This window comes from Bacillus sp. FSL M8-0266 (genome assembly GCF_038613425.1).
Lineage (GTDB): Bacteria > Bacillota > Bacilli > Bacillales > Bacillaceae > Bacillus > Bacillus pumilus.
The window spans coordinates 3,163,623-3,221,293 of sequence record NZ_CP152015.1 but is presented as its reverse complement, the minus strand read 5'-3'; the positions used below and the strand labels follow the sequence as shown (position 1 = coordinate 3,221,293).

The 57,671-nt window shown below is 43.2% G+C and carries 59 protein-coding genes, 1 tRNA gene and 1 pseudogene (2 of these 61 cut by a window edge); 53 read left to right on the top strand and 8 right to left on the bottom strand.

Annotated features, from left to right (window positions below):
* Window positions 1–349, bottom strand: partial view of an N-acetylglucosamine-6-phosphate deacetylase gene (nagA, locus tag MKY83_RS16700; protein WP_106067322.1) — the 5' end (the start) only. 842 nt of this gene lie to the left of the window's left edge; the window shows 349 of its 1,191 coding nt (coding positions 1–349); it begins with the start codon at window positions 347–349; its stop codon lies beyond the left edge, outside the window.
* A gap of 177 nt (window positions 350–526) precedes the next feature.
* Between nagA and hprK the strand changes: the two genes are divergently transcribed.
* The 8 genes from hprK (at window position 527) to MKY83_RS16660 (ending at window position 6,335) form a co-directional block, all read left to right on the top strand.
* Window positions 527–1,459, top strand: a complete 933-nt coding sequence (gene hprK / locus MKY83_RS16695) for an HPr(Ser) kinase/phosphatase (RefSeq protein ID WP_003212943.1) — start codon at window positions 527–529, stop codon at window positions 1,457–1,459.
* Window positions 1,460–1,470: 11 nt separating this feature from the next.
* On the top strand, window positions 1,471–2,295 hold the full coding sequence (gene lgt, locus MKY83_RS16690; protein WP_106067321.1) for a prolipoprotein diacylglyceryl transferase: 825 nt from the start codon (window positions 1,471–1,473) through the stop codon (window positions 2,293–2,295).
* 20 nt (window positions 2,296–2,315) lie between these two features.
* On the top strand, window positions 2,316–3,260 hold the full coding sequence (locus tag MKY83_RS16685; protein WP_106067320.1) for a nucleoside recognition domain-containing protein: 945 nt from the start codon (window positions 2,316–2,318) through the stop codon (window positions 3,258–3,260).
* Complete coding sequence (gene ppaX / locus MKY83_RS16680; RefSeq protein WP_065097960.1) at window positions 3,257–3,907, top strand: pyrophosphatase PpaX; 651 nt, start codon at window positions 3,257–3,259, stop codon at window positions 3,905–3,907. The genes MKY83_RS16685 and ppaX overlap by 4 nt, the downstream gene beginning before the upstream one ends.
* Window position 3,908: 1 nt before the next feature.
* A complete protein-coding gene (locus MKY83_RS16675) occupies window positions 3,909–4,427 on the top strand; it encodes an acyltransferase (protein ID WP_106067319.1) in 519 nt (172 codons plus the stop codon).
* Window positions 4,428–4,496: 69 nt separating this feature from the next.
* Window positions 4,497–4,925: an Rrf2 family transcriptional regulator gene (locus MKY83_RS16670; protein ID WP_106067318.1), complete on the top strand. Its 429-nt coding sequence runs from the start codon at window positions 4,497–4,499 to the stop codon at window positions 4,923–4,925.
* A gap of 86 nt (window positions 4,926–5,011) precedes the next feature.
* A complete protein-coding gene (locus MKY83_RS16665) occupies window positions 5,012–5,653 on the top strand; it encodes an NAD(P)-dependent oxidoreductase (protein ID WP_342487494.1) in 642 nt (213 codons plus the stop codon).
* A gap of 43 nt (window positions 5,654–5,696) precedes the next feature.
* Window positions 5,697–6,335, top strand: a complete 639-nt coding sequence (locus tag MKY83_RS16660; protein WP_065097963.1) for a DsbA family protein — start codon at window positions 5,697–5,699, stop codon at window positions 6,333–6,335.
* A gap of 60 nt (window positions 6,336–6,395) precedes the next feature.
* Here MKY83_RS16660 and MKY83_RS16655 read toward each other — a convergent pair whose 3' ends face one another.
* Window positions 6,396–7,190, bottom strand: a complete 795-nt coding sequence (locus tag MKY83_RS16655; RefSeq protein ID WP_342487493.1) for a C39 family peptidase — start codon at window positions 7,188–7,190, stop codon at window positions 6,396–6,398.
* Between the two features lie 233 nt (window positions 7,191–7,423).
* Between MKY83_RS16655 and MKY83_RS16650 the strand changes: the two genes are divergently transcribed.
* The 17 genes from MKY83_RS16650 (at window position 7,424) to MKY83_RS16570 (ending at window position 23,124) form a co-directional block, all read left to right on the top strand.
* Window positions 7,424–8,599: an ATP phosphoribosyltransferase regulatory subunit gene (locus MKY83_RS16650; RefSeq protein WP_065097965.1), complete on the top strand. Its 1,176-nt coding sequence runs from the start codon at window positions 7,424–7,426 to the stop codon at window positions 8,597–8,599.
* A complete protein-coding gene (gene hisG / locus MKY83_RS16645; protein WP_065097966.1) occupies window positions 8,592–9,233 on the top strand; it encodes an ATP phosphoribosyltransferase in 642 nt (213 codons plus the stop codon). The genes MKY83_RS16650 and hisG overlap by 8 nt, the downstream gene beginning before the upstream one ends.
* On the top strand, window positions 9,230–10,519 hold the full coding sequence (gene hisD, locus MKY83_RS16640) for a histidinol dehydrogenase (protein ID WP_268453910.1): 1,290 nt from the start codon (window positions 9,230–9,232) through the stop codon (window positions 10,517–10,519). Before hisG ends, hisD begins: the two co-directional genes overlap by 4 nt.
* Window positions 10,516–11,100 (top strand): imidazoleglycerol-phosphate dehydratase HisB, encoded by a 585-nt coding sequence (gene hisB / locus MKY83_RS16635; protein WP_065097968.1) that lies wholly within the window; start codon window positions 10,516–10,518, stop codon window positions 11,098–11,100. Before hisD ends, hisB begins: the two co-directional genes overlap by 4 nt.
* Complete coding sequence (hisH, locus tag MKY83_RS16630; protein ID WP_268453909.1) at window positions 11,100–11,738, top strand: imidazole glycerol phosphate synthase subunit HisH; 639 nt, start codon at window positions 11,100–11,102, stop codon at window positions 11,736–11,738. Before hisB ends, hisH begins: the two co-directional genes overlap by 1 nt.
* Complete coding sequence (gene hisA / locus MKY83_RS16625) at window positions 11,735–12,472, top strand: 1-(5-phosphoribosyl)-5-[(5-phosphoribosylamino)methylideneamino]imidazole-4-carboxamide isomerase (RefSeq protein ID WP_268453908.1); 738 nt, start codon at window positions 11,735–11,737, stop codon at window positions 12,470–12,472. The genes hisH and hisA overlap by 4 nt, the downstream gene beginning before the upstream one ends.
* The gene (gene hisF, locus MKY83_RS16620; RefSeq protein WP_044139386.1) at window positions 12,469–13,227 is read left to right on the top strand and encodes an imidazole glycerol phosphate synthase subunit HisF; all 759 of its coding nucleotides are present in this window, start codon (window positions 12,469–12,471) and stop codon (window positions 13,225–13,227) included. The genes hisA and hisF overlap by 4 nt, the downstream gene beginning before the upstream one ends.
* Window positions 13,224–13,853, top strand: coding sequence for a bifunctional phosphoribosyl-AMP cyclohydrolase/phosphoribosyl-ATP diphosphatase HisIE (hisIE, locus tag MKY83_RS16615; protein WP_106066194.1), 630 nt, complete (start codon window positions 13,224–13,226; stop codon window positions 13,851–13,853). The genes hisF and hisIE overlap by 4 nt, the downstream gene beginning before the upstream one ends.
* A gap of 130 nt (window positions 13,854–13,983) precedes the next feature.
* Window positions 13,984–15,441, top strand: coding sequence for a tetratricopeptide repeat protein (locus MKY83_RS16610; protein WP_106066195.1), 1,458 nt, complete (start codon window positions 13,984–13,986; stop codon window positions 15,439–15,441).
* A 363-nt stretch (window positions 15,442–15,804) separates the two neighbouring features.
* Window positions 15,805–17,196, top strand: a complete 1,392-nt coding sequence (locus MKY83_RS16605) for a C40 family peptidase (protein ID WP_065097973.1) — start codon at window positions 15,805–15,807, stop codon at window positions 17,194–17,196.
* Between the two features lie 233 nt (window positions 17,197–17,429).
* Window positions 17,430–18,380, top strand: a complete 951-nt coding sequence (trxB, locus tag MKY83_RS16600; protein WP_034620189.1) for a thioredoxin-disulfide reductase — start codon at window positions 17,430–17,432, stop codon at window positions 18,378–18,380.
* A gap of 357 nt (window positions 18,381–18,737) precedes the next feature.
* Window positions 18,738–19,202 carry an 8-oxo-dGTP diphosphatase gene (locus MKY83_RS16595; RefSeq protein ID WP_003213484.1) on the top strand — a complete coding sequence of 155 codons (465 nt, stop codon included), beginning with the start codon at window positions 18,738–18,740 and terminating at the stop codon, window positions 19,200–19,202.
* A 39-nt stretch (window positions 19,203–19,241) separates the two neighbouring features.
* The gene (rapZ, locus tag MKY83_RS16590; protein WP_044139397.1) at window positions 19,242–20,129 is read left to right on the top strand and encodes an RNase adapter RapZ; all 888 of its coding nucleotides are present in this window, start codon (window positions 19,242–19,244) and stop codon (window positions 20,127–20,129) included.
* Window positions 20,130–21,089, top strand: a complete 960-nt coding sequence (locus MKY83_RS16585) for a YvcK family protein (RefSeq protein ID WP_044139390.1) — start codon at window positions 20,130–20,132, stop codon at window positions 21,087–21,089. It abuts the gene before it with no gap.
* Between the two features lie 17 nt (window positions 21,090–21,106).
* Complete coding sequence (whiA, locus tag MKY83_RS16580) at window positions 21,107–22,057, top strand: DNA-binding protein WhiA (RefSeq protein ID WP_044139391.1); 951 nt, start codon at window positions 21,107–21,109, stop codon at window positions 22,055–22,057.
* 26 nt (window positions 22,058–22,083) lie between these two features.
* Window positions 22,084–22,341, top strand: a complete 258-nt coding sequence (locus MKY83_RS16575; protein ID WP_044139392.1) for an HPr family phosphocarrier protein — start codon at window positions 22,084–22,086, stop codon at window positions 22,339–22,341.
* A 39-nt stretch (window positions 22,342–22,380) separates the two neighbouring features.
* Window positions 22,381–23,124, top strand: coding sequence for an arylamine N-acetyltransferase (locus MKY83_RS16570; RefSeq protein ID WP_044139393.1), 744 nt, complete (start codon window positions 22,381–22,383; stop codon window positions 23,122–23,124).
* 50 nt (window positions 23,125–23,174) lie between these two features.
* On the opposite strand, the pseudogene MKY83_RS16565 reads toward MKY83_RS16570, so the two are convergent.
* Window positions 23,175–23,513: pseudogene (locus MKY83_RS16565) on the bottom strand (ribonuclease); the annotation flags it as partial.
* Window positions 23,514–23,847: 334 nt separating this feature from the next.
* Complete coding sequence (locus tag MKY83_RS16560; protein ID WP_065097976.1) at window positions 23,848–24,825, bottom strand: D-glycerate dehydrogenase; 978 nt, start codon at window positions 24,823–24,825, stop codon at window positions 23,848–23,850.
* Window positions 24,826–25,376: 551 nt separating this feature from the next.
* Between MKY83_RS16560 and MKY83_RS16555 the strand changes: the two genes are divergently transcribed.
* Both MKY83_RS16555 and MKY83_RS16550 read left to right on the top strand, forming a co-directional pair.
* Window positions 25,377–25,958, top strand: coding sequence for a carbonic anhydrase (locus MKY83_RS16555; RefSeq protein WP_065097977.1), 582 nt, complete (start codon window positions 25,377–25,379; stop codon window positions 25,956–25,958).
* A 37-nt stretch (window positions 25,959–25,995) separates the two neighbouring features.
* Complete coding sequence (locus MKY83_RS16550; protein ID WP_185107815.1) at window positions 25,996–27,618, top strand: SulP family inorganic anion transporter; 1,623 nt, start codon at window positions 25,996–25,998, stop codon at window positions 27,616–27,618.
* A 28-nt stretch (window positions 27,619–27,646) separates the two neighbouring features.
* On the opposite strand, the gene MKY83_RS16545 is transcribed toward MKY83_RS16550, so the two are convergent.
* Complete coding sequence (locus MKY83_RS16545; RefSeq protein WP_003213115.1) at window positions 27,647–27,976, bottom strand: MazG-like family protein; 330 nt, start codon at window positions 27,974–27,976, stop codon at window positions 27,647–27,649.
* Between the two features lie 136 nt (window positions 27,977–28,112).
* Here MKY83_RS16545 and MKY83_RS16540 point away from each other — a divergent pair, with 136 nt between their 5' ends.
* A complete protein-coding gene (locus tag MKY83_RS16540; protein WP_044139006.1) occupies window positions 28,113–28,691 on the top strand; it encodes a TIGR00730 family Rossman fold protein in 579 nt (192 codons plus the stop codon).
* Window positions 28,692–28,750: 59 nt separating this feature from the next.
* Here the strand turns inward: MKY83_RS16540 and clpP are convergent, their stop codons facing one another.
* The gene (gene clpP / locus MKY83_RS16535; protein ID WP_003212962.1) at window positions 28,751–29,347 is read right to left on the bottom strand and encodes an ATP-dependent Clp endopeptidase proteolytic subunit ClpP; all 597 of its coding nucleotides are present in this window, start codon (window positions 29,345–29,347) and stop codon (window positions 28,751–28,753) included.
* A 432-nt stretch (window positions 29,348–29,779) separates the two neighbouring features.
* Here clpP and MKY83_RS16530 point away from each other — a divergent pair.
* The 4 genes from MKY83_RS16530 (at window position 29,780) to abc-f (ending at window position 34,308) form a co-directional block, all read left to right on the top strand.
* Window positions 29,780–29,855 (top strand) — tRNA-Arg (locus MKY83_RS16530).
* 175 nt (window positions 29,856–30,030) lie between these two features.
* Window positions 30,031–30,921 carry an ABC transporter substrate-binding protein gene (locus MKY83_RS16525; protein ID WP_260564454.1) on the top strand — a complete coding sequence of 297 codons (891 nt, stop codon included), beginning with the start codon at window positions 30,031–30,033 and terminating at the stop codon, window positions 30,919–30,921.
* 168 nt (window positions 30,922–31,089) lie between these two features.
* Entirely contained in the window at window positions 31,090–32,259 is a 1,170-nt protein-coding gene (locus MKY83_RS16520; protein WP_106029358.1) for a macrolide family glycosyltransferase, read from the top strand.
* A gap of 489 nt (window positions 32,260–32,748) precedes the next feature.
* Window positions 32,749–34,308 (top strand): ABC-F type ribosomal protection protein, encoded by a 1,560-nt coding sequence (abc-f, locus tag MKY83_RS16515; protein ID WP_342488695.1) that lies wholly within the window; start codon window positions 32,749–32,751, stop codon window positions 34,306–34,308.
* Window positions 34,309–34,323: 15 nt separating this feature from the next.
* Here abc-f and MKY83_RS16510 read toward each other — a convergent pair whose 3' ends face one another.
* Window positions 34,324–35,733, bottom strand: a complete 1,410-nt coding sequence (locus tag MKY83_RS16510; protein ID WP_065097980.1) for a polysaccharide deacetylase family protein — start codon at window positions 35,731–35,733, stop codon at window positions 34,324–34,326.
* Window positions 35,734–36,018: 285 nt separating this feature from the next.
* On the opposite strand from MKY83_RS16510, the gene MKY83_RS16505 reads away from it, so the two are divergent.
* From MKY83_RS16505 to MKY83_RS16490, 4 genes are all read left to right on the top strand, one after another.
* Complete coding sequence (locus tag MKY83_RS16505) at window positions 36,019–37,071, top strand: iron ABC transporter permease (RefSeq protein WP_080772918.1); 1,053 nt, start codon at window positions 36,019–36,021, stop codon at window positions 37,069–37,071.
* Entirely contained in the window at window positions 37,068–38,069 is a 1,002-nt protein-coding gene (locus tag MKY83_RS16500) for an iron ABC transporter permease (RefSeq protein ID WP_106067307.1), read from the top strand. The genes MKY83_RS16505 and MKY83_RS16500 overlap by 4 nt, the downstream gene beginning before the upstream one ends.
* A gap of 17 nt (window positions 38,070–38,086) precedes the next feature.
* Window positions 38,087–38,992 (top strand): iron-hydroxamate ABC transporter substrate-binding protein, encoded by a 906-nt coding sequence (locus MKY83_RS16495; protein WP_185847307.1) that lies wholly within the window; start codon window positions 38,087–38,089, stop codon window positions 38,990–38,992.
* Between the two features lie 139 nt (window positions 38,993–39,131).
* Window positions 39,132–39,356: a phage holin gene (locus tag MKY83_RS16490; protein ID WP_106067305.1), complete on the top strand. Its 225-nt coding sequence runs from the start codon at window positions 39,132–39,134 to the stop codon at window positions 39,354–39,356.
* 88 nt (window positions 39,357–39,444) lie between these two features.
* On the opposite strand, the gene MKY83_RS16485 is transcribed toward MKY83_RS16490, so the two are convergent.
* Window positions 39,445–39,915: a helix-turn-helix domain-containing protein gene (locus MKY83_RS16485; RefSeq protein ID WP_106067304.1), complete on the bottom strand. Its 471-nt coding sequence runs from the start codon at window positions 39,913–39,915 to the stop codon at window positions 39,445–39,447.
* Window positions 39,916–40,166: 251 nt separating this feature from the next.
* Between MKY83_RS16485 and MKY83_RS16480 the strand changes: the two genes are divergently transcribed.
* From MKY83_RS16480 to MKY83_RS16400, 17 genes are all read left to right on the top strand, one after another.
* On the top strand, window positions 40,167–40,898 hold the full coding sequence (locus MKY83_RS16480) for a Wzz/FepE/Etk N-terminal domain-containing protein (RefSeq protein ID WP_065097983.1): 732 nt from the start codon (window positions 40,167–40,169) through the stop codon (window positions 40,896–40,898).
* Window positions 40,888–41,571, top strand: a complete 684-nt coding sequence (locus MKY83_RS16475) for a CpsD/CapB family tyrosine-protein kinase (protein ID WP_065097984.1) — start codon at window positions 40,888–40,890, stop codon at window positions 41,569–41,571. Before MKY83_RS16480 ends, MKY83_RS16475 begins: the two co-directional genes overlap by 11 nt.
* Window positions 41,572–41,736: 165 nt before the next feature.
* Window positions 41,737–43,611, top strand: coding sequence for a nucleoside-diphosphate sugar epimerase/dehydratase (locus tag MKY83_RS16470; protein WP_106067303.1), 1,875 nt, complete (start codon window positions 41,737–41,739; stop codon window positions 43,609–43,611).
* Window positions 43,577–44,716, top strand: a complete 1,140-nt coding sequence (locus MKY83_RS16465) for a glycosyltransferase family 4 protein (protein ID WP_065098088.1) — start codon at window positions 43,577–43,579, stop codon at window positions 44,714–44,716. Before MKY83_RS16470 ends, MKY83_RS16465 begins: the two co-directional genes overlap by 35 nt.
* 2 nt (window positions 44,717–44,718) lie before the next feature.
* Window positions 44,719–45,558: a glycosyltransferase gene (locus MKY83_RS16460; RefSeq protein ID WP_268453903.1), complete on the top strand. Its 840-nt coding sequence runs from the start codon at window positions 44,719–44,721 to the stop codon at window positions 45,556–45,558.
* Window positions 45,551–46,681, top strand: a complete 1,131-nt coding sequence (locus tag MKY83_RS16455; protein ID WP_065097987.1) for a glycosyltransferase family 1 protein — start codon at window positions 45,551–45,553, stop codon at window positions 46,679–46,681. Before MKY83_RS16460 ends, MKY83_RS16455 begins: the two co-directional genes overlap by 8 nt.
* 14 nt (window positions 46,682–46,695) lie before the next feature.
* Window positions 46,696–47,799, top strand: a complete 1,104-nt coding sequence (locus tag MKY83_RS16450) for an EpsG family protein (RefSeq protein ID WP_113768101.1) — start codon at window positions 46,696–46,698, stop codon at window positions 47,797–47,799.
* Between the two features lie 27 nt (window positions 47,800–47,826).
* Window positions 47,827–48,849: a glycosyltransferase gene (locus MKY83_RS16445; protein ID WP_065097989.1), complete on the top strand. Its 1,023-nt coding sequence runs from the start codon at window positions 47,827–47,829 to the stop codon at window positions 48,847–48,849.
* 5 nt (window positions 48,850–48,854) lie between these two features.
* Window positions 48,855–49,883, top strand: coding sequence for a polysaccharide pyruvyl transferase family protein (locus MKY83_RS16440; protein WP_065097990.1), 1,029 nt, complete (start codon window positions 48,855–48,857; stop codon window positions 49,881–49,883).
* Between the two features lie 28 nt (window positions 49,884–49,911).
* The gene (locus tag MKY83_RS16435) at window positions 49,912–51,426 is read left to right on the top strand and encodes an MATE family efflux transporter (protein WP_342487491.1); all 1,515 of its coding nucleotides are present in this window, start codon (window positions 49,912–49,914) and stop codon (window positions 51,424–51,426) included.
* Between the two features lie 20 nt (window positions 51,427–51,446).
* Window positions 51,447–52,040 (top strand): sugar transferase, encoded by a 594-nt coding sequence (locus MKY83_RS16430; RefSeq protein ID WP_278176653.1) that lies wholly within the window; start codon window positions 51,447–51,449, stop codon window positions 52,038–52,040.
* A complete protein-coding gene (locus MKY83_RS16425; protein WP_268506837.1) occupies window positions 52,003–52,689 on the top strand; it encodes an acetyltransferase in 687 nt (228 codons plus the stop codon). The genes MKY83_RS16430 and MKY83_RS16425 overlap by 38 nt, the downstream gene beginning before the upstream one ends.
* Window positions 52,689–53,867 carry an aminotransferase class I/II-fold pyridoxal phosphate-dependent enzyme gene (locus tag MKY83_RS16420; protein ID WP_065098089.1) on the top strand — a complete coding sequence of 393 codons (1,179 nt, stop codon included), beginning with the start codon at window positions 52,689–52,691 and terminating at the stop codon, window positions 53,865–53,867. The genes MKY83_RS16425 and MKY83_RS16420 overlap by 1 nt, the downstream gene beginning before the upstream one ends.
* Window positions 53,868–54,016: 149 nt before the next feature.
* A complete protein-coding gene (gene nikA / locus MKY83_RS16415) occupies window positions 54,017–55,639 on the top strand; it encodes a nickel ABC transporter substrate-binding protein (protein ID WP_065097994.1) in 1,623 nt (540 codons plus the stop codon).
* 18 nt (window positions 55,640–55,657) lie between these two features.
* On the top strand, window positions 55,658–56,602 hold the full coding sequence (nikB, locus tag MKY83_RS16410) for a nickel ABC transporter permease subunit NikB (protein WP_044138987.1): 945 nt from the start codon (window positions 55,658–55,660) through the stop codon (window positions 56,600–56,602).
* Entirely contained in the window at window positions 56,599–57,432 is an 834-nt protein-coding gene (gene nikC / locus MKY83_RS16405) for a nickel ABC transporter permease subunit NikC (RefSeq protein WP_044138986.1), read from the top strand. The genes nikB and nikC overlap by 4 nt, the downstream gene beginning before the upstream one ends.
* 4 nt (window positions 57,433–57,436) lie before the next feature.
* Window positions 57,437–57,671, top strand: the beginning of a protein-coding gene (locus MKY83_RS16400) for an ABC transporter ATP-binding protein (protein WP_181462029.1). 581 nt of this gene lie beyond the right edge of the window; 235 of the gene's 816 nt are visible here — the first part of the coding sequence; it begins with the start codon at window positions 57,437–57,439; its stop codon lies off the right edge, out of view.

Below are 57,671 nucleotides of genomic sequence, written 5' to 3'. Positions count from 1 at the left end.
ACTGGGCGACATTTTTAAGTGCTTGCTCTATCTCATGATGGTTTTGAGTGATGGTTGTGGCTAAAAAACTTGTCGTTCCTTCTGATGGTAAGTTGTCAGCGAGTGTATTCATGGCTTCTGATGTCGCATCCATCATATCTGCTCCATATCCGCCATGGATGTGAATATCAATCATTCCGGGAAGTAAATAAAAGTTTTCCCGGGAAATATATACTTTTTCATAATTTCCTGTCGGTGGTGTTGTTGAAATATAGTCAATCTTGCCGCCGCGTAAACCGACAAAACCGTTTGCAATCATTTCGGTCTTTGTCACAATATGAATATTGGAGAGCAATAAAGAGTTGCTCATGATTGTGCCCCCTTTAGTCATTGTCTTTGACTTAGTTTACCCTTTTTAAGTATAGTTGTCTATACCAGTAAATGAACGGAAACAGGATCAGGATAAAATACTGTTTTGGGATCATCATTGAAAGTGATAAAATAGAGCTGTATTTCTGAATCGCCTGTGATAAAAGGAGGAAGAAGCGTGCCGAAAGTTCGTACGAAGGACATAATGGAACAATTTCATCTTGAACTGGTAAGTGGGGAAGAAGGGATTAATCGTCCCATTACAATCAGTGATCTTTCCAGACCAGGTATTGAAATGGCTGGTTATTTTACATATTACCCAAAAGAAAGAGTTCAACTTTTAGGGAAAACAGAGCTTTCTTTTTTTGAACAGCTCCCAGAACGCGAACGAAAGCAGAGAATGATGTCTCTTTGTACTGATATTACCCCTGCAATTATTTTGTCACGAGATCGTGAAGTGCCGAAGGAATTAATTGAAGCTTCAAATGAAAATGGTGTACCTGTGTTACGTTCAAGCCTAAAAACGACAAGACTTTCGAGTCGTTTGACCAACTTTTTAGAAAGCAAGCTTGCACCTACGACCGCGATTCATGGCGTACTCGTTGATGTATATGGTGTAGGTGTATTGTTAATTGGAAAAAGCGGAGTAGGAAAAAGTGAAACAGCCTTAGAGTTAGTGAAGAGAGGACACAGGCTGGTCGCAGATGATTGCGTGGAAATCCGTCAAGAGGATCAGGATACGTTAGTCGGAAGCGCACCAGAGCTGATTGAACATCTTTTAGAAATCCGTGGATTAGGCATCATTAATGTGATGACCTTATTTGGAGCTGGGGCTGTCAGAAGCTATAAGAGAATTACGATTGTCATGAACCTTGAGCTTTGGGAACAAGGCAAACAGTACGATCGTTTAGGACTTGAAGAAGAGAAGATGCGAATCATCGATACAGATGTACCGAAGCTGACCATTCCTGTCCGCCCTGGTCGAAACTTAGCGGTTATCATTGAGGTGGCTGCGATGAACTTCAGGTTAAAACGCATGGGACATAATGCGGCGGAACAATTTACAAGTAAACTAGCCGATGTCATTGAAGACAATGGCCAAGATGAATAGGAGTTGTCTATATGAACGAAGCGATTCAGCCAATTGATCCGATTGCTTTTCAGCTCGGACCTCTTTCGGTTCATTGGTATGGTGTGATCATTGGGGTCGGAGCTTTACTAGGACTCTGGCTCGCACTGAGAGAATGTGAGAAAAGAGGAATCAATAAAGATACGTTTATTGATTTAATCTTATTTGCCATTCCAATAGCGATTATTTGTGCACGAATTTATTATGTATCCTTCGAATGGGATTACTATCAGCAGCACCCAAATGAAATCATTAAGATTTGGCATGGCGGAATTGCCATTCATGGCGGGCTGATAGGTGCTGTGCTGACAGCGATCGTATTTGCAAAAGTGAAAAAGGTGTCCTTCTGGAAAATAGCCGATGTAGCAGCACCTAGTATTTTACTAGCGCAGGCCATTGGACGCTGGGGGAACTTTATTAATCAGGAAGCGCATGGTGAGGCTGTTTCAAGAGCCTTTTTAGAGAATTTGCATTTGCCTGAGTTTATCATTAATCAAATGTATATTGATGGGACGTATTATCACCCAACGTTCTTATACGAATCATTATGGAATCTTGCCGGTGTTGTGATCTTGATTTTATTACGTAGAACATCGATGCGCAGAGGCGAAATCTTCTTGTCTTATTTAATTTGGTATTCAATCGGTCGTTTCTTTATAGAAGGTATGAGAACGGACAGTTTGATGCTGACAGAACATCTTCGAATCGCTCAAATGATTTCGATTGCCATTTTTGTAGTGGCTGTTCTGCTGATGATCTTTAGAAGAATAAAAGGTTACGCATCGATTCCGTATAAAGAGAACAACTCATCGAATTAAAGCAGGGGGGATCAGAAGAGATGGGGGAGACATGGAAAAACGGCTTAAAAGCAGGGCTATCGACAACTTGGACACTTGGAAAAGTCATCTTTCCAGTTACCATTCTCGTCAGTATCTTGCAGCATACGCCTATTATGGATTGGATCATTCGATTCATACGGCCATTTATGGGGTTGTTTGGTCTTTCAGGAGAAGCGGCCATTCCACTTGTATTAGGAAATGTGCTGAATTTGTATGCGGGCATAGCTGCCATTTTGACACTAGATCTTCCTGTGAAGGAAGTGTTTATTTTGGCCGTGATGCTGTCCTTTTGCCATAACCTGATCATCGAATCGACTGTGGCAGCAAAGGTTGGACTGAGAGTGTCTGTCATTTTGCTTGTCAGAATCAGTCTTGCTGTTATTTCGGCTATTGTCATTCATCTCGTTTGGCAGGGAGGCCAGGAGCCGGCACAATATGGACTGCTGACAGCAGCTCAGACGGCTGATGTGCCTTCCAGCTGGTACATGATCGTCCTTCTCGCTTTACAAAAAGCCGTACTCGGTGTGCTCCAGCTCGCCTGTATCGTCATCCCTCTCATGATCATCATTCAATTCATGAGAGATTTAGGATGGCTCCATACGCTGTCTAAGTGGCTGTCTCCATTTACGAGAATGCTTGGAATGAAAGAAAATACGTCGATGACGATGGTCGCTGGGTTAACCATTGGTCTGGCATACGGAGCTGGCGTGATGATGAAGGCAGTGGAAGAGGACGGCGTGAGTAAAAAAGATTTAACCCTTGCTTTCATTTTCCTTGTTGCCTGCCATGCAGTGGTCGAAGACACGCTGATATTTATTCCACTTGGGATTCCTGTGTGGCCGCTTCTTGTCATCCGCCTGATATCTGCTATTTTATTAACAGCTGCCATTAGCTATATTTGGCGAAAGCGTGAGCTCGCAGCTGTTAGAAAGGAAGCCATATGAACGAATCAACTATTAACACCGTGCTGTTTGATTTAGATGGCACATTAATCAATACGAATGAATTAATTATTGCTTCATTTCAACATACGCTTGATCATTATTACCCTGGTCAGTACAGCCGTGAAGAGATCCTCCATTTCATTGGTCCGTCATTATTTGATACATTCTCTGCGATGGACCCTGATCTAACGAATGACATGATTCAGATGTACCGTACGTTTAATCATGAACAGCATGATCTGCTCGTGACTGAATATGAGACTGTTATAGATACATTGAAAGTCTTGCAGGATCGAGGATTTAAGCTTGGAATTGTCACAACAAAGATACGTGACACAGTGTTAATGGGATTGAAGCTGACCGGTTTAGAGCCATTCTTTGAGGTGATTGTGACGCTCGATGATGTCCAAAATGAAAAGCCGCATCCGGAGCCTGTCCAGCTGGCATTATCCAAGCTTGGCAGTGATCCACATGAAGCGGTGATGGTTGGCGATAATTATCACGATATTTTGTCTGGTCAAGCGGCAGGGACAAAAACAGCAGGTGTTGCTTGGTCGATTAAGGGAGAAGAGGCCCTTTTAAAGCATCGCCCTGATTTTATGCTAAAGAAAATGAGTGATCTCCTGGCGATTGTTGGAGCTGATTGAGTTGAGAAAAACAGATCGTTATCCTGTAAAAGGGGTCAATTCGTTACGACAAGTCTATCGGACGGTCCCTTTTTTCAAAGTGGTGAAAAACTTTATTTTCATTCAAATCGCACGGTACACGCCTTTTATGGGAATGAAAAATTGGATATACCGAACCTTTCTTCGTATGAAGGTCGGCGAAGATACAGCGTTTGCCTTAATGGTCATGGTGGATCTCATGTTTCCTGAGAAAATCACGGTCGGTCGAAATTCGGTGATTGGCTATAACACAACCATTTTGACCCATGAGTATTTGATTAAAGAATACAGACTTGGTGAAGTCTATATTGGGGATGAAGTCTTAATTGGAGCCAATTCCACCATTTTACCTGGTGTGACCATTGGGGATGGGGCGATCGTGTCGGCTGGTACACTTGTTCATAAGGATGTTCCAGCAGGCTCATTTGTTGGAGGTAATCCAATGCGCATGATTTATACGAAAGAAGAAATGAAAGCACGTCAATCTACGTCTGCTGAGTAGCTCGGCAGACTTTTTTGTTGACAATATGTTATGGTGTAACTATAATGATTACAACAGAGGTGAGAAAACATGAAAATCAGCAGCAGATTTACTGTCGCTGTCCATATTCTGGCCTTGCTATCACTTGAAAAAGGATCATTACAGACATCGGAGGATATCGCGGGAAGTGTGAATACAAACCCAGTGGTCATCCGCCGTATTATGAGTAAATTAAAAAAAGCAGGCCTAATCTCAACGAGTCTTGGCAAAGGCGGTTCTCAGCTGAACCGCAGTGAAGACGATATCACGCTGCTTAATGTGTATAAAGCGGTTGAAGTGGTGGATGAGGGAGAATTGTTTCAAATCCATGAAAGCCCAAATCCTGACTGTCCGATCGGTGCAAATATCCAGGCTGTGCTTGAGTTAATCTTGTGCCGCGCTCAAAGTGCGATGGAGCAAGTGCTTGCTGAGATCAAATTAAGTGAACTAACGCAGGTGTTAATCAAAAAAATTGGATGATCTATTCAATTTTTTTTACCTCTGTTGTAACTGAATTGGTTACATCTTTGTTTATCAAATAAAATCATTTTACAGGAGGAATTCATATGAAAATCGGTATTATTGGCGCTACAGGTAAAGCAGGACAGGAAATTGTAAAAGAGGCTCAATCAAGAGGACATGAGGTAACAGCCATCGTTCGAGATGCGAAAAAAGTGACAGATTCATCCGTAGCTGTTATTGAGAAGGATGTGTTTCATTTACAAGCAGAAGACATCAAAGGCTTTGATGTTATCGTCAATGCATTTGGCGCACCTGCTGGACAAGAGCACCTTCACGTAGAGGCAGGGAAAAAGCTGATTGATATTTTGAAAGAGGTATCCGATACGCGTTTAATCGTTGTGGGCGGAGCGGGCAGTCTTTTTGTTGATGAAGCCAAAACAACAAGACTTGTTGATACACCAGAATTTCCAAAGGAGTATGTGCCTACTGCTTCACAGCAAGGTGAAAACCTAAAAGACCTTCAACAAACCGAAGGATTCAAATGGACTTTCCTCAGCCCTGCTGCATTCTTTGATCCAGCTGGCAAACGCACAGGTTCTTATGTGAAAGGGAAAGACCAACTGATTGTCAATTCTAAAGGTGACAGCTATGTGAGCTATGCCGACTACGCCATTGCGCTTGTCGATGAAATTGAGCAGGCTGCCCATGTTGGAGAACGTTTTACCGTTGTATCTGAAGCAGAATAAGTGATTCGTTGCCGCTAAAAACGATGAGTGAGGAGTTTAACGTATGAATGATCAAGAATTGTCTCTCATTTATGTATGGGATGCGTATTGTGGCTGGTGTTATGGGTTTTCCAACAGTATCCGTACTTTGCATGAGAACCATCCTGAAATGTCACTGACGCTCGTATCTGGCGGCTTATTTGTAGGAGAAAGAAGTCTTCCAATAAAGGAATATCCACATATATCAGAAGCAAATCAACGGATCAGTCAGCTAACTGGCGTTGAGTTTGGTGAACGTTATCAGAAGCTGCTAGCAAACGGGACATTTCTCTTAGACTCTGAGGCTGCAGCCATTGGGTTTTCAGCATTAAGATCCGTTGCTCCAGATCGTGCATTGTACTTGGCAGCATCGATGCAAAAGGCTTTTTATCAAGACGGAAAAAGCCTGAGCGATGATGAAACGTATCAGGAGATTGCTCTGGCACATTATCTTGATCCTAATGCCGTCATTGAACGAATGAAAACAAAAGAAGTCTTCAATGATGCGTATGCCGACTTTGCGAAGGTTCATCAACTTCAAGTGAATGGATACCCTACCCTTTTATTAAAAAAAGGGGATGAATACTTCAGTGTAGGCGGAGGAGCGATGACAGCTGAAAAGCTTGAGGAGCGCCTGAAGGAAATCATAGAAGCATCATCATGAAAAAAACCATCCTCTATTCGGATAGAGGATGGTTTTTCATGTTTTCAAAGAGAAATTGTTCTAGGCTTTAATGATAATCGCCTGCCTGCCCATCTGTTCCCAAGAATCTTCAAACTGATCGCGATCGACTTTTTGATTCTTTTCTCCGTATGGGTTATTTAAGTAGACATGCTCCTTGTCATAGCCTGTGATGACCACGCTATGCATATTAAAGCTTACATCTATTTTGCCATTTGGTGTATTCCATGTTTCCATGTTATCTATTTTGTCAAAGGTGGATGTGGTAATCACCCAAACAGGATACCCTTTTTCAAGTGATTGATAGATGGCCTTTTTGACAGGTTTTCCGCTTAAGTCGACGACTTGAGCGCCCGCATATTTTTTCGCAAGCTGATAAATAGGTTCATGGTATACACCAAGACCTGGTCCATTCTCCATATCGCCTACAAAACCGTCATGTGGGTCTCCTTTTAAGCCATTTTCATAATTGAGTGGAACACGTTTAATTTCATTTGCCAATGTGTCTTTCGTCACTTGCTCGTAGCCGCTGTAATGAAGAAGCATCGCTAAGCTTGTGACTTCGCATCCATTATAAAGCTTTGGGGCATCCATTTGATTGTAGAGGATGACGTCCATGGCTTTTTTGCTTCCTTTTAAGGAAGAATAGGTGGTATCTGTTTTTTTCGTTGATCGTGTTTCTTCATCTGCGAGTGCCGTATCGTTTTCTTTTTCTTTGGCTGCTTCGTGTGGCGAAGCTGTCTTCTTGACTTGGTCGATTTGTGTCACGTATATAAAGCCGAAATAAACAAGGCATGCGCACAACAAAGTTAAGATTAATGTCTGGATGAACTTCACTGTAATCTCCTGTGTTATTCAATATTTTTATGTATTATAGCACGTTCTTTCACCCAACATGCAGAAAAGAGACAGGTGTCACTTGAATGTAATAATTCCACAAATTTTTCATGAAAATAGAGAGAAAATAAAAATGATTGATTTAATTACTTTATTTTGTTAGCATATTATCATATTAGCGAACTAAAGGATTCGGAATTTTTTGTTTTAATGTGTTGGAGGTGCAGAAGAACATGTTTATGTTTGAGAAACCATATGGTATGCGGGATTCATTACCAGGATTGTATGAGACGAAGAAAAAAGTGAGACATTCCTTAACAGAGGTCATGAATGGTTGGGGTTACCGGTTGATGGAAACACCAACGCTTGAATTTTACGATACAGTCGGTGTTCAATCGGCGATTACAGATACACAGCTCTTTAAGCTGTTAGATCAGAACGGGCAAACCCTTGTACTCAGACCTGATATGACGGGACCTATTGCTAGAGTGGCAGCATCAAAGCTTCATGAACAGGCGTATCCACTTCGCGTTGGGTATGCGGCCAATGTGTTCCGGGCACAGGAAAGAGAAGGCGGAAGGCCATCAGAATTTGAGCAGGTCGGAATTGAGTTAATTGGAGACGGATCGATTAGTGCAGATGCTGAAGTGATCGCGCTTGTCGTATTCGCATTAAAAAATGCTGGGCTCAAGTCCTTCAAAATCGCGATTGGGCATGTCGCTTTAGCAGAGACGTTATTTGTAGATGTACTGGGAAATACAGAGCGTGCAAACGTTCTTCGCCGATTCTTATATGAAAAGAATTATGTAGGATACCGTCAGCATGTGAAGCAATTGCCACTCTCCTCCATCGATAAAACGAGGCTGTTACAGCTTTTAGAGTTAAGAGGCGGCCAGGAAGTCACAGAGCGGGCAGAGGACATCGTCGTTTCACAAGAAGGAAAAGAGGTGCTTACGCAGTTAAAGTCGCTTTGGGAGACACTTGAAGATTACGGCTGTACAGAATATATCCGTCTAGATTTAAGCATGGTGAGTCATATGAGCTACTACACGGGTATTTTGTTTGAAGTATTTGCAGATCATGTTGGGTCAGTCATCGGAAGTGGCGGCAGATATGACCACTTGCTTGCTCATTTTGATGCACCTGCACCAGCTACAGGATTCGGACTTCGATTAGATCGTCTGCTTGAAGCGCTTGATGCAAAAGAAATCAATGAACCGCAGGAGGCAGTGATTTTTAGTAAAGAACAAAGACTGGAAGCTTTTGCTTTTGCAGAAAAGGAGCGGTCAAAAGGGAAAAAGATCGTGCTGCAAGACTTAGCAGGGATTGAAAATATTGACGCGATGACCAAGGCATTTGAGCAGGTGACTTATTTTATCGGCGCTAGAAAGGGAGAGCAAAATGGGTAAAGTGTTGACGATGGCGATGCCAAAGGGCCGAATATTTGAAGAAGCCGCAGGGCTGTTAAGGCAGGCAGGATATCAACTGCCAGAGGAATTCGAGGATTCAAGAAAGTTAATCATCGATGTACCGGAAGAAAACCTCCGCTTTATTTTAGCGAAGCCAATGGATGTGACGACTTATGTAGAGCACGGTGTAGCAGATGTTGGCATTGCAGGAAAGGATGTCATGCTCGAAGAAGCTCGTGATGTGTACGAGGTGCTTGATTTAAACATCAGTAAATGCCATTTAGCGGTTGCCGGATTGCCGGGAGCCAGCTGGGGCGGTGTCGCACCGCGTGTGGCAACAAAGTACCCAAATGTCGCATCTTCCTATTTTAGAGAACAAGGGGAGCAAGTAGAGATCATTAAGCTGAATGGTTCCATTGAATTAGCACCGCTCATCGGACTCGCCGATCGTATTGTAGACATTGTCTCTACAGGTCAAACACTCAAGGAAAACGGACTTGTTGAAACGGAGCATATTTGTGATATTACATCACGGTTTATTGTCAATCCTGTGAGCTATCGGATGAAGGATGTAGTGATCGATGAAATGGCGCAGCGCCTTGCAAGAATCATTGAAGGGGAGGAAACATCATGAACATCACCTACATACAAGAAGGTGAGACAGAGACACTCTCGCTCAAACGGACTTTAGATACAGGCACGGAAGAGCAGCGCCTGGCTGTTCAGCGGATTATACAAGAAGTGAGGCTAAATGGTGATCAAGCGGTACAGTCTTTTACAAAGCAATTTGATGGGGTGCTGCTTGAAGATCCGCTTGTCAAAGACGAGGAAATGACAAAAGCCTCCGAACGTTTGGACCCAGCCATGATTCAAGTGATTCAAACGGCTATCCGTCATATTCGCACATACCATGAGCGTCAGCTGACATCCTCTTGGTTTTATCACCAGCAGGATGGCTCGATGCTCGGACAAAAGGTGACACCACTTGATGCAGTTGGTGTGTATGTCCCCGGCGGAACAGCTGCTTACCCATCATCTGTTTTAATGAATGTGATTCCGGCGCTTGTCGCTGGTGTTAAGCGAATTGTCCTTGTGACACCCCCAGGGAAAGACGGCTACCTCTCTGACGCTGTACTCGTTGCTGCGAAGGAGCTCGGTATTACAGAGATGTATAAAATGGGCGGTGCACAGGCGATTGCGGCACTTGCCTATGGAACAGAAAGCATCCAGCCTGTTGATAAAATCACAGGTCCAGGCAACATCTATGTCGCACTGGCAAAGCGGGAAGTATTTGGTCAGGTAGACATTGATATGATTGCCGGTCCAAGTGAAATTGCGGTTCTAGCAGACGACACGGCCATAGCACATGAGGTGGCGGCCGATTTACTTTCTCAGGCAGAGCATGATGCGCTGGCATCTAGTATTTTGGTGACCCCGTCTAAGACACTTGCTGAAAATGTGCGAGCTGAGGTGCAAGCGCAACTGGACACCTTGCCAAGAAAATCAATCGCTGCACAATCCATACAACATCATGGCCGTATATACGTGACAGATTCCATGGATCGTGCAGTAGACGTCGTCAATCAGTTAGCGCCAGAGCATTTAGAGGTGCTGACAGCATTTCCAGAATCATTTCTTGGTCAAATCAAGCATGCAGGGGCGATTTTTTTAGGGCGTTATAGCCCTGAGCCGGTGGGAGATTATTTTGCAGGACCGAATCACGTGCTGCCAACCAACGGAACAGCTAGATTTTCTAGCCCGCTTGGTGTGACCGATTTTCAAAAGAAAACGAGCATTATTTCATATAGTCAAGAAGCCTTTGAGACACACAGGAATAGCATTGCGGCTTTTGCCAGGTTAGAAGGGCTCGAAGCACATGCAAGGTCGATTGAATCGAGAAAGCGGGGGGAATCGTCATGAGACAGGCGGAAACAGCGAGACAAACAAATGAAACGAATATTTCATTATCGTTAGAGATTGATGGGGAAGGAAAAGCGGATATTCAAACAGATGTCCCTTTTATGACACACATGCTCGATCTATTTACGAAGCATGGACACTTTAATTTGACCGTTGATGCGAAAGGAGATACAGATGTTGATGATCACCACACAACAGAAGATATCGGCATCGTGCTTGGGCAAATGTTTAAGGAAGCGTTAGGTGATAAAAAGGGGATTAAGCGGTACGGGTCCAGCTTTGTTCCAATGGATGAAACGCTTGCCCAGGTCGTGGTCGACTTAAGTAATCGTCCTCATTTGGAAATGAGAGCGGCCTTTCCAAGTCAAAAGGTCGGTACCTTTGATACAGAGCTCGTACATGAGTTTCTTTGGAAGTTTGCGTTAGAAGCTCGTATAAACCTTCATGTAATTGTTCACTATGGAAGCAATACGCACCATATAATTGAAGCTATTTTTAAAGCGATGGCACGTGCTTTGGATGAAGCAACAACCATTGATCCACGTGTGAAAGGGATTCCTTCGACAAAGGGGATGCTCTAATGATCGGAGTCATTGATTACGGAATGGGAAATTTGTTCAGCGTATCAAAAGCACTGGAACGAGCAGGTGCCCGTTATATTGTCTCCGCTGATGTGGAGGAGCTCAAAAAGGCAGATGCTTATATTTTGCCTGGGGTCGGTTCGTTTCGTGATGCGATGCAGCTGTTAAAACAGACAGGGCTTGAGGCGTTTATCCACCAAGTAGTGCAGGAAGGAAAGCTGCTATTTGGCATTTGTCTTGGGATGCAGCTGTTATTTGAAGAAAGCGAAGAGGCAGGGCGTACGAAAGGTTTGGGGCTGCTAAAAGGGCGTGTCGTTCTTTTAAAGGATCGTGACCATGATGGGCAAAGGCTGAAGGTGCCTCATATGGGGTGGAATGAGCTCACATTTCATCAGCCCTCCCCATTGTTTGACGGGGTATCCGAAGGATTTGCGTACTTTGTTCACTCTTATTATGTGAGGGATATGAATCCAGAAGAGCAATTAGCAAGCGCAGACTATGGCGTTCAAGTACCAGCAGTTGTCGGCAAGGGAAATGTGCTAGGCGCACAGTTTCACCCTGAAAAAAGCAGTACAACGGGCATGGCGCTGCTCAAACAATTTATTCAATTAGCAAACGAACAGAGGGTGAACAAATGAGTGAATTTACATTGTATCCAGCAATTGATATGAGAAATGGCAAATGTGTACGGCTCGTGCAAGGAGATTATGATCAAGAAACCATTTATGGAGATTCGCCGCTCGATATGGCGACGCGATTTGCAAATGAAGGAGCAAAGTGGATTCATCTCGTTGACCTAGATGGTGCGAAAGCGGGGAATCGCGTGAATCATGAGCATGTGCTGGCGATTGCTTCATCCTTAGATGTAAATGTACAAATTGGCGGCGGCATTCGGACAGAAGAAGACGTTGCCTTTTATATAAACAATGGTGTAGCTAGAGTCATCCTTGGCAGCTCGGCTGTTTCTAACCCTGCCTTTGTGAAAAAAATGCTTGCGCAATATGGGGAGAAAATAGCGATTGGCATCGATGCGCGAAATGGCTTTGTATCGACTGAGGGGTGGCTTGAAACGTCGAAAGTGAAGGCGGAGGATCTCTGTAAAGAATTTACAAAGGAAGGCGCGGAGGTCTTTATTTTCACAGATATTCAAATGGACGGCATGCTGGCTGGTCCCAATGTGGAAAGTACAGTTCGCTTAGCAGAAGCTACTGGCAAACAAGTTATTGCCTCAGGCGGTATCAGTTCGGTAGCCGATCTCCAAAAGCTGTCAGCACAAAAACAGTCAGGCGTTTCTGGTGCGATCATTGGAAAGGCACTTTATACGGAGCGGTTTACTTTAGCTGAAGCAATTGAAGGGCTTGACCGCGTATGATGACAAAACGAATCATCCCATGTCTCGATGTGAAGGAAGGTCGTGTGGTCAAAGGGGTGCAATTCCTCGGCTTAAAGGATGCTGGTGATCCGGTAGAATTAGCGCAGATATATGATGAGGAAGGGGCGGATGAACTCGTCTTTCTTGATATTTCTGCCTCTCATGAAGGCCGGAAAACGATGGTAGATGTGGTCAAACAAGTGGCGTCCACTCTTGCCATCCCTTTTACGGTAGGCGGGGGAATTAACCACCTTGAAGACATGAAGCGCATATTAAGAGCGGGTGCAGACAAAGTATCTGTGAATACAGCGGCAGTTTTAAGACCAGAACTCATTTCAGAAGGTGCCGATTTTTTTGGTTCCCAGTGCATCGTCGTCGCAATAGATGCAAAGTACGATGAAGAGAAAAAAGCGTACATGGTTTATACACACGGAGGGCGCCGTCAAACGGATATAGAGGTTAGCGATTGGGCAAAAGAAGCCGTGCTGAGGGGGGCAGGAGAGATATTGCTGACAAGTATGGATGCCGACGGTGAGAAAAAGGGCTTTGATCATCGATTAACAAAGCTTGTGTCAGAAGCTGTCACCGTACCTGTCATTGCCTCGGGAGGTGCTGGCAATGCTCAGCATATGCTGGAGGCATTTACAAAAGGAGAAGCGGATGCAGCTTTAGCAGCTTCCATTTTTCATTATAAAGAGACTTCAATTCAAGAGGTAAAGACATACTTGAGAGAACACGGGGTGAAGGTCAGATGAAACAGGCAAACGAATTATCCTTTCATGAGGCAGGCCTGATACCTGCGATTGTACAGGATGCTCAAAGCAAGGAAGTATTGACATTGGCGTATATGAATCAAGAATCCTATGAAAAAACACTAGAGACAGGGGAAACATGGTTTTACAGCCGATCAAGAAACGAGCTTTGGCACAAAGGCGCCACATCTGGACATACTCAGCGAGTCACATCCATTCGATATGACTGTGACAAGGATGCTCTGCTTATTCTTGTCTCACCAAGTGGACCAGCGTGCCACACTGGCAGCTATAGCTGCTTTTCGGAAGAAGGCGTGAAGCGTCAAACGGAAGAGCAGGATCGTTTTGCAATTTTAAATGAACTTGAACAGGTGATTGCGAAACGTCAGGCAGAAATGCCAGAAGGCGCTTATACAACCTATCTATTTGAAAAAGGGGTCGATAAAATCCTGAAAAAGGTAGGGGAAGAAGCGTCAGAGGTCATCATTGCCGCAAAAAACCGGGATCAAGAAGAATTGAAATGGGAAACAGCCGATCTTCTGTATCACCTGCTTGTGTTATTACGTGAACAGCAATTGCCGCTTGATGATGTATTAAAAGTATTAAAAAAACGTCATCAAGGCGAGTAAAAAGCCGGGGGCACCTCTGGCTTTTTACTTTTGAGTGAAAAACAAATCCTTCCTTTTCTTTTGTTCTATGTGACGACTCTTGAAGTATGTTATACTACACACGGTACACTGTTCGAAATGGAGGGTATCAGTGAGTAAATACACTTCTCAAAATAATCACACACAAGTCGTCCAGCTATTCCAAGATGGGCATTACTTTTTTCATAAAGGTCTAAAAGCTTATAGAGAAAGAAATCTATCTAAAGCGAGTAAGCTCATACAGCGGGCTATCGTACTTGAGCCTGAAAATGTAGAAATGCTGTCACAGCTTGCTATTATTTATACTGAAATGGGTCATTTCCAACAATCAAATGAACTGCTTGATTTCATCCTTGAACATATTGATGAAAATATGTCTGAGTGTCACTATTTTAAAGCCAATAATTATGCGAATCTAGGACTCTTTCAAGAGGCATATAAGTCAGCGACTGCCTATGCTTCATTAGAAGAGAACGGGGAATTTGCAGATGAAAATGATGACCTTCTCGACTTGCTCGATATGAGTGACGAAGAGGACGAAGATTTTCCTTACGATCAGGATGACCTGATTGTGAAGCAGGATCAAGCAAATCACTTGCTGGAAAGCGGCAGGCTTGATGAAGCCATTGAGATGCTGGAACAGATGATTGTTGAGTATCCAGAATTTTGGTCAGCGTACAATAATCTCGCATTGGCCTATTTTTATTCTGGTCGAATCCATCAGGCGAAAGAAATGCTGAACCGGGTTTTAGATGAAAATCCGGGTAATCTGCATGCCCTTTGCAACCAGCTTGTCTTCTATCATTATGAAAAAGAAGAAGAAAAGGTCAATACGTTAGCAAAGCAATTAACGCACGTGTATCCAATATTAAGTGAACAGCGTTATAAGCTTGGCGCAACATTTGCCCTAGTTGGAGAATTTGAATGGGCCTTTAAATGGCTTTATTCTTTGTACAAAACAGGCTTTCAGGGAGATAGTACATTTTTATACTGGCTCGCAAGCGCAGCTTATTATACAGGTCACAAAACGCTTGCACAGACGGTTTGGGATAAGATGGTCGAAGAAGATATCGATGCAGATGAAATCAAGCCGTGGCAGGATAAACCTGAGGAGACTGAGCCAATGGTCTCCATTGAGGAGCGGCTGACGGCGTACTATGTAAGCAAACAAAAAGGGGAACGTGACGTTCTTCAATCTGTCCTTGATGCACGCGCAGCGAAAACCGCTTTTGAACAGCAATTCATTGAACTGCTCTTATACGAAGATGAAATGGAAGAACGGTCTTTTTCAGAAGATGCGGTTTTTGCAAAACAGGCGGCATCCAGCTTGGAAGAAGCTGTTCAGCCTGACAGCCATATGCCTTATTTTTGGTTATTCCATATTATTCAGCAGGCACGTGCTTCTGGCGTAGATAAGAAAAATGCGCCTGCATGGGCAGCAGCATCTTATTATTTATGGATGCAGGAGCAAGAAGAATCTATTAGCAAAAAAGAGATTGCAGCCTCTTTTCAAATCAGTGTTCAAACACTGTCTAAATATGAACAAGTCATTTGTACATTAATTGATTGAATAGGTAAATAGTTTTAGAAGATTGCAGCATGGCCGAAAAGGTCATGCTTTTTTCTTGGATAAAAAGGTGGGATTTGCAAGGATTTGGCGAAGTATGACAATCACGACATGTTTTTGAAACATAAATGTAATAAAAATATTAGCTCATTTTGTCGATGTCTCATGTATAATGAAAATCGTGGATTAAAACAAAGACATATATTTAGATATTTTACTATACATAATGAAACACCTAGTGATAGAAACAATCTGGTCAACATCTGACTGATCAATCAGGAAGAAAGACATAGATAGCACAGATTGGTCGCAGAGAATTTGCTGCTTTCTCATGTCGCTTGGAAATTGTCAAAGGAGGAACTATTCGTGAAAAAGTTTATTACTTTCGGTTTAGCTTCGGTCATCGGAGCGAGCAGTTTATTTATCCCATTTACTCATGAAGCAAACGCACAGAACTTTGAACAAAAGAAACAAGAGCTGGACAGCAAGCAATCTGAGGTCAACAAAAACCTTCAAAAGAAAAAAGATGAGCTTTCAAAGCTTGAAGCAAAACAAGAGGCACTTGCACTAAAGCTAAAAGAAATTGACGAGAAAGCTTTAAAAACAAGTGATCAAATCGAAGAAAAACAAAAAGAAAATGAACAAACGAAAAAAGAAATCAATGCACTCAAAAAAGACATTGCTGATACTGAAAAACGTATTGAAGATCGAAACAAATTCTTGAAAAAGCGTGTACGTGCGCTTCAAGAAAGCGGCGGTTCTACGAAATACATAGATGTATTACTAGGAGCGAAAAGCTTTAGCGATTTCATCAGCCGTGCAGGTGCAGTATCTACACTCATCAACGCAGACAGCGAAATCATTAAAGAGCAAGAAAAAGACAAAGCTGAGCTTCAAAAGTCTGAAAACGAATTAAACACAAAGCTTGAAGATGTTCAAAAGACACTTACAAAGCTTGAAACACTTCAAACAGACTTGAATAAACAGCTTGATGAAAAAGACAAGCTATTCAAGCAAGTGAAAAAGCAAAAGGGAAGTGCTTCTTCTCAAATCAGCGAGTTAAACAGTGAGGCTAACAGCATTGCATCTGAAAAAGACGCAACAATCGCTGCTCAAAAACAAGCTGAAAAAGAAGCAAGAGAAGCAGCTCAAAAAGCTAAAGAAGAAAAAGTACAAAGACAACAGCAGCGTCAAGCTAGTGTTCAAGCAGAAGACAACAGCTCAACGAACGACAGCAGCCCGTCTTCAAATAACAGTAACAGTGGATCTTCAAATAACAACGATAATAACAACAACAGCAGTTCACCAAGCAAGAAGCCATCTACTGGCGGTGGATCACCTGTCAGCAGTAACGTAGGCGGAATCGAAGGTGCGATCAGCACAGGTTCTACCATTGTTGGACAATCTCCATATAAATGGGCTGGCGGCAGATCTCAAGCTGATATTGACGCACGTCGTTTTGACTGTTCTTCATTCGTTCGCTGGGCATTTGCATCAGCAGGCATCAACCTTGGACCAGTTGGCGGTACAACAACAGATACGCTTGTAGGTAAAGGAAGAGCTGTAAGTGCATCTGACATGAAACGCGGAGACCTTGTGTTCTTTGATACGTATAAAGTAAATGGACACGTTGGTATTTACTTAGGAAATGGTACATTCTTGAACGATAACAGCTCTCGCGGTGTTTCAGTCGACTCTATGAGCAATGTTTACTGGAAAAAAGCATTCAATGGTGTTGTAAGAAGAGTCGTTGAATAAATCATTACTTACTATATAACCGTAAACAGGCTTCCTTAAACAGCAGTTTAAGGAAGCTTTTTCTTTTTTTGAAGATATGAGCAAATGATTCGCTTATTATCCACAGATTTAATAGGATATGGGTAAGGAATAAAACTAAGAGTGGGATGGATGCTTTCTGTCATGAATGGAAGCATCACCCAAGGGCATTCTAATAAGAAATGCTAGCAGTAATTGAAGAGGGAGTGACAGTTGTGTCAGAAGAAAAAATCTACGATACGATCATCATTGGAGCGGGACCTGCCGGAATGACAGCCGCTGTTTATACATCACGTGGAAATCTTTCAACATTGATGATTGAAAGAGGGATTCCAGGCGGTCAAATGGCTAATACGGAAGATGTCGAGAACTATCCTGGCTTTGAAAGCATTTTAGGGCCAGAACTTTCAAATAAAATGTTTGACCATGCGAAGAAATTCGGTGCTGAGTATGCATATGGCGATATCAAAGAAATCGTAGACGGTGAAGAGTACAAAATCGTCAAAGCCGGTTCGAAAGAATACAAAGGACGCTCTGTCATTATTGCAGCAGGTGCGGAATACAAAAAAATCGGTGCACCAGGTGAAAAAGAACTTGGCGGCCGAGGCGTCTCTTACTGTGCAGTATGTGACGGTGCTTTCTTTAAAAACAAAGAGCTCGTCGTCATTGGTGGAGGAGACTCTGCGGTAGAAGAGGGTGTGTACCTCACACGCTTTGCGTCAAAAGTAACGATCGTTCATAGACGCGATAAGCTTCGTGCACAAAGCATTTTACAAGCACGTGCTTTTGATAATGAAAAAATCGACTTCATGTGGAACAAAACCGTTAAACAAATTAATGAAGAAAACGGTAAAGTCGGCAGTGTGACTTTGATTGATACGGTGACTGGTGAAGAAGAAGACTTTAAAACAGATGGCGCCTTTATCTATATCGGAATGCTGCCACTGTCTAAACCATTTGAAAATCTCGGCATTACAAATAAAGAAGGCTACATCGAAACAAACGAAAGAATGGAAACGAGAGTGGAAGGCATTTTCGCCGCTGGTGACATTCGTGAAAAAACACTCCGTCAAATTGTGACAGCAACAGGTGACGGAAGTATTGCCGCACAAAGCGCACAGCATTATGTAGAAGAGCTTGCTGAAAAACTCAAAGCAACGAAATAAAAGGCTGTCGTAAATCCTTAATATAGCGTCATGGGCTTTTAACTGGAATGTAACACGGGTGAAACAATTTTCCGTTATGATAAAACTAGTAATTGACCCCCTTTTATAAGGAATACATGTTTGGCACGGATGAGAATCCGTGTCCTTTTTTTTGCTTAAAATCAGAAATTCATGAGATGTTCACAAATGACGCATGGAGAACCATTAGTTGCTGTAAAATAAAGAGTAGAAAAATTGCCCGCCACTTCTTTCAGACGAAATTCGGTCTGATTTCGGTGAAGAAGGGGCATGTTCATTGTGGGAGTCAGGATGAACCTGTATAATAAGTTAAAGACATAAAAGAGTAGGTGACAGCTGATGCAACGAGTAACCAATTGTGTGCTGCATCACGAAGATCAAGTTCTCTTGCTGCAAAAGCCAAGACGGGGCTGGTGGGTAGCGCCGGGCGGAAAAATGGAAAGCGGAGAATCGGTCAAGGATTCAGTCGTTCGAGAGTATAGAGAAGAAACAGGAATTTATATTTTAAATCCACAGTTAAAAGGTGTTTTTACCTTTATCATAAAAGAAGGCGATCAAATCGTTCAAGAGTGGATGATGTTCACCTTTATGGCAGATTCATTTACTGGAAAAAACGTGACAGAGTCAGAGGAAGGCATTTTAAAGTGGCATGAAGTAAAGGATGTGCCGCATTTACCGATGGCACCAGGAGATTCCCATATTCTTGATTTCATGCTAAAGGGAAAAGGACTTCTTCACGGTACTTTTACGTATACACCTGATTTTGAATTGATTGCTTATCGGTTAGATCCTCAAGGAGACTAATACATGAACCGTTTTTATAAAGAAGGAGAGGAAGCAGGCATGAATACGCACAAACAAGGAGATATTCAGCTTGTGATTATTACAGGAATGTCAGGTGCGGGGAAAACCGTTGCCATTCAAAGCTTTGAAGATTTAGGTTACTTCTGTGTAGATAACTTGCCGCCATCACTTTTACCAAAGTTCCTAGAACTCATGAAGGATTCGAATTCGAAGATGAGCAAGGTCGCCCTTGTGATGGATTTACGCGGACGAGAATTCTTTGACAGCTTAGTTGCAGCCTTAGATGAAATGAGTGATCTTGGCTGGATCACACCAAGAATATTATTTCTAGACGCAAACGATAAGGTGCTTGTCTCAAGATACAAAGAAACGAGACGTTCGCATCCTCTTGCGACAACAGGTTTGCCGCTCGAAGGAATCGCAATGGAACGCGATCTGTTAGAAGAGTTAAAAGGCCGGGCTCAAATGATTTTTGATACATCGGATTTAAAACCAAAACAGCTTCGAGAAAAAATTGTCGCGCACTTTGCCACGACCCAAGGGCAGGTGTTTACAGTGAATGTGATGTCCTTCGGTTTTAAATACGGTCTGCCGATTGATGCTGATCTTGTATTTGATGTGAGATTTCTGCCGAATCCTTACTATATTGAGAGCATGCGTCCACAGACTGGAAACGATGAAGAAGTGCGTTCCTATGTAATGAAATGGAGCGAGACACAAAAATTCACAGAGAAATTAATTGACCTTCTCAGCTTTATGCTTCCGTCCTATAAACGAGAAGGAAAAAGCCAGCTTGTGATCGCTATTGGCTGTACAGGCGGACAGCACCGATCAGTGACGCTAGCGAACTACTTATCGGAGTATTTTAAAAATGACTACTACACTCATGTCACTCACCGGGACATTGAAAAGAGAAGCAGAAAATAGATGACGACACTTCCAAAGGTGGTCATTCTTGGCGGGGGCACTGGCTTATCTGTTTTGCTCAGAGGGCTAAAAACAAAGCCAGTGGATATTACCGCTATTGTAACGGTTGCTGATGACGGAGGCAGCTCAGGCAGACTGCGGCATGATTTGAATATTCCGCCTCCAGGCGATATTCGAAATGTCCTTGCAGCTCTCTCTGATGTTGAACCACTTGTAGAAGACTTATTTCAGCACCGTTTTAACAAAGGGAATGACTTAACAGGCCACTCACTTGGCAACCTCATTCTTGCGGCCATGACAAATATAACCGGTGATTTTTTTCATGCCGTCACAGAAATGAGCAAGGTCTTAAATGTAAGAGGAAAAGTCTTACCAGCAGCGAATTCAAGTGTTGTTCTACATGCTGAACTAGAAAATGGGCAAGTGGTAACAGGAGAATCAAAAATCCCAACCTACGGTGAGCGAATTAAACGAGTGTTCCTCACACCCAATACGATTGAGCCGCTCCCAGAATCGATTCAAGTCATTCGTGAAGCCGATTTGATCGTCATTGGACCTGGCAGCTTATATACAAGTATCTTGCCAAACTTACTTGTACCGCATATTGGCGAAGAAGTGATTCGTTCGAAGGCGAAAAAAGTGTATATTTGCAATGTCATGACGCAGCCAGGGGAAACGCTTTCCTACAGTGCAGCTGATCATGTGCAGGCATTAAACGATCATATGGTTCGTCCATTTATTGATACCATTTTTGTGAACAATAAAGAAATTCCAGAAGAGATCAAAGCAAAATATGCAGAAGAACAGGCACAGCCTGTACAGTTCGACACAGATGTACTCAAGGCAATGGGACTGGAAGTCATCCCTGGGGAAATCATTACATACGACCAGCATGTGATTCGTCACGACACGCTGAAAGTAGCCGCGCTGCTTGTCGACCTGTTGCATAAGAAAAAATAGGAATGGGGGTGGCAAGGATGTCATTTGCATCCGAAACAAAAAAAGAGCTGACTAATCTGGACGTGAAGGACTGCTGCACAAAAGCAGAGCTTTCTGCCCTCATCCGTATGAACGGTTCATTATCTTTCTCTAATCGAAAATTAATTCTAGATATACAGACAGAGAACGCAGCCATCGCAAGACGGATTTATACGCTGCTAAAAAAGAAATATGATGTCACAGTCGAGCTGCTCGTTCGTAAGAAAATGAGATTAAAAAAGAATAATGTGTATATTGTCAGACTGGTAGAACGAGCGAAAACCATTTTAGAGGATTTGAAAATATTAGGTGAGCATTTTGTATTTGAGCGCAATATTTCAGAAGAGCTTGTAAAGAAAAGGTGCTGTAAGCGCTCCTATATGAGAGGTGCTTTTTTAGCAGGCGGTTCTGTGAATAATCCAGAAACGTCTTCCTATCACCTTGAGATTTTTTCACTATATAAAGAACACAATGATGCCCTTTGTGAGCTGATGAACCAATTTCATCTCAACAGTAAAACACTTGAGCGTAAAAAAGGCTACATCACATATATGAAAGAAGCCGAAAAAATTACCGAATTTTTAAGTGTTGTAGGTGCGCATAATTCACTTCTTCGCTTCGAAGACGTTCGGATCGTCCGTGATATGCGGAATTCCGTGAACCGGCTCGTCAATTGTGAAACAGCAAACTTGAATAAAACGATTGGTGCATCGCTGCGTCAGGTCGAGAACATCCAATTCATTGATGAAAAAATTGGACTTGATGCTCTGCCAGATAAGCTGCGTGAAATTGCAAAACTGCGAGTCGACTATCAAGAGGTCACGCTAAAGGAACTGGGAGAAATGGTGGAAAGTGGCAAGATTAGCAAATCAGGCATTAATCACCGCTTAAGAAAGCTAGATCAAATTGCAGAACAATTACGAAACGGACAAGCTGTTACACTCAAATAGGAGAATGAAAAAGGGAGGCAGATCATATGGTGGAAAAAACGGTCACCATCCAGTTGAAAACAGGCTTGCAGGCACGTCCCGCAGCTTTGTTCGTACAGGAAGCGAATCGTTTTGGAGCTGAAATCTTTCTAGAGAAGGACGGAAAAAGAGTCAATGCGAAGAGCATTATGGGTCTCATGAGCCTTGCGATCAGCTCTGGGGTCACTGTTAAACTGATAGCAGATGGTGCGGATGAACAAGAAGCCATTGATGCGTTAACGGATTTTATCAATCAAGAAAACTGAGTCTCTTCACAGACTCAGTTTTTTTAGAAGGGAATGAACATGATGCAATCAGCATTTTTACAGAAGATCGGATACGAAGGCCAGTCCATCACCTTTGATGACCTGCCTGTATTATTAAAAAAGATGGCCTACACCTTTCCATTTGAAAATAGATCTGTGCTGAACAAACAATCCTATGCCTTGAATCAAGAAGGATTGAAAGAGCATCTTCTTGAAGGAGGCAGAGGAGGTCTTTGTTACGATCTCAATCCTCTTTTATATTATGTGTTAAAAGAGGCAGGACTCGCTGTACAGCTCGTTCAAGGGACCGTGTATAACAAGGAAGCGGGCATATGGGCAATTGATGGTACGCACGTAGCCATGACGTTGAATCATCAAAACGAACGGTATCTTATTGATGCGGGTTTTGGTGTGAATTTACCTCTCCAGCCTGTACCCTTTACTGAAGAATGGGTGGAAGGAGCGTCTATTCGGTTTCGAGTCAAAGAAGAAGAAACTGAAAAAGGTACGCATCTTCTCCAATTAGATAGAGGAGAAGGCGCTGAAACAGGCTATGCATTTACATTGGAAGAGGTGAGTGAGCCTACATTGGTCCAAATGAGAGAGGAGATTTATGAAAATGAAGCCTCTCCTTTTAACAAAAGACCACTTGCTTCAAAGCTCACACCAACAGGACGTGTAATCGTCACCGAGGATCATGTCACTATACATGAACATGAAGAAGTGTCGAAAAAACCGCTGTCTCTGCCTTTTGAGGAATACGTGAAAACCCTGCTGCCATAAGTGGCATCAAAAAAACAGCCCTGCGTCAAATGGGGCTGTTTTTTGATTGATTATCGAATCCGTGTGAATGTCGCGTAATGGTCTGTTGTTTTGTAAATGAGCCAGTCACTTGAATACACGAGGCGGTCAGCATTGCGGAAGCCTGAGACGTAGTTGATATCTGCCTCACGCCATGTGCGGCCGCTTGCTGAAGGGAGACGTCCCTCCCGGTTAGAGAAAACATCTCCACCGATGCTTTTGCCTGGGGCAACCTCTGCTAGATTTCCCTTCGATGCCACCCATCCAAGAGCACTTGCTTGTGATTTTGTGATGTAGTTATCAGGCAGTCGTTTGTAGCGAATCAAATAATCTGCTACACCATCAAACGTATTAATGACGGCAAGGGTATGAACATCTGATGTCAGTTGAATAGAAGCTGTTTTATTTGTGGCGGTCGGTGTAAGTGGTGTTTCGGCATTGGCTTGCTGCGGAATAAAACCAGAAAACAGAATAGCAGCAATCAGAGCAAACATAGTAAAAACCGAACTGATTTTTTTCATCTTCATCCTCCTATTAAGGAAATCGGAAGCTGTCCTCTTGATGCTTGTCTACCTCATATTATAGCACCCGAATATGAAGGAAATGTAAAGAAACAGGATCTTTGCTAAAATGAGGCTTTTCTCCTGATATTCTTCTGATGAAATAAATAAAAAGACGCAGCTCTGAATCCTGCGTCTTTTCCGATTAAGATGAAGCAAGCTCCTTCACAATATCTACAGGGGCTTTGCCATCAATTCCATGAATCACATTATGAATGGCTCGTTTCAGCATAAGATCCCGCGTTGTTTCAGTAGCGGAACCGATGTGGGGAACAAGGGTGACATTGTTCATTTCTTTGAAAGGATGATTCTCCTGAAGCGGTTCCTGTTCAAACACATCAAGACCTGCGCCTTTGATCCATCCCTCTTGAAGCGCTTGAATGAGGCTTTTTTCGTCCACTGTTTTCCCGCGGGAGATGTTTACAAATAAAGCCGTTTGCTTCATTAACTTCAATTCTCGTTCGCCAATCATATGATACGTTTCATCGGTCAGCGGTGTAATCAACACAATGATATCAGCTTGCTTTAGTAGGTCATCAAGTGTGCAATATAAAGCGCCATATGCTGATTCAGCCTTTTCATTCCGGCTGCGGTTATGATACAGGACATTCATATCAAAACCATGTGCAGCTCGTTTGGCGACTTGCTCTCCGATTCGTCCCATGCCAATAATGCCAAGCGTTTGATGATGGACATCGATGCCAAAGATATCTTCTTCCTGTACAAATTTCGTCCATTTCCCCTCACGGATAAAACGATCAAGCTCGGCAATTCTTCGCGCAGAGGAAAGAATGAGTGAAAATGCAAGGTCAGCCACAGTATGATCGAGTGTATGAGGCGTGTGCGTTCCGATTATGCCTCTTTGCCTCATCACTTCTATATCGAAGTTGTCATAGCCAACAGAGTTATTGCTCACGACCTTGAGTTTTGGTGCGTGATCTAATAGCTCTTGATCGATTTTCGTCCCAGACGTTAAAAGACCATCAGCATGCTGCAATTTTTGAAACAAAATATCTTTTGGAATGGGATCTTTGGATTGCCACACCTCGTATGTACAATGTTCCTTTAGTATTTCCTCAAATGAGGCAGGTAATGGTTTGGCGACAAAAATATGTGGTGTCACAGTCAACTCGCTCCTTTCACATGGTCATCTTGCTCCTTTTATTATAAAGCAACCATTTCGTCTGAACACGTTTGAAGGTTATCTGCTCAATATTTAATATACTAAAATAACGGAAAAGAGAGACATTTTCTTAGTGAAAAAGGTTATTTATATGCCATCTGATGCATTTATTACTTAGATGGAAATCAGCTAATGGGAGATGTGACATATGAAGAAGCCTGATTTTCTGAGAGATTATCTGACAAACTGGAAAATAGATCGAGATTTTTTGATAGAAAAATGATTATATTTGAAACATATTAAACGGGAAGGTCGTTTTCTACTAAACCATTTCATCGTCTTTTGGCGAGCAGAGAACGATAGATTGAAAGGAAGACCGCGTCCCCCTTGCGATGAAGCGTAAATGAGAGAAAATGATCACATTTCTTCTCATCGTTTTCTCATTTTTTTCTTTATTTTCTATCATTTTTCATCTTTAAGCTTGAGAACACACGAAAGAAAAGGAGGACAGGCAGGAGCTTACGTGACTTAATAAGATGGGAGTTGGCAAAATGGGATCAAAATTAGAACAGATTCTTCAGCACAATTCAAAATTCGTACAAGAGAGACATTATGAGCCTTACAAAGTGGGGAAATTTCCTGAAAAGAAACTCGTCATATTAACTTGTATGGATACACGTCTTTTGGAATTATTGCCGCAATCCATGGGGCTGCGCAACGGTGATGCGAAGATCATTAAAAATGCGGGCGCCATCGTAACACATCCTTTTGGCAGTGTGATGCGGAGTATTCTGCTAGCAATCTATGAACTAAAGGCAGAAGAGGTATGCATTGTAGGACATCATGAATGCGGAATGGCAGGTCTTGCGGCAGATCCTTTACTTGAAAAGGCGAAAGCGCGTGGCATTGAAGAGAAATGTTTGAGCATTGTGAAAAACTCAGGAGTTGATTTAAAGGGATGGCTGACAGGCTTTGATTCGGTTGAAGAGAGCGTGTCCCAAAGTGTGAAATTGGTCAAAGAGCATCCACTTATGCCAAGTGATGTGGCTGTTCATGGACTTGTCATTCATCCAGCAACGGGAAAGCTGGATGTCGTTGTGAAAGATAATCAGATTGACGCACAGTATACCTAAATCATCTACACATACTTGAAGGAGGCCAACACATACCATGCGTTTTTATGGAAGATTTGAAGGATATGATTCATCAAAATTTAGACGTGATTTAATCGCTGGGCTTGTCGTGGGCGTTGTGGCAATTCCTTTAGGCATGGCTTTTGCCATTGCATCTGGTGTCGGACCAGAATATGGATTATACACAGTCATCGTTGCCGGCATTTTGATTTCATTGTTTGGTGGTTCAAAGTATCAGATCGGCGGGCCGACTGGGGCGTTTGTTCCAATTTTATTTGGTATCGTCAGCCAATACGGTATCGAAAACTTACTCATTGCCGGTTTTATGGCAGGGTGTATGCTTGTATTATTCGGGATATTCAAACTAGGGAAGCTCATGAAATTTATTCCTCGTCCGGTTATCATCGGCTTTACTGCTGGCATTGCTGTCATTATTTTTTCAGGGCAGATTGCCAACTTCCTCGGATTAAAGGGTGTTGAAAAGCATGAAAGCTTTTTCCTCAATATGAGAGAAATTGTGGTCCATCTCGGTACCGCAAACAGTCTTGCCATCATCACAGCTGTTATTGGGCTTATTGTGATTTTGGCGGCACAAAAATACATTCCCAAAATACCTGGTGCTCTATTAGGTCTATTGGCTTCAACGTTTCTAGCTGTTCTCTTTTTCCAAGGACAAGTTGAAACGATCGGCTCGGCATATGGGGAAATTCCTCGTCAGCTGCCAAGCTTTGCTTTTCCTGAATTAACGATTGAAAAAATGATCTACCTCCTCCCTCCAGCGATTGTCATTGCGCTTTTAGGTGGCGTGGAATCAATTTTATCGGCAATGGTCGCAGACAATATGAAAGGCTCAAAGCATGACAGCAATAAGGAGCTTGTTGGGCAAGGAATTGCCAATATGGCGGCACCGCTGTTCGGAGGAATTCCGGCGACTGGGGCGATTGCCCGTACGGCAACAAACATCAAAAATGGCGGAGCAAGCCCGATTTCTGGTGTTGTGCATGGCGTCGTCGTGCTGCTCATCTTAATGCTATTTGCGCCATATGCGTCGATGATTCCACTTGCTGCGATGGCACCGATTTTAATGTTTGTTGCTTGGAATATGAGTGAGAGAAAAGAGTTTATCAATATTGTAAAAGTGAAAAATGCGGATTCCCTTGTACTTGTTGTGACCTTCCTGCTGACGGTCATCGGTGATTTGATTATTGGCGTCACCGCAGGGCTCATTTTAGCCTTTATTGCTTTCATCAAAAAAATGAGCCAGACGACCAGCATTCATCCAAACGTTGCGGTTCCCCAGATGGAAACAGCAGCAGCTTTAGAAAAACAGACAGACCAGCAAGGCATTAGTATGTACGCCATTGAAGGGCCGCTGTTTTTCGGAACAACAGACTCACTCGAAAATTCGATTCTGGACCATGTTCAGACAAAGCCAAAAACGCTCATTCTGCTCATGAATAAAGTCAATTATATGGACACATCAGCAGAAGCGGTGCTGATGAATATCTCCAACCGGTTAAAGCATCATAATGGTAAGCTGATGATTGTCGGACTTCAATCACAGCCGAAAGAGCTTTTGCGTCGAACAGGTCTTTTCCATCATATTGGAAAACAGCATTTTTTTGAACGAACAGATGATATCTCACCACAGCAGCTATAAAGGTGGAAAAAAGCACGTGACGATGTGGTCACGTGCTTTTCAGTTCTGAAAAACGCTTTGTGAGTTTCTGTTGATGAGAGGAGAAGATCTCTTCTACTGTGACATCATAGAGATCGGCTAAAATAAGTAGATTCGCTAACACATCTCCCATTTCTTCAACGAGTTCTTTCTTCAACTCAGATGATTTTTGTTTTTGCTCGTCAGGCCGGTCACGTCCGATCTCGATGGCTCTAACAGCGCGAGCGAGTTCTCCTGTTTCTTCCATCAGGAACCCTAACCGGATAAACGGTCCGTATTCTGTCCAATTTCTCTTTTTGTAAAAATCCTTGATCCATTTCTCCATCTCATTTGTTTGCATTCTCTTTATACAGCTCCTTATATGGTGTGCACCTTTTAATTTTACACTATATATAGACGAAGCGGTTGTTTTTAAAAAAACAATTATAGTAGAATGAGTGGGTGAAGAAATCATAGAGAGAGATGGAGCTGTTTTGATGAAAACGATTTGTGTGTTTGCTGGTTCGAATCCAGGCGTGAAGGACGTCTACAAAGAAAAGGCTGTAGAGCTGGGGACTTATATGGCAGAGCATGACATCCGTCTTGTATACGGCGGTTCACGAATTGGATTGATGGGTGCCATTGCAGATGAGGTTTTAAGAAATGGCGGACAAGTCATTGGAGTTATGCCTAAGGGGCTTTTTAGAGGAGAAGTTGTGCATCAAGAGCTGACAGAATTAATCGAGGTAACAGGAATGCATGAACGAAAAGCGAAAATGAGTGAGCTGGCTGATGGATTTATTGCGATGCCAGGCGGCTTTGGTACATATGAAGAATTATTTGAGGTGCTATGCTGGGCACAAATCGGCATTCACCAAAAGCCAATCGGCTTGTATCAAGTGAATGACTATTTCAATCCGCTCATTGACATGGTGAAGTTTAGTGTACAGGAAGGTTTCTCGAATGAATCACACCTCCAATTGTTACATGCCTCCAGCGAACCGGAGGAATTAATCACGCAGATGGCTTCTTATCAAACACCATCTCTTCAGCAGAAATGGACGGAGCTGTCTTAAAGCGTATTTCAACCACAAAAAACCGTCTGTTCGAGGAGCAGACGGTTTGTTTTGTCATATTATTTTTGTTCTTCTGCATTACGGGTCAAGACTTTGTCAATGAGTCCGTATTGAAGTGCTTCTTCCGCTGTTTTGAAGTTGTCACGATCTGTATCGCGCTCAATCACTTCGATTGGCTGACCAGTACGTTCAGCAAGTACTTGGTTCAGTTTATCGCGTAAAGAAAGGATTCGTTTTGCCGCAATTTCAATTTCTGTTGCTTGACCTTGGGCACCACCTAGTGGTTGGTGAATCATGACTTCACTGTTTGGAAGAGCATAACGCTTACCTTTTTCACCAGCAGCAAGCAGGAACGCACCCATAGATGCAGCCATACCAATACAAATGGTTGATACCTTTGGTTTAATAAATTGCATCGTATCGTAAATGGCCATACCAGCTGTGATTGAACCGCCAGGGCTGTTAATGTAGATAGAAATATCTTTTTCTGGATCTTCAGCTTCTAAGAAAAGCAGCTGTGACACGATGGAGTTGGCAACATTGTCATCGATCGCAGAACCAAGCATGATAATACGGTCTTTTAAAAGACGAGAATAAATGTCGTAAGCTCTTTCCCCACGATTTGTTTGCTCAATGACTGTAGGTATTAAATTCATAATGTTCCTCCTTCACCTTTTAGGTAAGTATGTAATTCAATGATACATTTTTGGTCAATAAAGGTCAAACAAAACGCAATCAAAAAATTCGACAGCCACATGTTATTTTTCCCAAAAATTATTTTTCTTAAACCATGGAAAAGGTTTAAAAAAATATGGTAAAACTTTGGCTATGCAGTGACCATGCTTCTCCTAGGATGGTTGACATTGTTCATTTGGCCATTTATTGATGGGATCATTTGTCTTGTCAAAACAGTGGATGAAGTAAATGAAAATATGGAACGAAAAATTATTGCATCTGTTAAAAGCGCATAAGTCGACATGTCTGCATCTTTTCGGTGCAGGCTTCTTCTTTGAAGTCATCAGAATATCATTGCTTTCTTGCAGCATTTCCCTTATAATTTGATATGCTGACGTTCAAAAACATATCGTGCGCTCGTAGCTCAGTTGGATAGAGCGGTGGTTTCCGGTACCACGTCTGCCGGGGGTTCGAATCCCTCCGAGCGCGTACTTGGCCTTGTTCACGATTGATAAAGGTCCAATTTAAACCCTCTCCTTTGGAGAGGGTTTTTTCGTTTTACTATATGTATCATTCACTTTTAAAACTGTTCATTTAATGATTGTCTAATTATGCTATAATTAATAATCATTCTCAATTAAAGGTGGTTTCGCAAGTGAAAAAAATGATATGGTTGATCAGTTTGATGGCATTATTGTTAGTGGCATGCGGGCAGAAAGAGAATAAAGAGCAAGCAGCAAGCACACGTACATATACAACTGAAACGGGTGAAAAGATCACCATTCCTGCTAAGCCAAAGCGAGTTGTTGTTTTAACGGCGCAGCTTGGAAGTTTCCAAAAACTTGGTGTGACACCAGTTGGGATGACGGATGTTTATCCTAAATCATCCTTTTTAGATGAAACAGGTGTGAAGCGGGTGCCTATCGAAAATGTGGAGGCGATTGCAAAGCTGAAGCCTGATTTGATTATTGCTTATTCTCAAAACGCACAGGTTGAAAAATATAAAAAGATTGCCAAAACGATCACATTCACGACAAGTGAACACAGCTTCAAAGAGATGCATATTGAAATCGGAAAGATTCTTGGAAAAGAAGCGTTAGCAAAAAAACAAATAAAAGAACTGGATGAGCAGTTAAAGAAAGACGGAGAAGAAGTCAAAGCAAAAATAAGTGATGACAAGACATTCTCCATCATGGATGTTCAGCCAAAGCAAGTATACTTATTTGGTACTGATTTTGGCCGCGGCGGGGAAGTTATCTATCAAGGCTATGGATTCAGCCTGCCTGCAAAAGTAGAAAAGGCACTTCCAAAGGAAGGCTATCTTGGTATTTCGTTAGAAGAGATGAACCAGTATACAGGTGACTATTTACTTGTCCCCACAAAGGATGGAAAAGAGCCAAACCTAGATATCACGGGCAGCGGTGTATGGAAAAAGAATCGAGCGGTGAAGCAGGGACATGTTCTTTATTATTCAATCAATGAATTTATCTATGCAGATCCGATCTCAATTGAAAAACAGTCTGCTGCGTTTAAACAAATGCTGCTCAAAAAATAATAGAAAAAGGACAAAGCACTTAACTTGGGGCTTTGTCTTTTTTCTTCTAGTCATCTCTTAAAATACTGGTCATAAGACTCATTTCTTCCCTTTACAGGCGTATTTGTTGAGCCCGCTGGCTGTATATGATTAACATGGAAGAGAATTGACAATGAGGAGGGATTTCTTGTGGCGAAGATTTTATTGATTACATTTCCCGCTGAAGGGCATGTGAATCCTATGTTAGGGATCATCAAAGCATGGGCGGATCGTGGAGATGAAGTGCATGCGGTCACAACTGTACATTATGAGGAACGAATCAAACGCTTAGGCGCTCACGTACATAAACATCCAGACTATATTCGGACATTACACGTGGATGAAGGAAATCTCGATTCCATGCAGCCATTCTTTCATGCCATGTTGCAAACATCATTTGATATTTTAGAGGTGGTAGAAACACTTTCTCAGCAGCATTCATTTGATTTTGTCTATTTTGATATGTTTGGTGCAGGGGAGCTTGTTCGAGATTATTTACAAATTCCAGGAATCGGTTCAAACCCATCTTTTGTGCTGCAAGAGGCGCATTTTGATACACCGCTATACAGAAAGGATGAGAAAGCCGATCATCTGTTAGAAAGCATACAAGAGCGTTTTGGCGTTCAGCCAACGCGTTTGATGCAATTCATGAAAAATCGCGGAGAACTGAATATCGTGTATACAAGTGAATATTTTCAGCCGTCTGTCGATGCAGTGAACGACTCATTTGTTTTCATTGGACCGAGCTTTCTAAAAAGGGCAGATCAGCATGATTTCCCGCTGGAAGCACTTGAGCAAGAAAAAGTCGTCTTTATTTCGATGGGCACCGTTCTTGGGGATACAGAAGCATTTTTTAATATGTGTATTGATGCATTTGCCGACTTTGATGGAAAAGTGGTGCTCGCAACAGGTGAAAAAGTGGATCGGTCTCTCTTGAAAGAAGCACCTTCTCATTTTCTGATCGAGCCTTATGTGCCACAGCTTGAAGTACTTGAGCTGACAGATGTGTTTGTGACGCATGGCGGAATGAACAGTGTCAATGAAGGCATTCATTATCACGTTCCGATGGTTGTCATTCCGGTCGACAAAGATCAGCCGATGGTCGCACAAAGACTGACCGAGCTATCTGCTGCCCGTGCACTTGATAAAGACCAACTGACAGCAAAGCAGCTAAGAGAAACCGTGGAATCTGTTCTGGGAAGTAACACATACCGTGCTGGAATCGAAAAAATTGAAGAAAGCTTCCAAACAGCAGGCGGAACAGATAAAGCATTGCGGACGATTGATCAATGGATGCAGACGAAACAGACTCAATCATGAGTCTGTCAGCGTGTAGGCAAACCCTCGTATTTGGTGTCTGACGTGCGTGAAAGTGGAATTGCTCTGCTTTGGTACCAGTCCTTCCAAGACTTCAAAGGTTTTCTATTACGCTGAAATGAATGGACTCACCTGTGCCATTTCAGCTTGACAAAAAATAACCAATCTTTTATTGTAAACGTAACAAACGACGGAAGGGTGACCCAATGCAATGAAGTACTAATCCTATGACCTGTAAGCAAAATGAAAAAACGAAGGCAGTGAGCAAACGATTGGTTTGCCATGTTTGCTGCGTTTTCATTTTTTAGCTTCGGAATAGGATGGTACAGCTTGGGAATCAAAGAATGAGGAGATTGATACGGGGATGTGTGTGTTCAAATAGGAACGGCACGTCATCCGAGATTGATCCGCTTATTTTTGTACACCATTTTGCCTCCTATTCTGAGAATGGGAGGCTTTTTCATGTCTCCTGATACGAAAGGAGTGGGTTGGATGTTAGTAAAAGCCAATCAGTTAAAGGTGTTTCGAAAAGATCGATTGTTATTTGATATTGAGGAACTTACCATCCATCAAAGTGACCGCATTGGACTTGTCGGGGCAAATGGCAGCGGGAAAACGACGTTATTGCATGTGCTCGCGGGACAAGAGACACCAGACAGTGGCACGTTTGCTGCCACAACGACCTGCACACTGCTTCCTCAGCTAAAACAAGCGGATGGCATACAGAGTGGTGGTGAGATGACCCAGGCTTATATTGAAAGCGCGTTAAACCGTCCTTCTGCCCTTTTATTAGCAGATGAACCAACGACTCATTTAGATACAGAGCACATTGAGTGGCTGGAAGAGAAGTTTCACAATTATCAAGGAGCCCTCATTGTCGTTTCACATGATCGTGCTTTTTTAGATGCGGTATGTACGGAGATTTGGGAGCTGGATCATGGACGGCTCAATCAATACAAAGGCAACTACACGCAATTTGCACATCAAAAAGAGCTGGCGCATCGTCAGCAGGTGGAAGCGTACGAAGCTTATACCCAAAAGAAAAAACAGTTAGAGCATGCGCTAGAAAAGAAAAAGAAAAAAGCCGACAAAGCTACAAAGCCATCCCAAAAGCTGAAATCCTCAGGGCCAAAAATTGCAAAGCCCTACTATGCAAATAAGCAAAAAAAGCTGCAAAAAACAGCCAAATCGATTGAAACAAGGATGGAGAAATTAGAAAAGGTTGAGAAAGTAAAAGACATTCAGCCCATTCAAATGACGCAGCACACAATGAAGGAAGTAGCGAGCCGTACCATTTTGCGAGTGAAAAATGTAGATGGCAAGGCGGGCGATCAATTGCTTTGGAAGCAGGCGAATGTGGAAGTGAGAGGCGGGGACAAGGTCGCCATCATTGGCAAGAATGGGAGCGGGAAAACGACATTTCTCCGAATGCTGGTAAATGGACATCCCGGAGTTTCTCGCTCAGAAGCTGTCAAGCTCGGCTATTTTCGTCAAGATCTTTCAGGATTAAAGGTAGATGAATCGATTTTACAAAATGCGCTGAAAGAGGCAGTTCAAGATGAGACAGTGGTACGAACGGTTTTAGCGAGACTTGGGTTTCGAGGGGATGACGTGTATAAACCTGTCGGGGTGTTAAGCGGAGGAGAACGGGTGAAGACCATGCTGGCGTCCTTGCTTGTCAGCGATGCCAATGTTCTCATGCTGGATGAACCGACGAACTTTCTAGATCTGGCGGCAGTTGAAGCGCTTGAAGGTCTATTGAAGGATTACTCGGGTACTGTTGTGTTCGTTTCCCATGATCGCAGACTGATTGAGAATGTGGCGACTCGCATTTTCCATGTTCATGAAAAGCGTATTGAAGCTTTTTGTGGAACATATGAAGCGTATAAACAAAAAGGCGACAAACCAGCTGTGACCCAAAGAGAAGAGGAGCTTCTGTTAATTGATTTACAGCTGTCTGAAGTGCTCAGCCGGTTAAGTATTGAGCCGTCTCAGGAGCTGGAGGAGACATTTCAAGCATTATTGAAACAAAAGAAATCTTTGGAGTCATAAAGAAAACCCCTGTGTTTATTGCACAGGGGCTTGTTCATTTCGTTCTTTTTTTAATTGATCAAGCTCACTGACTGTGACGAGCTGATAGCCTTGTTTGGTGAGTTCATGAATGATCTTCACTGCTGCTTGAGCTGAGCTGTCATAAATATCGTGCATCAACACCGTTCTCCCATCTGCTGCATGTGAAAGAACGTGGTTTGTGATCTGCTGGCTGTTGCGAATTTTCCAATCCTCAGGATCAACATCCCATAAAGAGACCTTCATCCCAACTGCTTGATTGATGTCTTGATTTGTCCCACCATATGGCGGTCTAAAGTGCGTAGGTGTATACCCGCTCGCTTTCTCAATCAGCTTCTGAGTGTCCTTCACTTGTTTCACCGCCTCCTTTAAAGGCAGTCTTGTTAATAAAGGATGACTGTAAGAATGGTTTCCGATTTCATTCCCGCCTTTTAGAATATCGGCAAGCATATTAGGATAATACTGCACCCTGCTGCCTAATACGAAAAAGGTCGCATGTCCTTTATTTTCCTTCAGTGCTTCTAAAATTTTTGAAGTGGTCGCTGGATTCGGACCATCATCAAATGTGAGGGCGATGGCTTTTTTATTTGGATCAAGCTTTGATTTTTGCGGCAGCTTGACGGCTTTTCTTTTCGGATTTGGTTCTTTCATTTCATTTTGATTTTTGGTTTTATTCATATATTCTGGCTTCATTATATCTTTCAGCAGCGTCTTTTTAATCGCAAGTGTTTGGGGACCAAGATCTTCGCCGGCTACTTGAGATGCTGGGAAATAAAATTCTACATATTTCTCTTTCAAGGCAAATTGACTGAAGTTTTGAGCAGTAGGGGCTGTTCCTTTCTGAAGGAGCGTCTGATCCTTAGATAAGGTTTTGTCCTTTTGAAGCTCCGAATATGTAATGTAGGATAATTTCTTCAAAAAGTTGGTTTTAGGTAGAAATAAATCTTTTGTGTCAAGAAAGGTTTTTTTCTGAAAATCATAGTTGATCGTGAGATGATTGGTGATCCCATTTTGCTGACCTGTATAGGTATAAGTCGTAAAGCGAATAGCAGCCGACTGCTTCGCATAATGCACCATATCATAATCAATATTCAGTTCAAAGCGTTTGTTTTCATCGACGTCCTTGGCTTCACTAAACGTCTTTTTGAAATGCTCTAAAGCTGAATTGGCGTAGCTTTGAATCTTGTCATCTAGCTCTTTTTGATGAAAAAGAGGATAGTTGACTGCATATCTCATAAATTTCCCGTCATTTACGAGAGTGACGATTTCGACGTTTTTATAGTTCGTATCCTGCTTTACATTTTTCTTCTCGGTACCACTTGCTTGTTGATTCTGAAAGAAAGCAACGACTCCAATGACGATCGCAAGTGCAAATAGGCCGATACTCCATTTTCCCTTTAATGACACAACGTTCAAATCTCCTCTCAAGACGGGTCATTCTTTATCAGTTTGACATCTGTTTGTAATATTTTTATAACATTTGACTTACTTTTGTCATTTTAGAGGATATTCAGGCGGAATGTCAACTATTTTCCTATTAAAATATGAGAAAAAATGATAGGTCATTTCAAACGAGCAAAGACTGTCATCTGCATACCTTCATTAATTAAAAAATAAGGTGTACATTGATTTTTGAGAGGCAGGCAGATATAATTTTGATGATTATGATTCTCATTTTCAAACAGACTTTTAATGAAGAAAAGGATGACACCGATTTTGCAGGATAAGCGAACACCTCAACAAAAACGATCATCATATATTCTGTTCTTTTTGATATTTTTTCTCGCCGTCCTTAGTTTGGCGGCTGCCATGTTTTTGGCTGTGTCATATGGTGCCAAAACATTGTCTCTGCAAACGGTTTGGACAGCTGTATTTGACTATCAGTCAGATGTCACAGAGCAGCAGATCATCCATGAATTAAGACTTCCTCGTGTTTTAGGAGCAGCTCTTGTTGGAGCGGCATTTGCCGTAGCGGGTGCGCTCATGCAGGGGATTACAAGAAACCCGCTGGCCGATGCGGGGATTTTAGGCATCAATGGCGGTGCGATGTTCGTGGTCGCTCTTTGTTTTGCTTTTTTCCCAGGAATCCCTTATTCGGCACTTATGTTGTTTTCCTTTATTGGTGCAGTGCTCAGTACGCTGCTGATCTTTGCGATTGGTGCGGCTGGTGGCGTTTTGACACCACTGCGCCTAACAGTAGCAGGAGCCGTTGTGGCTGCATTGCTTCATGCACTTAGCTCTGGAATCGCGATTTATTTTGACTTAAGTCAGGACCTTGCGTTTTGGTATGCAGGCGGAGTGGCAGGTGTGAAATGGCCGCAGCTGACAATTCTTGCCCCGGTCATTCTCGTAGTGATCGTATGGGCGATGCTATTAGGACGGTCACTGTCGCTACTGTCGCTTGGTGAAGATGTAGCGGCAAATTTAGGGGTGAAAACGCGACAAGTGCGAATACTAGGAATGGTAGCTGCTGTATTATTAGCAGGGGTTTCTGTATCAGCAGTCGGTTCCATTGGGTTTGTCGGTCTTGTCATCCCACATATCGCACGAAAGCTGGTTGGTGTAAACTATCGTTTCGTCATTCCGATGTCAGCGATATTAGGCGCGGTACTGCTTGTCTTTGCTGACCTTGCCAGCCGCACCGTTAATCCGCCGCGAGAGCTTGCCATTGGCGTGATGGTGGCACTTGTCGGTGTTCCTTTCTTCTTGTATATTGCCAGAAAAGAAGGGAGGAACCTGTCATGAGAGAGAAACAGCGGGCTCTTGTTGTGACAGTCGTTTTGCTTTGTTTGAGTGTGGCCGTTGTGCTGTATAGCTTAAATACCGGTACGCTGAAACTAAATCCTCTTGTAGTCGTCAAAACGTTATTCGGCTTTGGAGATTTTCAAAGTGAAACGGTGCTGTTTGACTATCGTCTGCCTCGAATCGTGGTAACGATGCTAGCTGGAATTGGTCTTGGTATTGCGGGAGGCATTTTGCAAAGTCTATCTCGTAACCCGCTGGCCGATCCAGGGATTATTGGACTGAATGCAGGCGCTGCATTTGGCTTAATCGTATTTGTGACGTATTTCCACGCACTAGAAGGCAATCCCTCTCTTCTTATTCCGCTCTTTACATTTGGCGGAGGGCTTCTTGCGGCAGCGGTCATCGTGCTTCTGGCGTATGACCGGCAGGAAGGGCTCGTTCCCATCCGGCTGATCCTAGTAGGAATTGCAGTTGCCGCGGGATTCAGTGCTTTGACGTTATTTTTGTCATTGAAGCTAGATGAAGATACATACACATTTGCTTCAAGATGGCTTGTCGGCAATGTCTGGGGGAGAGACTGGATTCATGTGTTAGCGCTTCTGCCTTGGATTGTATGCCTTGTACCGCTTACGCTGATGCAGTCAAGCACGCTCAATGCGTTGACATTAGGAGATGCTGTCGCCTCAAGTGTAGGTGTACGTGTTCAGCGTCAGCGTCTCCTTTTGCTGACCTTAGCTGTTGGTTTGGCGAGTGCAAGTGTTTCGATGACAGGCGGTATTGGTTTTATTGGACTTGTCGCTCCGCATTTGGCAAGGCGGCTTGTCGGCTCACTCCATCAATATTTTTTACCAGTTAGTGCGCTGATTGGCTTGTTGATTTTGGTCAGTGCCGATACAATTGGACGTTCCATCTTTGCCCCAAATGCCATACCAGCGGGTGTCGTTGTGGCTTTTATCGGCGCTCCTTATTTTCTCTATTTATTAGCAAAAACGAAATAAACAAGAAAGAGGAACTCATCATGAAAAAATTACTTGTGCTTGGTTTAACGCTCTGTTTTATCTTGCTTGCCGCTTGTGGTCAACAGGAAACAAAGAATACAACAACTCAAAATGATCATGGAACACCGAAAATTGCTTCCTTGTCTATTCATTTAACGAATGACTTATTAGCACTCGGTATCAAGCCAGCAGGCTCTGTTGTAGGAGGGGATTTAAAAGATTTCCTTCCACATGCGAAGAAGCAGCTGAGTGGTACGAAGAAGCTGGGCATCGCAGCCGATCCTGATATGGAGTCGCTGCTTGCATTACAACCAGATGTTATTTACGTTGATGAAGAACTAGCTGGACAAGATTTATCGAAATATAAGAAAATCGCCAAAACGGAAGTGTTTGATTTAAATAACGGCACTTGGCGTGATCATTTGAAAAAAATCGGCAAGCTCGTCAATAAAGAGAAAGAAGCCGATCAATATATTCAGGATTACAATCAAGAAGCAAAAGAAGTCAAATCGCTCATCAAACAAAAGATTGGAAACGGAAAAGTAATGGCGATCCGTGTGACGGCAAAGGAGCTTCGAGTATTTAGCATGAAGCGCCCAATGGGTCCAATTTTGTACGAGGATTTAGGCCTCACACCTGTCGATGGGGTGAAGAAACTGGACAGCAAACGGCCATTTGAAGTGATTTCTCAAGAGGTTCTTCCTGACTATGATGCAGATGCTATCTTTGTCGTCGTGAACCGTGATGATAAAGCGCAGCAGGCATTCAAGCAATTAGAAAAGACGCCGATTTGGAAGGGGCTAAAAGCCGTAAAGAACAGCCAAGTCTATCCGATTGCCGATCAGCCATGGCTCGATTACTCAGCACTAGGCAATAAAATGGCTTTGGATGAAGCGAAAGAGATGTTTTCTACATCAAAATAAGATGAAATCAGGCATCATTCCTTATATAGGCATGATGTCTCTTTTTTTGATCCGGTCTTCTATTCTTTCGGTTTTTGCATACATATGAGAGAGAACGAGCCGTACCGGCCGTGAAGGGGAAGAAAGGGAGGGGTTACAGTTGGAAGTTCAAAAAATGAGTGCAGGTACAATCGCAAGGCTTGTGCTGCTTTTGCTCGCACTTGTCAACAGTGCGCTAACCGCTGCGGGAAAAAGCCCAATTCCTATTGATGAAGAAGGTATTCAGCAATTCATCACGTTAGCCTTTCTTGGAATTACATCTCTCTGGGCCTATTGGAAAAACAATGATATAACGAAAAAAGCACGAACAAAAAAAGCAGAATAAGAGGAAAAAGAGCCTTTTTATGATAAAAGGCTCTTTTTCAGCGAAGCGTCAAACGCTTCTCCCCGCAATTTGACTCTTCCTGAAAGGCTTACGCCCGTCGTTCTCCCATGTTGGCGAGGAATGCTTTTACTTCCTCAATGCTTAAGCCGATAGCTTTCGCCTCACTCATCAGACGCTTCCACTCTGTTATATTCGAATCCGTCAACTTTCTATGAGTGACATGTAACGTCTTTTCTTCCTGCTTCTTTCGGTACGTTTGGAGCAGCTGATAGAGTTCTTCTTTTGGCATGCCGGATTGGACGGCATTGACGATATGCTCCCGCCATTCGTGTTCACCACTCTCAGAGTCATGAAACATCAACGTCTCTGCATCAAATAGCTCTTGTAAATCAATCTCTAGTGAAGAGGATACCTTTTTTAAAAACTGGACAGATGGATTTCTGTGGACACCACGCTCAATCTTACTCAAATACGATTTAGAAACATGGGCATCTTCAGCCAACTGCTGAATGGAGTATCCTTTCCTCTTTCGGTAAATGCGTATCACCTTTCCTATCATTCGATCATCCCTTCTCCCTGGCGAATCGTACTGCGACCTTTTCGTTCATTATAAGAAATAAATTGTTCTTTATAAAATTCAAAAACGTAAGAATTAGGAAGTAAACAAAAGAAAACGAACGATTTCGTTCTTTAAAAAGAACCATAAGACCTATTATGACATTTTTCTTTGCGGGTATTATCTTTTATAATCCAATCATTAACAAAAAGAAACCATATATAACCTTTTTATGATGAAATCGGGAGGTATCTATGAATGAGATTATAGGTTTTAAGCAGCTGTTTTCTGTCATTAAAGAGAAAATGGCCCTTCTGATCCTGATTGTCCTGATCGTAACGGGCATTTCAGCCTACTATCAGTTCTATGTCTCGACTCCTGTATATCAGGCAACCACTCAAATTCTTGTTCATAAACGCAGCAATGACGCACAAGCGAACTTAAACGATATTCAGATGAACCTTCAATATACACGTACCTTTCAAGTTTTATTAAAAAGTCCGATCGTCATTGAAAAAGTAAAAGAAACACTCAACCTTACAGAATCAGCTGAAGGATTAAAACACAAAATTGCCACAAGTACAGAAAATGAGTCTGAGGTCATCAATATTTCTGTACAAGATGAGGATCGCGCAAAGGCAGTTGCCATTGCGAATACTGCAACAGAGGTGTTGCAAGAAGAAATCAAAAAAACCATGAATATGGATCGCATTAATGTTTTGTCTGAAGCCAAGCTGTCCAATACGATTCTTATGAATTCAAGAAAATTCGTTCATATCGTACTGGCACTAGGCGCCTCTTTATTAGGGGGGGTAACACTCATTTTCTTAATGAACCTACTCGATGATACTGTAAAACGAACACATCAAATAAGAGAAGAGATCGGATTGCCGTCGCTCGGCAGCGTCTATCGGATGCAGACAGACAGGAGGGCAAAAAAAGACAAGCAGTCCGTCATAACGGGAGGACAGAACATTGATCTTTAAAAGAAAGAAAAGAGAAAAGAGAGATTTATCCTGTATTTCTGTATTAGATCCTCACTCTGTCATAGCAGAACAATTTCGTACGATCCGAACGAACATCGAATTCACATCAATCCAAACAAGGCTGAAATCCATATTGGTGACATCCTCCTTGCCGAAGGAAGGGAAATCATTTACGGCTGCAAATCTAGCAGCTGTTTTTGCACAGCAGAAAAAGCGGGTGCTGCTGATGGATGCTGATTTGCGAAATCCGGTTGTTCATGAATATTTTGACCTGAGTCATCACACGGGCTTGACCAATGTGCTATTAAATAATTGCAGCTTGGAGGAAGCTATTTTACCCACACCTATTGAACATTTAGAGCTGCTTCCGAGTGGAACCATTCCGCCGAATCCAGCTGAGCTGCTCTCCTCACCTGTCATGAAGCAACTTTTTTATGAAATTGAACAGCAATATGACATGGTGATTGTTGATTCTGCGCCGCTTCTGCCAGTAGCCGATGCAAAGATCCTGGCGAACCGGACAGATGGAAGCATTCTTGTTGTCTTAAGCGGCAAAACCAAGATAGCTGCGGTGAAGAAATCAAAAGAAGTGTTAGACGGGACAACAGGTAAACTGCTTGGGGCTATGCTAAATGGCAAGAAAGAGAAAAAGGGAAGGCTGTATATGTATTAACAAGATTGATAGGTGATGTCTCCTAATCTTTAACAATGGAGGCACTCGATCCTGCTGTGGGCATGACCAATGCCTTAGATGCTCGTCATCAATAGTGGGATGTGAGGACGGGTTAGATGCCCATTTTACGTAAGAATAGTGATGCTTTAAAAAGGGGGAGGAGCGTTGACTTACGCCCAAAGATTATCAATCATCGTGGCACTAGATTCATATCTCATCTTAGTGGCTGTCTTTTTTGGTTTTCAATTTGTCCAAGAAGCGGCGTTAACTGTTTATACATTTGAAATGCTCGTCATTTCTTCGCTCAGTCTACTCATTGGGCACCATTTGTTTTCGTATATTTTTCACGTGTACAAGCAAGTATGGGCTTATACAGGGGTAAGAGAGCTATTTTCTTTAATGAAGACCTTTGTATGTTCTTTTTTATTTTCAATGGCAATGCTGTACCTCTTCGTGCAGACATGGCCCTTCCGTTTTTTATTCATCGTATGGCTTTTTCACGTATTATTCATCGGCTCATCTCGAATGGCGTCCCGGCTATTTCATGATGGGGCAAAGCGGCTGCAGGTAGAAAAGGAGCGGGCATTAATCATTGGCGCCGGATCAGCTGGGACGATCATCGTTCGTCAGCTTCAGCAATCGAGTGATGTACATATTGAACCAGTCGCCTTCATAGATGATAACAAGACGAAGCATAAGCTTGAAATCATGGGACTGCCTGTTCTAGGGGGAAAAGAACAGATTCAAACAGCTGTTGTGATGATGGATATTCAAAAGATCATCATCGCCATTCCGTCCAAAAGCAGCCATACCTTAAAAGGGCTTTATAAAGAATGCGTAGCGACTGGGGTTAAAACGCAGATCATGCCGGAGATGGAGCAGATTTTAAAAGGAACCCATGCGCTGAATCAATTACGAGATGTACAGCCAGAGGATTTATTAGGTAGAGAACCGATTCAATTAGATTCAAGCCGTCTATCTGTCCATTTAAAGGGGAAAACCATCATGGTCACAGGGGCAGGCGGATCGATTGGATCAGAAATCTGTCGTCAAATTTGTGTGTTTGCTCCTCAAGCGATAGTGCTTGTGGGACATGGAGAATTTAGCATTCATTCTATTTTACTAGAGCTGAAAGAAATGTATGGGGATACCATCAGTCTCTATCCGCAAATTGCGGATATCCAAGATAAACAGAAAATGAGTGAAATCGTTGGTCAGTTTCAGCCGGATATGATTTATCATGCTGCGGCACATAAGCACGTCCCGCTCATGGAGATCAGTCCAAAAGAAGCAGTGAAAAACAATATTATCGGGACAAAAAATGTCGCAGAAGCTGCACATGAGCATGGCATTGAAACATTCGTCCTCATTTCCTCTGACAAAGCGGTCAATCCTGCCAATGTGATGGGCGCCACAAAGCGATTTGCTGAAATGCTGATCATGCAAATGGGGGCAAGCAGTGACACAAAATTTGTCGCGGTTCGGTTTGGAAATGTACTCGGAAGCAGGGGAAGCGTCATTCCAATTTTTAAGAAACAGATTGAACAAGGCGGGCCGGTCACGGTCACACACCCAGCCATGACAAGATATTTTATGACCATTCCAGAGGCATCGAGACTTGTTATTCAGGCGGGTGCCTTGGCGGAAGGAAGACAGATTTTCGTATTAGATATGGGGGAGCCAGTGAAAATTGTTGACCTCGCAGAAAACCTCATTCACCTCTCAGGTTACACCACAGACCAGATTCCGATTACGTTCACAGGCATTCGTCCTGGGGAGAAAATGTATGAGGAACTACTCAACCAACATGAAAAAGCACAGGAACAAATTTTCCCGAAAATTCATATCGGCCATGCGCTGGACGGGGACCCATATGTGCTGAACCGCTTTATCCATGAATTTGACATGATGAGTGAAGAGCAAATGAGAGAAGCATTGTTTGTTGCCATCGAATCGGATGATTTGTTGTCTGAACAGATGAAAAGAGAGGGGGAAGCGCTTGCTGATGAAGAAAAAAGTCTTGTTTTGCGCAACGGTTGATTATCATTTTAAGGCATTTCACCTTCCGTATTTCCGGTGGTTTCAGGAACAAGGATGGGAAGTGCATACAGCGGCAAATGGTCAGCTGGAGCTTCCCTATGTGGATCAAGCGCACTCGATTCCGATTCAGCGATCTCCTTTTCATGTGCACAACCGGTTTGCGTATGTGGAGCTGAAGAAGCTGTTAGCGAAAGAGCACTACGACTTCATCCATTGCCACACACCAATGGGAAGTGTGATTGGCAGACTTGCAGCCAAAAGCGCGCGCAAAAAAGGGACGAAGGTTCTTTACACAGCACATGGCTTTCACTTTTGGCAAGGAGCGCCGCTTCAAAACTGGCTGCTCTATTATCCGATTGAGCGGTGGCTCGCCCGCCATACAGACGCTCTGATCACCATTAATGGAGAGGATTTTAAAAGAGCAGATCGTCTATCAAAAGAGCGGACATCTGTTTATTATGTTCCTGGTATGGGTGTGGATATGAAACGATTTGCACCAGTTAATGAAAAAGAGAAGCAGCGTCTTCGTACAGTCCATGGCTTTTCGTCAGAAGATTTTATTGTGCTGTGCGCTGGCGAATTAAATGCGAATAAAAACCAAGGAATGCTCATCAAAGCATGTGCCCAGCTATATAGGAAAATACCAAATGTGAAGATCGTGTTTGCCGGGGAAGGGGCAAGGAGGCCGATGTATGAAAAGCTGGTTCACGAACTCCATCTTGAAAAGCATGTCCACTTTGCTGGTTTTTACAAACAAATTGAGGAATGGATGCATTTGAGTGATGTATGTGTGTCGACTAGTTTAAGAGAAGGGCTCGGCATGAATCTGCTTGAAGCGATGTCTGCGGAAAAGCCGGTCATTGCAACAGAGAATAGAGGGCACTGTGAGCTGATCAGACATGGCGTGAATGGTTTTTTAGTCAAACCGCATGATGTGAATGATTTGGCTGAATATTTGCACCAGCTTTATCACAAAAGAGATCAGCTGCCCCTCATGGGAAAAGCGGGGCGCTCCTTAGCCCATGCATTTGCACAGGAGCAGACGGTGAGTGCTATGGAAGAAATTTATACAACTTACATGGATCAAGCAGAGAAGGTGATGTGAGCATGCATAAGCCAAAGGTGTCTATCATCATGGGCGTCTACAATTGCCAAGACACAGTAGAAGAAAGTATTGAATCCATTCTTCATCAAACATATGACAACTGGGAGCTCATCATATGTGATGACGCATCAACAGACGGCACCTATGAAAAAGTGCTGTCCTATATAAAACGAGAACCTGAAAGAATTCGCCTTATCCGCAATGAGCATAATCAAAGACTCGCTGCCAGTCTGAATCGCTGTCTAGCTGAAGCGAGGGGAGACTTGATTGCAAGGCAGGATGGCGACGATATATCAGTACCTGATCGTTTAGAAAAACAGGTGCATTTCCTTGAATCACATCCTGAATATGATGTGGTCGGGACGGCGATGACCGTGTTTGATGAATCGGGTACAAAAGGTGTACGTACACTGATTTCAGAGCCTGATCGAAAAGTGCTGGCAAGAGGGACGCCTTTTTGTCATGGAACCATTATGATGAGGGCGGCTGCGTACAAGGCTTTAAATGGATATCGCTCTGTGAAAACAACGAGACGGATGGAAGATATTGATCTGTGGATCCGTTTTTTTGCTGCGGGGAGAAAAGGCTTTAATTTACAAGAGCCGTTATACCTTGTGAGAGAGGATGAAGCGGCTTTTCAGCGTCGTAAGTTTCAATATTCGATAGATAATGCTTGGCTCGTTTTAAAAGCATGCTGGTTATTAAAATTGCCGCCGGTTCATTATTTGTTTGCGCTAAAGCCGGTGGTCCGTGCCTGTTTATCACCGAAGATCATGAAATTTTATCACCAGCGGAAGCTGGAGGCGTCTTTGTTGAAAAGGAGGCCGATTCGGGATGAGTGAGCCAAAGCGTGTACTTCATATTGTGGGCGGGATGAACCGCGGCGGAGCTGAAACGATGATCATGAACATCTATCGTGCACTCGATAGAAATGTCCTCCAATTTGACTTCATTACCCACCGGAAGGAGGTCTGTGATTATGATGAGGAAATTCAGAGGCTCGGAGGACGTATCTTTTATGTCCCGAGTATTGGGGCTTCCTCTCCTTTGGCATTTGTTAGAACTTTGACAAAGACGATCAAACGAACAGGACCGTATCAAGCAGTGCATGCTCATACAGATTTTCAAACAGGCTTCTCTGCCCTTGCTGCGAAATTGGCGGGTGTGAAGGTGCGGATTTGTCATTCGCATAATACAGCTTGGAAACAGTCGCCAAATTGGGTAGACCATATGATGCTCAAAGGGTTTCGCCGGCTGATTTTTGCATTTTCTACAAAGCTTGTTGCATGCGGTGAGGATGCCGGCTCCTTTTTATTTGGGCAGAAAAAAATGAAGAATGGACAGGTTGAGGTGCTGCCGAATGGGATTGATTTATCCCTTTTCTTTCAGCCTGATCCAGAAGAAAAGGTGAAGATCAAAAAGCAGCTGGGTCTTCAGGAAAAGAGTATGGTGATAGGTCATATTGGCCGTTTTCATGAACAAAAAAATCACGTTTTTTTTATGGAACTGGCACAGACCTTAAAGAAGCAGGGGGTCTCATTTCAGCTCGTCCTTGTAGGGGATGGACCGCTGAGGCAGGTGGTTGAATCATATGCGGAGAAGGCCGGTTTGTTAGACAACATTGTCTTTACAGGCGTCGTATCGGACGTTCCAGAATATATGAAAGCATTTGATGTTTTTGTCATGCCTTCCTTGTTTGAAGGCCTTCCGCTTGTTTTAGTGGAAGCACAGGCATCTGGATTGCCTTGTGTGATTTCAGATCATATTACAGAGGAAGTAGATTTAGGCTGCGGTCTTGTGAAAAGAATGTCGCTGCGGGATTCCGCGCATGAATGGATGAAGGCGGTGCTTGAAGCGTATCATGCAGAGCCTCCTCTTCAAGAGACCATTACGTACCAGCTTGAACAAAGAGGATTTGATGTCAAACAGAACATCACACGTGTGATGAATGGATATGGACTGTAAGGAAGGAATGGCAGATGGCGGTATATTTGGTGAACATGATCATGGTCTATTTATGGTCGAGCTTTGCCGCATTTTACGGCAGGCGTGATGATACCATTCAAAGCGGATGGCGGCCTAACAAGATTCTCGTGTTATTTCCGTTTTTGTTTCTTTGTATTGTCGCTGGTATTCGGTACAAAGTAGGAACCGATTTTGTCACATATGGACAGATGTATGAGTTCTCCATCAATTATGAAAAGCCTTGGCACATATTCGGATTTGGTGTGGACAAGGCGGCCACTGACCCAGGATTTACATTTATTTTATGGATGCTCAATCAACTGTCCCATGATCCGCAAATCATGTATATCTCGGTTGGGGCGATCACTTATTTTTTTATCATCAAGACGCTCATTCAATATGGCCGTCCCTTTGAGCTGAGTATGCTGCTTTTTCTCGGCACCTTTCATTATTACGCTTCGTTTAATGGCATGCGTCAGTATATGGTGGCGGCGGTTCTTTTTTACGCCATCCGTCTTGTGATCAATGGTCAGTGGAAATTGTATTTTCCGCTTGTCCTCGTATGTTCATTGTTTCATTCATCGGCTCTTATCATGATTCCTGTGTATTTTATCGTGAGAACAAAATCGTGGTCATGGATGATGCTGGTCTTATGCATGATTTTCTTAGGGTTAACCGCTCTTTATGACCGATTTGTTTCCGTGTTTGTCGTGATGCTGCAAGGCAGTTCGTATGGGCATTACGAGGAATGGCTCACAACGAATACAAATGGAATGAATGTGACAAAAATCGGTGTATTGATTTTGCCGCTTTTGCTTGCTTTTCTTTATCGAAAACGGCTTCGTGAGCTGACGCCTGAGAGTGATTACGTTGTGAATTTTTGTTTGCTCGGTTTCTTGTTTGGGATCCTTGCCACAAAGGATGTCATTTATGCAAGATTTCACATTTATTTTGGCTTGTATCAGCTTATTTTACTGCCGTATTTCACACGCATTTTTGATCAGCGGTCTAATGTCTTTATCTATGTAGGGATTGCTGTTTGTTATATTCTGTACAGCATCATGCTGATGCCGTTCGATTCATCTGTGTTACCGTACAGGACGATATTTACAAAGTAGATTTTGAGAAAGGTGGGGCATGTTGTAATGCCAGCTATCAGTCTATTGGTCGCAGTCTACAATACGAGTCAGTATGTGGAGCAATGCCTTCAATCAATTGCAGATCAAAGTTTTTCAAATATAGAGGTCATTCTCGTAAATGATGGATCTACAGATCATAGCGGAGAATATCTTGAAGCATTTGCTTCGCAAGATCAGCGGTTTCGGGTCATTCATCAAACCAATCAAGGGTTAGGCGCTGTGAGGAACCGGGGCATCGAAGAAGCAAAGGGCACGTATATTGCCTTTGTTGATTCAGATGATATTCTAGCGCCTCATTACTGCGAAGCCTTGTATGAAAAAGCTGAAATGACCGGCGCAGATCTAGTTGTCAGTGAGTACTGGATTCAATTTGAACAGTCAAAGCGAACCATACCAACGACGTTGTTAGCCGAGCGGTCGGCCGAAAAAACGAGTTTAATTGAAGCGTTATTGCATGGAGACATTACGGGGTTCTCATGGAATAAGCTGTATCGACGTGCCTTTATCGAAGAACATCACATTCGATTTCCGCTGCGGGGGGAACTTGAGAACATAGAAGATCAATATGTGACGCTGCGCTGTTTTTCTTTATCACGCGGCATTGCCTTTGTTCATGAACCTCTTTATTACTACCGGGTTCATCTGTCTTCTATTGTGCAGCGATATCAGAAGCAGTATTTTCATCATGGACTAACCTTTTATCATGCGCAGCGCTTGTTTTTGACAGAATATGATGACATCTCTCTGTATGAAAAGGCACTTGATTTTTTTATTGTCAATCATACCCTTCATTGTATGCTCAACGAATGGAAGAGCCAAAATGCACTCTCTCTTCGGGAAAAGCTTGATCACATGCGGGAAATGGTGACACACGAGGCTTTTCAGCATGCTGTCAAACAAGTGGAACCATCGAAGCTCACCGCTCGAAAGCGAATGATTTTATTCCTTGCGAAGTGCCGGCTGGTTTATCCGCTGTCTGCCGCCGCTTCTAGCTATCAAAAATGGATCGAATATCAAACAAGGAAATAGGGGTGATGAGATTGACATTGCAGCAATTGAAGGCGCACGCCGCAGAGTGGCTGCTCTTAAAGGTTAAATATCCGCTTGAATATCGACTGAGCCGCCAAAGCCTGCCAGAGCGGAGTCATCAGAAGAAAATCATTCTCACGCTGCTGCCAGGACATGATAATTTAGGGGATCATGCGATTGCCTATGCGAGTTATTGTTTTTTAAAAGAGTACTTTCCCGCCTACGACATCATGGAAGTGGACATGAAGGAGATCTATCGCCTCGCCCGTCCGTTAAAGCGTATGCGGCACCCAGAAGATATCGTCTGTATCATCGGTGGGGGCAATATGGGGGACTTATACCGTTATGAAGAATGGACGAGACAATTTATCATGAAAACCTTCAAGTCCTATCCGGTGATTCAATTGCCGGCCACTGCCCATTTTACAGAAACAAAGAGAGGAAAAAGAGAGGAACGCCGCGCCATTCAAACATACAAACATCATCCAAGGCTGCTTCTCATGGCAAGAGATCAAACAACCTACACTTGGATGAAGCAGCACTTCCCTGATCAAGATGTGTGGAAACAGCCTGATATGGTGCTGACATTAGATGAATCAAACAAGGAACAAAAACGTGAAGGGGTTTTACTTTGTTTGCGAGAGGATAAGGAAGCGTATCTCACTGAAAAGGAGCGGCGGCAGCTAAAGCAGCATATTCAAGAGACATTTGATCAAGTCGGTTTGATCACAACGACAATTGGCAAACGAGTGGATCGAACGACTCGCTTAGATGAATTATCTGCTTTATGGAAAGAGTTAAGTAAGGCACAGGTCGTCGTGACAGACCGGCTTCACGGCATGATTTTTTGTGCGATTACGCAAACACCGTGTGTTGTCCTCAGGTCGTTTGATCATAAGGTGATGGAAGGGTATGAATGGGTGGCTCATCTTCCGTTTTTGACGCTATTAAAAGAACCGAATGAGGCGTCTGTGAAAGAGGCGATTCATCAGCTGATGAAAACGAGCAGACAAAAGGGAGAGGAAGCTGGATGAAGGCTTTTACACGCTGCGTGAAATCAAAATGAATCGAGCGTTTCTTTACAATGCCAGTGCAAACATCATGACGTTTGTCTTGATGATGCTTATGTCTGTTTGTTTAACACCGTATATCGTTCATACACTTGGAGTCGAAGCATTCGGCTTAATCCATCTGACGCAAAATATGATCAACTATTTATCGGTTATTACGGCGTCATTAAGTGCTGTGGTGGTGCGCTTTTTTTCTGTGGCGGCTCATAAAGGAGAAATGGAGAAGGCGCAGCGCTATCTCTCATCTTATTTCGTCAGTTCCATTTTTTTATCGATTAGCCTTTTTTTGTTTTGTCTGTTCATGTCCAGCCAGCTGGTAGAGTGGCTTCATGTGCCTGATGATCTCGCCAAGGACACACAGACCGCCTTTATATTAGGGGGTCTTTTATTTATGCTCAATTTTGTCATGTCCGGCATTGGGGCTGCGCCGTTTTATGCGAATAAGTTATATGTATCAAGTATTGGTCAGGCCATTCAAATGTTTTTGAGGGCACTGATGATTGTGCTGCTGTTTACATGGATGGCACCCGCCATCTGGCATATTCCACTTGCGGCTGTGATAGGAAGCTTGGGGGCTATGGGAATTGGTATCTATTATTTAAAAAAACTCATCCCTTGGTTTTCGTTTAAGTGGCGGCACGTTTCACTATCTTCTAGTCTCACACTTGTTCGATCAGGGGTCTGGCATTCTTTTGAGCAAATGGGGATTTTGCTATTTTTACAGATTGATTTATTGATGACGAATCTGCTCATTGGAGCGGAAGCGACGGGACAGTATGCGGCGATATTACAATTTCCATTATTATTACGCACACTCGCAGGGACATTGGCGGTTGTATTTGCCCCAACGATTACGAAATTTTACTCGAATCAAGATGAAGAAGGTCTCATTCAATATGCAGCCAGTGCCATTAAGTGGAGCGGATTATTTGTCGCGTTTCCGGCCGCTCTGCTAGGAGGACTTGCCGGTCCGCTCATGCTTTTATGGCTTGGACCTGCCTTTGAAGAGCTGAAATGGCTTCTTATGATTCATGCTGCTTATTTATGCTTAACCTTGATGTTTTTACCGCTGACATATGTGCCGACCGCTTTTAATCGATTGAAGGTTCCAGCGGTGGTCACGCTCATATTAGGTGTATCCAATGTACTTTTTGCCTATGGATTGACTCATACGCTTCACCTTGGTTTATACGGCATTGCATCAGCGGGAGCGATTGTTTTATTGATCAAAAATATTGTGTTTCTGCCATTTTATACGGCCCGCATCACGAATCAGAAACGCACCATCTTTTACAAACATACGATGGTTCCACTTACAGGAGCGCTCATGATTTGGGGCGTCTGTGCAGGAATTCAAGCGATTTATGACGTGACGTCCTGGTGGGAGCTGTTTTGTATTGGCGGTCTATGTTTCTTTCTTTATATGGGCTACTTGTATCAATTTGCAGGAACAAAACGAGAGCGGCAGCAGCTGGTGCATAAGGTAAAACAAGCTGTTTCCCGCTAGTGAGAAAAGGAGATTTCATGATGAAAAGAATGTTAGATGTGATGGTGGCATTGACGCTGCTCATCGCAGGCAGTCTTCTTTTTCTTCTGCTTTATGGACTGATTCGGTGGAAAATTGGGAGGCCTGTGTTGTTTCGGCAGAAGCGGCCTGGTCTGTATGGCCAGCCATTTATGCTATATAAATTTCGGACGATGACCGATGAGCGTGACGAGCACGGGGTGCTCCTGCCAGATCATCTTCGATTAACAAAAACCGGCGCCTTGATTCGCAAGCTCAGTCTTGATGAATTGCCGCAGCTAGTCAATGTCCTAAAAGGAGAGCTCAGTCTCGTTGGACCAAGGCCGCTTCTGATGGAATATCTACCGATGTATACAGAGGAGCAAGCAAGGCGCCATCTTGTCAAGCCTGGCATTACTGGATGGGCACAGGTGAATGGAAGGAACACGATCTCCTGGGAGGAGAAATTCACCTATGACCTCTGGTACGTCGAGCATCAATCATTTTGGCTTGATATGAAAATTTTATGGATGACCTTGCTGAAAGTGATCAAAACAGAGGGGGTGCAGCAGCCGCATCATGCCACAGCTGAAAAATTCAAAGGAACCGATATGTAAAGAGCAACCGATTGGTTTAATTGGGGCTGGCGGGCATAGCAAAGTCATTCAAGAAATGATTGCTGCCCATCCCGATTACTCATTATGTGCCGTATTAGATGATCAATTTGAAGAGACTACGACTCAAAGCAGTATCTTGTATGGACCGATCTCCGTGAGTCAACAGCTGAGAGAGACAATGCCACATATGAAATGGCTGATTGCGATCGGACAAAATGAGAGCAGACAGTTAGTAAAGGAACGCCTCTCCTTTAAAAACACGGCATTTTCCACACTCATCCATCCACAGGCGGTCGTAAGTCCATCAGCGGTCATTGGAAGAGGAGCTGTCGTAATGGCAAGGGCAGTAGTTCAAGCAGATGCAGTAATCGGTGAACATGCGATTATCAACACAGGATCTATCGTAGAGCATGACTGTATACTCGAATCATTTGTCCATCTGTCACCGGGAGCAGTGTTAACTGGCTGTGTGTCTGTACGAATGGGAACCCATATTGGGGCAGGTGCTGTTGTGATACCCGGGACATCAATCGGAAGCTGGACAATCATTGGCGCAGGAGCCGCAGTAACAAGAGATATACACGATCAGAAAGTCGCTGTAGGCATTCCTGCAATAGAAATCAAAGATCGGAGAGAGGGTGGGAAATGATGCAAGAAAGAAAACGGATTTACTTATCACCACCGCATATGAGCGGAAAAGAGTATTTGAAAATAGAGGAAGCTTTCAAGAGTAATTGGATTGCACCGCTTGGACCTCTTGTGAATGAATTTGAGCAGGCAGTCGCGCGCTATGCAGGAGTGAATGCAGGAGCGGCTTTATCTTCTGGAACAGCAGCAATTCACCTCGCATTAAAGCTTATTGGCGTTGAAAAAGGGGACATTGTCTTTTGTTCCACCCTCACATTTGTGGCAACTGCAAATCCGATTTTATATGAACAAGCCACGCCCGTTTTTATTGATTCTGAAAGGGATACATGGAATATGTGCCCGCTTGCTTTAGAGAAAGCCTTTGTGGAATCAAAACGACTTGGAAAAAGACCCCGTGCAGTCATTGTCGTGCATTTATATGGACAAAGCGCAAAAATGGACGAGATCCTGGCGTTGTGTGAAGCATATGATGTGCCAGTCATTGAGGATGCGGCTGAATCGTTAGGTGCTCTATATAAAGGAAAAAAAAGCGGCTCAATGGGCAGGTTCGGCATTTATTCGTTTAATGGCAATAAAATCATTACAACATCAGGCGGCGGAATGCTTGTGAGTAATGATGAAGCTGCGATCGAACGCTGCCGCTTTCTCGCTTCACAGGCAAGAGAGCGCGCGATGCATTATGAGCATCAAGAAATAGGATACAACTATCGCATGAGCAACCTGCTAGCAGGCGTCGGGATTGCTCAGATGGAAATATTGGACGAGCGTGTTGAACAAAAGCGCCGCATTTTCAAGCGGTATCAGGATGCGTTATCTAAAGTAGAGGGTCTTTATTTCATGTCTGAATATCAAGACACCAAGTCCAACCGCTGGCTGACGACATTGACCATTGATCGCGATAAAAGAACCTCTCCAGTGGACATCATTGCTGCACTAGAAGAAGAACAGATTGAAGCAAGGCGTGTATGGAAGCCGCTGCACCAACAGCCGCTCTTTCGTGATTGTCCCTTTTATTCAGCGGCGAAAGGCACTCCCGTATCTGAATTGTTATTTGAAACAGGGCTTTGTCTCCCCTCTGGAACAAGTATGACAGACGCTGAACAGGATCGTATCATTGACACACTTCGTCATGCCCTGCGAGAAAAAACCTTCACCTCTTCACAGGCTGCTCACTCGTAAGCAGCCTGCCTCTCTTTTTATCAAATTCATCAATTTGTGGAATAAATAGGTTTATTTATTGTCAATTCGTTTTAAATATGATATTGACAACGGGGTCCTTCCTCCTTAAAATGAAAATGATTATCAGCATCAATTAGGAGGAACATCTTATGTTTATTAGGAGTCAATTTTTTCCGAAAATTAAAATAAATACAGTCATCCCTTTCCTGCTTATCTTTTTATTAGTAGGCTGTTCTCAAGCAAACAATGGGGCAGATGGAAACAAGGATCATCCTGACATGATCACGATGGCTTGGCCGAGAGATATTGGCGAAATGAATCCGCACGTATACAACCCATCACAATTGTTCGCGCAATCAATGATTTATGAGCCATTGGTCAGCTATCAAAAGAATGGAAAGCTAAAACCTGAATTAGCGAAATCATGGGATGTGTCAAAGGATGGCAAGGTGTACACGTTCCATCTAAGAGACAAAGTGACATTTTCAGATGGATCTGAGTTTAATGCAAACATTGTGAAAAAGAACTTTGATTCCATCTTAAAAAACAAGGATATACATAGCTGGTTAGGTGTGATAAAAAAGATCAAAAAGACAGAAGCAGTAGACAAGAAAACGTTTAAACTCACATTAACAGAGCCATATTATCCAACTGTTCAAGAATTAGCCGTTGTCCGCCCGGTTCGTTTCTTAGGCGAAGCAGGCTTCCCTAAAAACGGTGATACGTCAAAAGGAATTGAAAAACCAGTGGGGACAGGCCCTTGGGTATTAAAAACATATCAAAAAGATGACTATGCCATTTTCGAACGAAATGATCATTATTGGGGAGAAAAACCAAAGGTCAAAGAAATCAAAGTCAAGGTCATCCCAGATGCGGAAACGAGAGTCATGGCATTTGAAAAAGGTGATGTAGACATCCTTTACGGAGAAGGAACCATTAGCCTGGATGCCTACAAACAGTTAGAGGCGAGCGGTAAGTATGAAACAAAAATGTCAGAGCCTGTAGCAACGAGACAGCTTGTCATGAACACAAAAGTCGATCAGCTGTCAGATGAGAAAGTGCGACATGCCCTTCAATATGCGATCAATAAGAAATCAATGGTAGAAGGTGTCACCTCTGGCTTAGAGGATGAAGCAGATCACATATTGCCGACCAACATGCCTTACACATCTGATATTAAGGTGAAGTCGTTCCAATATGATGTAGACAAAGCGAAAGCATTGCTGGATGAAGCAGGCTGGACACTACCAAAAGGAAAAACCGTTCGTGAAAAAGATGGAAAAACGCTTGAATTTAGTATGATGTATGATTCAGCAGAATCGATTCAAAAAGCGATGGCTGAGACGCTTCAAGCAGAATGGGGTGCCATTGGCGTTGGTGTCAAACTTGAAGGTGTGGAACTGGCAACACAGGTGCAGCGCTTTAAAGCTAATAAGTTTGATATGAACTTCTTTAGCAACTACGGAGCGCCATATGATCCGCATACATTTATGAACGTCGTCTCATCAGATGGTTTTGGATTCAAAGAAGCCATCTCAGCCTATCCAAATAAGGACAAGCTGATCAAAGAAATGAGCGAAATTCCATCAACAACCAATGAAAACAAACGAAAAGCACTTTATTCGTCTGTCTTATCTTCATTACAGGATCAAGGGGCAATTGTGCCAATCTCTTATTTTAAAAAGACAGCCGTTTATCAAAAAAATGTGAAGGACTTTGAGTTCCCAGCAAATCGCGACGAACATCCATTCACAGGTATTAAGCTGAAGTAATAGAAGGAAGGTTAGGAAATGGGCCGCTATATCGTCAAACGCATGCTATCAATCATCCCTGTATTTTTATTAGCCACTCTTTTCACGACTGGTATGATTCACCTTTCGCCAGTTGACCCGGCTGAGGCATATTTAGCAGCGGCTCATATCCAGCCAACGGATGAAATATTAGCGCAAAAACGAAGTGAATTTGGTTTAGACCAACCGTTTTATATGCAGTATCTTCACACCATTGAAAAAGTCATTCATCTTGATTTTGGCAAGTCATATATGTCCAACCAGCCTGTGCTCAATGAGGTGATCTATAGAATACCAGCGACGATTCAATTGGCGCTGACTAGTCTACTGATTGCAATTTGTGTCAGCATTCCACTCGGCTTTTTCAGCGGCATGAGGAAAAATGGCATCGTTGATCATGTGAGCCGGCTCATTTCTTTCTTAGGAGCATCTATCCCTACGTTTGTCTTGGGGTATTTGCTCATCTTCTTTTTTTCAGTGAAGCTCGATCTTCTACCGGTAGAAGGGGTGGGAACATGGGAGCATCTCATCCTGCCGTCGGTCACACTGGCCGTCCCTTTAATTGCGATGTATACAAGGCTATTACGATCAAGTGTGAGTGAGGCGCTTCAAGAGCCGTTTGTTCAATATGCGAGAATCAGAGGATTAAAGGAACGGTCGATCATGTTCAAGCATGTATTGAGAATCGCGATATCGCCAATGCTGACAGGGCTTGGGGTGAATCTTGGCAAGCTGCTGACAGGAACCATTATCGTAGAGGCAGTTTTTTCATGGCCAGGGTTTGGGCGTTTCTTTATTGAAGCGATCTTTAACCGGGATCTGCCGGTCATTCAATTCTATGTCCTCATGGCAGCATGTATCTTTATCTTGAGCAGCTTGATTGTGGACTTACTTCAGCTGATCATTGACCCCCGTATTTCCAGAAAGGAAGGCCGCCAGACATGATGACAAAAGGAAAAAATCTCTTCTCTCATCAAAAGCTGATCTCGATCTGCGTGGTGCTCCTTGGTCTATTGCTGATTGTGACAATATGTGCGCCGTGGATCGCTCCACATGATCCGGCGGCTGTCAATCTAGCGATGAAGCTAAAGGGGTCTTCGTGGGAGTATCCTCTTGGGACAGATCAATTAGGCCGATGCAATTTATCTCGAATTTTATATGGTGCACGTGTTTCACTAGGCTGTGCGTTATTAATCTTTCTCTCTTCTTTATTGATTGGGTTAATCGTTGGTTTGTTGTCAGGTTACAAAGGTGGCTGGATCGATCACGTCTTAATGAGAATCTGCGACGGGATCATGGCATTCCCGAACCTAGTGCTGATCCTCGGATTAGTCGGCATCTTCGGTCCTGGACTTTCTCAAGTAGTGCTTGCCTTGATGCTTGTGCAGTGGGTATACTATGCTCGCGTCTTCCGAGGGATGGTGCTAAGTTTAAAAGAACAGAACTTTATTGCTGCTGCGAAAATTAGCGGAACATCCCACTGGAACATCATGAGAAAGCATATGATTCCAAATGTCCTGCCGCCACTCGCGGTCATTGGCACACTCGAAATGGGCTGGGCAATTATGGACATTTCAGCGATGTCCTTTCTCGGATTAGGCGTTCAGCCTCCTATGCCTGAATGGGGAGCGATGATCCATGAAGGGAAATCGTATATTCAAACGAATCCTCAGTTGATGCTGTATCCAGGTCTTGTCATCATGGCTGTCGTCGTCCTCTTTAATTTACTAGGAGAAGCCCTTTCAGAGAAATATGGTATCAAACGCCGTGTGTAAAGGAATGATCAATGTGCAAGAGTCCATTTTACAAATAGAGAACCTGCATGTGCAGACGAAAACGCCTCATGGGACAACCTCTCTTATTCAGGACGTATCGTTTGAAGTAGGGCGAGGTCAAATCGTTGGATTAATAGGTGAGAGCGGCTGCGGGAAAACGGTGACAAGTATGTCGATCTTACATATGCTTGACCGGAAAACAACGGATGTTACTGGTAGCATCACATTACAAGGACGAG

Coding starts and splice junctions, on each gene's coding strand:
- MKY83_RS16465 (WP_065098088.1), top strand. CDS start 43,577: ATGAAGAAAAAAGTCTTGTTTTGCGCAACGGTTGATTATCATTTTAAG.
- rapZ (WP_044139397.1), top strand. CDS start 19,242: ATGAATACGCACAAACAAGGAGATATTCAGCTTGTGATTATTACAGGA.
- hisD (WP_268453910.1), top strand. CDS start 9,230: ATGAACATCACCTACATACAAGAAGGTGAGACAGAGACACTCTCGCTC.
- MKY83_RS16500 (WP_106067307.1), top strand. CDS start 37,068: ATGAGAGAGAAACAGCGGGCTCTTGTTGTGACAGTCGTTTTGCTTTGT.
- lgt (WP_106067321.1), top strand. CDS start 1,471: ATGAACGAAGCGATTCAGCCAATTGATCCGATTGCTTTTCAGCTCGGA.
- hisA (WP_268453908.1), top strand. CDS start 11,735: ATGAGTGAATTTACATTGTATCCAGCAATTGATATGAGAAATGGCAAA.
- ppaX (WP_065097960.1), top strand. CDS start 3,257: ATGAACGAATCAACTATTAACACCGTGCTGTTTGATTTAGATGGCACA.
- hisF (WP_044139386.1), top strand. CDS start 12,469: ATGATGACAAAACGAATCATCCCATGTCTCGATGTGAAGGAAGGTCGT.
- MKY83_RS16450 (WP_113768101.1), top strand. CDS start 46,696: ATGGCGGTATATTTGGTGAACATGATCATGGTCTATTTATGGTCGAGC.
- MKY83_RS16670 (WP_106067318.1), top strand. CDS start 4,497: ATGAAAATCAGCAGCAGATTTACTGTCGCTGTCCATATTCTGGCCTTG.
- nikA (WP_065097994.1), top strand. CDS start 54,017: ATGTTTATTAGGAGTCAATTTTTTCCGAAAATTAAAATAAATACAGTC.
- MKY83_RS16550 (WP_185107815.1), top strand. CDS start 25,996: ATGCGTTTTTATGGAAGATTTGAAGGATATGATTCATCAAAATTTAGA.
- MKY83_RS16570 (WP_044139393.1), top strand. CDS start 22,381: ATGATGCAATCAGCATTTTTACAGAAGATCGGATACGAAGGCCAGTCC.
- MKY83_RS16555 (WP_065097977.1), top strand. CDS start 25,377: ATGGGATCAAAATTAGAACAGATTCTTCAGCACAATTCAAAATTCGTA.
- MKY83_RS16650 (WP_065097965.1), top strand. CDS start 7,424: ATGTTTATGTTTGAGAAACCATATGGTATGCGGGATTCATTACCAGGA.
- MKY83_RS16425 (WP_268506837.1), top strand. CDS start 52,003: ATGCCACAGCTGAAAAATTCAAAGGAACCGATATGTAAAGAGCAACCG.
- MKY83_RS16665 (WP_342487494.1), top strand. CDS start 5,012: ATGAAAATCGGTATTATTGGCGCTACAGGTAAAGCAGGACAGGAAATT.
- abc-f (WP_342488695.1), top strand. CDS start 32,749: ATGTTAGTAAAAGCCAATCAGTTAAAGGTGTTTCGAAAAGATCGATTG.
- MKY83_RS16430 (WP_278176653.1), top strand. CDS start 51,447: ATGAAAAGAATGTTAGATGTGATGGTGGCATTGACGCTGCTCATCGCA.
- MKY83_RS16435 (WP_342487491.1), top strand. CDS start 49,912: ATGAATCGAGCGTTTCTTTACAATGCCAGTGCAAACATCATGACGTTT.
- MKY83_RS16595 (WP_003213484.1), top strand. CDS start 18,738: ATGCAACGAGTAACCAATTGTGTGCTGCATCACGAAGATCAAGTTCTC.
- MKY83_RS16505 (WP_080772918.1), top strand. CDS start 36,019: ATGAAGAAAAGGATGACACCGATTTTGCAGGATAAGCGAACACCTCAA.
- MKY83_RS16440 (WP_065097990.1), top strand. CDS start 48,855: ATGAGATTGACATTGCAGCAATTGAAGGCGCACGCCGCAGAGTGGCTG.
- MKY83_RS16525 (WP_260564454.1), top strand. CDS start 30,031: ATGATATGGTTGATCAGTTTGATGGCATTATTGTTAGTGGCATGCGGG.
- hisH (WP_268453909.1), top strand. CDS start 11,100: ATGATCGGAGTCATTGATTACGGAATGGGAAATTTGTTCAGCGTATCA.
- MKY83_RS16485 (WP_106067304.1), bottom strand. CDS start 39,915: ATGATAGGAAAGGTGATACGCATTTACCGAAAGAGGAAAGGATACTCC.
- MKY83_RS16660 (WP_065097963.1), top strand. CDS start 5,697: ATGAATGATCAAGAATTGTCTCTCATTTATGTATGGGATGCGTATTGT.
- MKY83_RS16420 (WP_065098089.1), top strand. CDS start 52,689: ATGCAAGAAAGAAAACGGATTTACTTATCACCACCGCATATGAGCGGA.
- clpP (WP_003212962.1), bottom strand. CDS start 29,347: ATGAATTTAATACCTACAGTCATTGAGCAAACAAATCGTGGGGAAAGA.
- MKY83_RS16545 (WP_003213115.1), bottom strand. CDS start 27,976: ATGCAAACAAATGAGATGGAGAAATGGATCAAGGATTTTTACAAAAAG.
- nikC (WP_044138986.1), top strand. CDS start 56,599: ATGATGACAAAAGGAAAAAATCTCTTCTCTCATCAAAAGCTGATCTCG.
- MKY83_RS16575 (WP_044139392.1), top strand. CDS start 22,084: ATGGTGGAAAAAACGGTCACCATCCAGTTGAAAACAGGCTTGCAGGCA.
- nikB (WP_044138987.1), top strand. CDS start 55,658: ATGGGCCGCTATATCGTCAAACGCATGCTATCAATCATCCCTGTATTT.
- MKY83_RS16585 (WP_044139390.1), top strand. CDS start 20,130: ATGACGACACTTCCAAAGGTGGTCATTCTTGGCGGGGGCACTGGCTTA.
- MKY83_RS16445 (WP_065097989.1), top strand. CDS start 47,827: ATGCCAGCTATCAGTCTATTGGTCGCAGTCTACAATACGAGTCAGTAT.
- hisIE (WP_106066194.1), top strand. CDS start 13,224: ATGAAACAGGCAAACGAATTATCCTTTCATGAGGCAGGCCTGATACCT.
- MKY83_RS16540 (WP_044139006.1), top strand. CDS start 28,113: ATGAAAACGATTTGTGTGTTTGCTGGTTCGAATCCAGGCGTGAAGGAC.
- MKY83_RS16460 (WP_268453903.1), top strand. CDS start 44,719: ATGCATAAGCCAAAGGTGTCTATCATCATGGGCGTCTACAATTGCCAA.
- whiA (WP_044139391.1), top strand. CDS start 21,107: ATGTCATTTGCATCCGAAACAAAAAAAGAGCTGACTAATCTGGACGTG.
- hisB (WP_065097968.1), top strand. CDS start 10,516: ATGAGACAGGCGGAAACAGCGAGACAAACAAATGAAACGAATATTTCA.
- MKY83_RS16685 (WP_106067320.1), top strand. CDS start 2,316: ATGGGGGAGACATGGAAAAACGGCTTAAAAGCAGGGCTATCGACAACT.
- MKY83_RS16480 (WP_065097983.1), top strand. CDS start 40,167: ATGAATGAGATTATAGGTTTTAAGCAGCTGTTTTCTGTCATTAAAGAG.
- hisG (WP_065097966.1), top strand. CDS start 8,592: ATGGGTAAAGTGTTGACGATGGCGATGCCAAAGGGCCGAATATTTGAA.
- MKY83_RS16455 (WP_065097987.1), top strand. CDS start 45,551: ATGAGTGAGCCAAAGCGTGTACTTCATATTGTGGGCGGGATGAACCGC.